Origin of the sequence: Promicromonospora alba, from assembly GCF_042654905.1 — a bacterium.
In the GTDB taxonomy this organism is placed as follows: domain Bacteria; phylum Actinomycetota; class Actinomycetes; order Actinomycetales; family Cellulomonadaceae; genus Promicromonospora; species Promicromonospora alba.
On the sequence record NZ_JBHSFI010000007.1, the window covers coordinates 112,284 to 168,581 of the forward strand.

General features: G+C 70.4%; 51 protein-coding genes (2 of these 51 running past the window's edge). 20 read left to right on the top strand and 31 right to left on the bottom strand.

Going from position 1 to position 56,298, the window contains the following annotated elements; translation table 11 throughout:
* The 3 genes in view from ACFO6V_RS22090 to ACFO6V_RS22100 are tightly spaced (each overlapping or abutting the next) and all read right to left on the bottom strand, a layout consistent with a single transcriptional unit that may run on beyond the window.
* Positions 1-147 carry the start of a hypothetical protein gene (locus ACFO6V_RS22090; protein ID WP_377139461.1) on the bottom strand. 258 nt of this gene lie to the left of the window's left edge, so the window shows 147 of its 405 coding nt (coding positions 1-147); it begins with the start codon at positions 145-147; its stop codon lies off the left edge, out of view.
* Positions 144-2,939 carry a M48 family metalloprotease gene (locus tag ACFO6V_RS22095; protein ID WP_377139463.1) on the bottom strand — a complete coding sequence of 932 codons (2,796 nt, stop codon included), beginning with the start codon at positions 2,937-2,939 and terminating at the stop codon, positions 144-146. Before ACFO6V_RS22095 ends, ACFO6V_RS22090 begins: the two co-directional genes overlap by 4 nt.
* Entirely contained in the window at positions 2,939-3,454 is a 516-nt protein-coding gene (locus ACFO6V_RS22100) for a hypothetical protein (protein ID WP_377139466.1), read from the bottom strand. The genes ACFO6V_RS22095 and ACFO6V_RS22100 overlap by 1 nt, the downstream gene beginning before the upstream one ends.
* 249 nt (positions 3,455-3,703) lie before the next feature.
* On the opposite strand from ACFO6V_RS22100, the gene ACFO6V_RS22105 reads away from it, so the two are divergent.
* Both ACFO6V_RS22105 and ACFO6V_RS22110 read left to right on the top strand, forming a co-directional pair.
* Positions 3,704-3,925 carry a hypothetical protein gene (locus tag ACFO6V_RS22105; protein WP_377139468.1) on the top strand — a complete coding sequence of 74 codons (222 nt, stop codon included), beginning with the start codon at positions 3,704-3,706 and terminating at the stop codon, positions 3,923-3,925.
* 100 nt (positions 3,926-4,025) lie between these two features.
* A complete protein-coding gene (locus ACFO6V_RS22110; protein ID WP_377139471.1) occupies positions 4,026-4,460 on the top strand; it encodes a BlaI/MecI/CopY family transcriptional regulator in 435 nt (144 codons plus the stop codon).
* A gap of 25 nt (positions 4,461-4,485) precedes the next feature.
* Here the strand turns inward: ACFO6V_RS22110 and ACFO6V_RS22115 are convergent, their stop codons facing one another.
* The gene (locus tag ACFO6V_RS22115; protein WP_377139473.1) at positions 4,486-5,115 is read right to left on the bottom strand and encodes a DUF5134 domain-containing protein; all 630 of its coding nucleotides are present in this window, start codon (positions 5,113-5,115) and stop codon (positions 4,486-4,488) included.
* Positions 5,116-5,294: 179 nt separating this feature from the next.
* Here ACFO6V_RS22115 and ACFO6V_RS22120 point away from each other — a divergent pair, with 179 nt between their 5' ends.
* On the top strand, positions 5,295-5,624 hold the full coding sequence (locus ACFO6V_RS22120) for a MarR family transcriptional regulator (protein WP_377139476.1): 330 nt from the start codon (positions 5,295-5,297) through the stop codon (positions 5,622-5,624).
* A gap of 5 nt (positions 5,625-5,629) precedes the next feature.
* On the opposite strand, the gene ACFO6V_RS22125 is transcribed toward ACFO6V_RS22120, so the two are convergent.
* On the bottom strand, positions 5,630-6,325 hold the full coding sequence (locus tag ACFO6V_RS22125; RefSeq protein WP_377139479.1) for an NAD(P)/FAD-dependent oxidoreductase: 696 nt from the start codon (positions 6,323-6,325) through the stop codon (positions 5,630-5,632).
* Here ACFO6V_RS22125 and ACFO6V_RS22130 point away from each other — a divergent pair.
* Positions 6,324-6,626: a hypothetical protein gene (locus ACFO6V_RS22130; protein WP_377139482.1), complete on the top strand. Its 303-nt coding sequence runs from the start codon at positions 6,324-6,326 to the stop codon at positions 6,624-6,626. The two genes, ACFO6V_RS22125 and ACFO6V_RS22130, sit on opposite strands and share 2 nt — an antisense overlap.
* Before the next feature lie 33 nt (positions 6,627-6,659).
* Here the strand turns inward: ACFO6V_RS22130 and xynC are convergent, their stop codons facing one another.
* Both xynC and ACFO6V_RS22140 read right to left on the bottom strand, forming a co-directional pair.
* A complete protein-coding gene (gene xynC, locus ACFO6V_RS22135) occupies positions 6,660-7,937 on the bottom strand; it encodes a glucuronoarabinoxylan endo-1,4-beta-xylanase XynC (RefSeq protein ID WP_377139484.1) in 1,278 nt (425 codons plus the stop codon).
* Between the two features lie 241 nt (positions 7,938-8,178).
* Entirely contained in the window at positions 8,179-9,717 is a 1,539-nt protein-coding gene (locus tag ACFO6V_RS22140; protein ID WP_377139487.1) for an alpha-N-arabinofuranosidase, read from the bottom strand.
* Positions 9,718-9,889: 172 nt separating this feature from the next.
* Between ACFO6V_RS22140 and ACFO6V_RS22145 the strand changes: the two genes are divergently transcribed.
* The 3 genes from ACFO6V_RS22145 to ACFO6V_RS22155 all read left to right on the top strand — a co-directional run bounded on the left by ACFO6V_RS22145 (position 9,890) and on the right by ACFO6V_RS22155 (position 12,025).
* Entirely contained in the window at positions 9,890-10,939 is a 1,050-nt protein-coding gene (locus ACFO6V_RS22145) for a LacI family DNA-binding transcriptional regulator (protein WP_377139490.1), read from the top strand.
* Between the two features lie 150 nt (positions 10,940-11,089).
* The gene (locus ACFO6V_RS22150; RefSeq protein ID WP_377139492.1) at positions 11,090-11,530 is read left to right on the top strand and encodes a ribonuclease N; all 441 of its coding nucleotides are present in this window, start codon (positions 11,090-11,092) and stop codon (positions 11,528-11,530) included.
* Positions 11,531-11,614: 84 nt separating this feature from the next.
* Positions 11,615-12,025, top strand: coding sequence for a barstar family protein (locus ACFO6V_RS22155; protein ID WP_377139495.1), 411 nt, complete (start codon positions 11,615-11,617; stop codon positions 12,023-12,025).
* 75 nt (positions 12,026-12,100) lie between these two features.
* Here ACFO6V_RS22155 and ACFO6V_RS22160 read toward each other — a convergent pair whose 3' ends face one another.
* From ACFO6V_RS22160 to ACFO6V_RS22190, 7 genes are all read right to left on the bottom strand, one after another.
* The gene (locus tag ACFO6V_RS22160) at positions 12,101-12,916 is read right to left on the bottom strand and encodes an MBL fold metallo-hydrolase (RefSeq protein ID WP_377139498.1); all 816 of its coding nucleotides are present in this window, start codon (positions 12,914-12,916) and stop codon (positions 12,101-12,103) included.
* A gap of 20 nt (positions 12,917-12,936) precedes the next feature.
* Positions 12,937-13,827 carry an SDR family oxidoreductase gene (locus ACFO6V_RS22165; RefSeq protein ID WP_377139500.1) on the bottom strand — a complete coding sequence of 297 codons (891 nt, stop codon included), beginning with the start codon at positions 13,825-13,827 and terminating at the stop codon, positions 12,937-12,939.
* A gap of 149 nt (positions 13,828-13,976) precedes the next feature.
* On the bottom strand, positions 13,977-15,020 hold the full coding sequence (locus ACFO6V_RS22170; RefSeq protein ID WP_377139503.1) for a Gfo/Idh/MocA family protein: 1,044 nt from the start codon (positions 15,018-15,020) through the stop codon (positions 13,977-13,979).
* A gap of 27 nt (positions 15,021-15,047) precedes the next feature.
* Positions 15,048-15,866 (bottom strand): ABC transporter ATP-binding protein, encoded by an 819-nt coding sequence (locus ACFO6V_RS22175; protein ID WP_377139506.1) that lies wholly within the window; start codon positions 15,864-15,866, stop codon positions 15,048-15,050.
* The gene (locus ACFO6V_RS22180) at positions 15,863-16,915 is read right to left on the bottom strand and encodes an ABC transporter substrate-binding protein (protein ID WP_377139509.1); all 1,053 of its coding nucleotides are present in this window, start codon (positions 16,913-16,915) and stop codon (positions 15,863-15,865) included. The genes ACFO6V_RS22175 and ACFO6V_RS22180 overlap by 4 nt, the downstream gene beginning before the upstream one ends.
* Before the next feature lie 65 nt (positions 16,916-16,980).
* The gene (locus ACFO6V_RS22185) at positions 16,981-17,862 is read right to left on the bottom strand and encodes an ABC transporter permease (RefSeq protein WP_377139512.1); all 882 of its coding nucleotides are present in this window, start codon (positions 17,860-17,862) and stop codon (positions 16,981-16,983) included.
* Positions 17,863-18,131: 269 nt separating this feature from the next.
* The gene (locus tag ACFO6V_RS22190; protein ID WP_377139515.1) at positions 18,132-18,455 is read right to left on the bottom strand and encodes an adenine nucleotide alpha-hydrolase family protein; all 324 of its coding nucleotides are present in this window, start codon (positions 18,453-18,455) and stop codon (positions 18,132-18,134) included.
* Positions 18,456-18,593: 138 nt separating this feature from the next.
* On the opposite strand from ACFO6V_RS22190, the gene ACFO6V_RS22195 reads away from it, so the two are divergent.
* From ACFO6V_RS22195 to ACFO6V_RS22210, 4 genes are all read left to right on the top strand, one after another.
* Positions 18,594-19,622, top strand: a complete 1,029-nt coding sequence (locus ACFO6V_RS22195) for a LacI family DNA-binding transcriptional regulator (RefSeq protein WP_377139518.1) — start codon at positions 18,594-18,596, stop codon at positions 19,620-19,622.
* A 208-nt stretch (positions 19,623-19,830) separates the two neighbouring features.
* On the top strand, positions 19,831-23,166 hold the full coding sequence (locus ACFO6V_RS22200; RefSeq protein WP_377139521.1) for a 3-keto-alpha-glucoside-1,2-lyase-like domain-containing protein: 3,336 nt from the start codon (positions 19,831-19,833) through the stop codon (positions 23,164-23,166).
* Between the two features lie 57 nt (positions 23,167-23,223).
* Complete coding sequence (locus ACFO6V_RS22205; RefSeq protein WP_377139524.1) at positions 23,224-24,408, top strand: sugar phosphate isomerase/epimerase family protein; 1,185 nt, start codon at positions 23,224-23,226, stop codon at positions 24,406-24,408.
* Between the two features lie 105 nt (positions 24,409-24,513).
* A complete protein-coding gene (locus tag ACFO6V_RS22210) occupies positions 24,514-27,261 on the top strand; it encodes a PKD domain-containing protein (RefSeq protein ID WP_377139527.1) in 2,748 nt (915 codons plus the stop codon).
* Between the two features lie 180 nt (positions 27,262-27,441).
* Here the strand turns inward: ACFO6V_RS22210 and ACFO6V_RS22215 are convergent, their stop codons facing one another.
* On the bottom strand, positions 27,442-27,603 hold the full coding sequence (locus tag ACFO6V_RS22215; protein ID WP_377139530.1) for a DUF305 domain-containing protein: 162 nt from the start codon (positions 27,601-27,603) through the stop codon (positions 27,442-27,444).
* Positions 27,604-27,988: 385 nt separating this feature from the next.
* On the opposite strand from ACFO6V_RS22215, the gene ACFO6V_RS22220 reads away from it, so the two are divergent.
* The 3 genes from ACFO6V_RS22220 (at position 27,989) to ACFO6V_RS22230 (ending at position 30,342) form a co-directional block, all read left to right on the top strand.
* On the top strand, positions 27,989-28,735 hold the full coding sequence (locus ACFO6V_RS22220) for an SDR family NAD(P)-dependent oxidoreductase (RefSeq protein ID WP_377139534.1): 747 nt from the start codon (positions 27,989-27,991) through the stop codon (positions 28,733-28,735).
* A gap of 172 nt (positions 28,736-28,907) precedes the next feature.
* Entirely contained in the window at positions 28,908-29,366 is a 459-nt protein-coding gene (locus tag ACFO6V_RS22225; protein ID WP_377139537.1) for a MerR family transcriptional regulator, read from the top strand.
* A complete protein-coding gene (locus ACFO6V_RS22230) occupies positions 29,338-30,342 on the top strand; it encodes an aldo/keto reductase (RefSeq protein WP_377139540.1) in 1,005 nt (334 codons plus the stop codon). The genes ACFO6V_RS22225 and ACFO6V_RS22230 overlap by 29 nt, the downstream gene beginning before the upstream one ends.
* On the opposite strand, the gene ACFO6V_RS22235 is transcribed toward ACFO6V_RS22230, so the two are convergent.
* The 3 genes from ACFO6V_RS22235 to ACFO6V_RS22245 all read right to left on the bottom strand — a co-directional run bounded on the left by ACFO6V_RS22235 (position 30,331) and on the right by ACFO6V_RS22245 (position 31,837).
* The gene (locus tag ACFO6V_RS22235) at positions 30,331-30,462 is read right to left on the bottom strand and encodes a hypothetical protein (protein WP_377139542.1); all 132 of its coding nucleotides are present in this window, start codon (positions 30,460-30,462) and stop codon (positions 30,331-30,333) included. The genes ACFO6V_RS22230 and ACFO6V_RS22235 overlap by 12 nt on opposite strands.
* A gap of 17 nt (positions 30,463-30,479) precedes the next feature.
* Positions 30,480-30,614: a hypothetical protein gene (locus tag ACFO6V_RS22240; protein ID WP_377139545.1), complete on the bottom strand. Its 135-nt coding sequence runs from the start codon at positions 30,612-30,614 to the stop codon at positions 30,480-30,482.
* Positions 30,615-30,778: 164 nt separating this feature from the next.
* Positions 30,779-31,837 (bottom strand): helix-turn-helix domain-containing protein, encoded by a 1,059-nt coding sequence (locus tag ACFO6V_RS22245; protein WP_377139548.1) that lies wholly within the window; start codon positions 31,835-31,837, stop codon positions 30,779-30,781.
* 256 nt (positions 31,838-32,093) lie between these two features.
* Here ACFO6V_RS22245 and ACFO6V_RS22250 point away from each other — a divergent pair, with 256 nt between their 5' ends.
* Entirely contained in the window at positions 32,094-34,706 is a 2,613-nt protein-coding gene (locus ACFO6V_RS22250; protein ID WP_377139550.1) for a glycoside hydrolase family 9 protein, read from the top strand.
* 10 nt (positions 34,707-34,716) lie between these two features.
* On the opposite strand, the gene ACFO6V_RS22255 is transcribed toward ACFO6V_RS22250, so the two are convergent.
* Positions 34,717-35,976: a sensor histidine kinase gene (locus ACFO6V_RS22255; RefSeq protein WP_377139553.1), complete on the bottom strand. Its 1,260-nt coding sequence runs from the start codon at positions 35,974-35,976 to the stop codon at positions 34,717-34,719.
* Positions 35,973-36,641, bottom strand: a complete 669-nt coding sequence (locus ACFO6V_RS22260) for a response regulator transcription factor (protein ID WP_377139555.1) — start codon at positions 36,639-36,641, stop codon at positions 35,973-35,975. Before ACFO6V_RS22260 ends, ACFO6V_RS22255 begins: the two co-directional genes overlap by 4 nt.
* Before the next feature lie 181 nt (positions 36,642-36,822).
* Between ACFO6V_RS22260 and ACFO6V_RS22265 the strand changes: the two genes are divergently transcribed.
* Positions 36,823-38,325 (top strand): SulP family inorganic anion transporter, encoded by a 1,503-nt coding sequence (locus tag ACFO6V_RS22265; protein ID WP_377139558.1) that lies wholly within the window; start codon positions 36,823-36,825, stop codon positions 38,323-38,325.
* Between the two features lie 1,053 nt (positions 38,326-39,378).
* On the opposite strand, the gene ACFO6V_RS22270 is transcribed toward ACFO6V_RS22265, so the two are convergent.
* The 3 genes from ACFO6V_RS22270 to ACFO6V_RS22280 all read right to left on the bottom strand — a co-directional run bounded on the left by ACFO6V_RS22270 (position 39,379) and on the right by ACFO6V_RS22280 (position 44,623).
* Positions 39,379-41,493 (bottom strand): beta-galactosidase, encoded by a 2,115-nt coding sequence (locus tag ACFO6V_RS22270; RefSeq protein ID WP_377139560.1) that lies wholly within the window; start codon positions 41,491-41,493, stop codon positions 39,379-39,381.
* A gap of 109 nt (positions 41,494-41,602) precedes the next feature.
* Positions 41,603-43,657, bottom strand: coding sequence for a right-handed parallel beta-helix repeat-containing protein (locus ACFO6V_RS22275; protein WP_377139563.1), 2,055 nt, complete (start codon positions 43,655-43,657; stop codon positions 41,603-41,605).
* A 189-nt stretch (positions 43,658-43,846) separates the two neighbouring features.
* Positions 43,847-44,623, bottom strand: coding sequence for a FadR/GntR family transcriptional regulator (locus ACFO6V_RS22280; protein WP_377139566.1), 777 nt, complete (start codon positions 44,621-44,623; stop codon positions 43,847-43,849).
* Between the two features lie 111 nt (positions 44,624-44,734).
* Here ACFO6V_RS22280 and ACFO6V_RS22285 point away from each other — a divergent pair, with 111 nt between their 5' ends.
* The gene (locus tag ACFO6V_RS22285; RefSeq protein WP_377139569.1) at positions 44,735-45,904 is read left to right on the top strand and encodes a mandelate racemase/muconate lactonizing enzyme family protein; all 1,170 of its coding nucleotides are present in this window, start codon (positions 44,735-44,737) and stop codon (positions 45,902-45,904) included.
* A 108-nt stretch (positions 45,905-46,012) separates the two neighbouring features.
* Here ACFO6V_RS22285 and ACFO6V_RS22290 read toward each other — a convergent pair whose 3' ends face one another.
* The 5 genes from ACFO6V_RS22290 to ACFO6V_RS22310 are packed head-to-tail and all read right to left on the bottom strand — an operon-like array spanning position 46,013 to position 51,099.
* A complete protein-coding gene (locus ACFO6V_RS22290) occupies positions 46,013-47,008 on the bottom strand; it encodes an aldo/keto reductase (RefSeq protein WP_377139572.1) in 996 nt (331 codons plus the stop codon).
* Positions 47,005-47,865: an amidohydrolase family protein gene (locus ACFO6V_RS22295; protein ID WP_377139575.1), complete on the bottom strand. Its 861-nt coding sequence runs from the start codon at positions 47,863-47,865 to the stop codon at positions 47,005-47,007. The genes ACFO6V_RS22290 and ACFO6V_RS22295 overlap by 4 nt, the downstream gene beginning before the upstream one ends.
* Positions 47,866-47,868: 3 nt before the next feature.
* Positions 47,869-48,777: a carbohydrate ABC transporter permease gene (locus ACFO6V_RS22300; RefSeq protein ID WP_377139578.1), complete on the bottom strand. Its 909-nt coding sequence runs from the start codon at positions 48,775-48,777 to the stop codon at positions 47,869-47,871.
* A complete protein-coding gene (locus tag ACFO6V_RS22305) occupies positions 48,764-49,726 on the bottom strand; it encodes a carbohydrate ABC transporter permease (protein ID WP_377139581.1) in 963 nt (320 codons plus the stop codon). The genes ACFO6V_RS22300 and ACFO6V_RS22305 overlap by 14 nt, the downstream gene beginning before the upstream one ends.
* Complete coding sequence (locus ACFO6V_RS22310; RefSeq protein ID WP_377139583.1) at positions 49,723-51,099, bottom strand: ABC transporter substrate-binding protein; 1,377 nt, start codon at positions 51,097-51,099, stop codon at positions 49,723-49,725. Before ACFO6V_RS22310 ends, ACFO6V_RS22305 begins: the two co-directional genes overlap by 4 nt.
* A gap of 150 nt (positions 51,100-51,249) precedes the next feature.
* Here ACFO6V_RS22310 and ACFO6V_RS22315 point away from each other — a divergent pair, with 150 nt between their 5' ends.
* The 3 genes from ACFO6V_RS22315 to ACFO6V_RS22325 are packed head-to-tail and all read left to right on the top strand — an operon-like array spanning position 51,250 to position 54,127.
* The gene (locus ACFO6V_RS22315; protein WP_377139586.1) at positions 51,250-52,344 is read left to right on the top strand and encodes a C-terminal binding protein; all 1,095 of its coding nucleotides are present in this window, start codon (positions 51,250-51,252) and stop codon (positions 52,342-52,344) included.
* The gene (locus ACFO6V_RS22320) at positions 52,341-53,369 is read left to right on the top strand and encodes a zinc-dependent alcohol dehydrogenase (protein ID WP_377139588.1); all 1,029 of its coding nucleotides are present in this window, start codon (positions 52,341-52,343) and stop codon (positions 53,367-53,369) included. Before ACFO6V_RS22315 ends, ACFO6V_RS22320 begins: the two co-directional genes overlap by 4 nt.
* Positions 53,366-54,127, top strand: a complete 762-nt coding sequence (locus ACFO6V_RS22325; RefSeq protein ID WP_377139591.1) for a glucose 1-dehydrogenase — start codon at positions 53,366-53,368, stop codon at positions 54,125-54,127. Before ACFO6V_RS22320 ends, ACFO6V_RS22325 begins: the two co-directional genes overlap by 4 nt.
* A gap of 350 nt (positions 54,128-54,477) precedes the next feature.
* Here ACFO6V_RS22325 and ACFO6V_RS22330 read toward each other — a convergent pair whose 3' ends face one another.
* From ACFO6V_RS22330 to sufU, 3 genes are all read right to left on the bottom strand, one after another.
* Positions 54,478-54,981, bottom strand: coding sequence for a hypothetical protein (locus ACFO6V_RS22330; RefSeq protein ID WP_377139594.1), 504 nt, complete (start codon positions 54,979-54,981; stop codon positions 54,478-54,480).
* Between the two features lie 479 nt (positions 54,982-55,460).
* The gene (locus ACFO6V_RS22335; protein ID WP_275007227.1) at positions 55,461-55,838 is read right to left on the bottom strand and encodes a metal-sulfur cluster assembly factor; all 378 of its coding nucleotides are present in this window, start codon (positions 55,836-55,838) and stop codon (positions 55,461-55,463) included.
* 10 nt (positions 55,839-55,848) lie between these two features.
* A protein-coding gene (sufU, locus tag ACFO6V_RS22340) for a Fe-S cluster assembly sulfur transfer protein SufU (protein ID WP_377139597.1) crosses the window boundary here: on the bottom strand, positions 55,849-56,298 show its 3' portion. The gene runs 30 nt beyond the window's last position; 450 of the gene's 480 nt are visible here — the last part of the coding sequence; the start codon falls outside the window, past its right edge; the stop codon is at positions 55,849-55,851.

A 56,298-nucleotide genomic window follows, 5' to 3' on the forward strand; every position in this document is an offset into this window, starting at 1 on the left:
GTCGGTCGGCGTCGGCAGGGGTGATGGCGGGACGGACTGACCGGAGACCGAGGGCGCGCTCGGTAGCGGTGGTGGCGCCTCTTCGGCACCGCAGGCGGTCAGCACGAGGACGATCGCGACGGCGAACGACGCTCGGGCGGTTCTCACAGCACCCCGATCTGCTCGAGGCGGGTGATGACACGACCGTCGAGGCGCGCCCCTGGAAGGCTCTCGGCCGCGTCGAAGATCGTCATCCGGTTGCTCGCAAGACCCTCGACACAGGCTTCCCCGCCGCGGCGTGCGGCGGTGTAGAGGGCCTCCCACCCCGACTGCGCCTCGGGGTCCGGGATCGGGATGAAGCGCTCCGCCCGCTCCGCGGCGTCCCGCAGCCTGCCGCAGGCTGCCGTGGCGTCGTCCATCGCCTGGCCGAACTCGAGGATGATCGCGACGGTCTCGCCGGCCGTCGTCTCCTCGGTGATCAGGGGCAGCTCGGCCGCGTACAGCGCGCGTCCGACGACAACGGCTCGTTCGTCGAGCAGGCTCTGCATGATGTCGCGGCCCCCGGCGTCCAGCCACGCGGAGGTACGGGTCGAGACGTCGCTCGGCAACGCCAGCTCGTCCGTCGCGCCGTCCGACGGCCGGGCGCTCGCGACCAGAGCCGGCAGCAGGCCGACGGTCAGCACGACGGCGATCGCCACCAGCGGGACGGCCGCGCGGGGCGACGGAGCCAGCGAGCCGGGGGCGGGATCCGGTGCCGCGCGCAGGAGGCGGCGCGCGAGCACCTTCAGGGTCGAGGCCGCCACGGCGGCGACGACCACACAGAACAAGCCGACCACCAGCGTCGAGGACAGGTTCTCGAGGTGGGCCACGGCCAGCTGTCGGCGCAGGTCGGGCCATCCCGTGCAGACGTCGGCTCGGGCGTTGAACGCCCCGAGGCAGCCGTCGAGGGCCCCCAGCGCCGTCGCACCGAGCACGCCGAGGAGCATCGTGATGCCCCCGGTGGTCACGGCGGACGGGACGGTCGGATGCGGCACGAGCACCGTCGCGAACGCGGCGGACGCCATCGCCGTCGCGATCAGCGCCGCACGCAGCCCGGCCTCGTACAGCCAGGTGTCAACCTCGCTGACGCCGGGATCCATCAGGTCGCCGGACCACCAGAGGTTGACCGCGAGCACCGCCACCACGGCGCCGACGCCGCCTGCGGCCGCCGTCACGTAGACCCGGCGCAGGCCTGGCCGCGGGTGGATTCCCGGACGCAGGAGCGAGCCGACGAGGAGGGTGGCGGGCACCAGCCACGCGAGCGCGGCGCCGGCCACGGCGAGCGGGTCCCCTGCCGCTCTCGCGGAGCCCGTGATCAGGAGCCCGGCCGGTTGCGGCAGCTCGAGCCACCCGCCGTCGTCCGACAGCATCAACCCGAACTTCGCGAGCGTGTCCGCGCCGCCCAGCCCCAGCGTGCCCTGGTCGAGGAAGAACAGGAACGGCACGCCGAGCGAGAGCCACCCGGCGAGCTGCGTCATCCAGAATCCCGGCGCGCGCAGGCGCGGCGGGAGCCGCCGGGCCGCCAGGGACGTCAGCTGGGCGGCCCACACGCCCGCCACGACCGCCCAGGCGAACACGGTCAGCAGGAGCCAGGAGTTGGTCGGGGGCCCGGTCTGGTAGCCGGACAGCCCGACGAAGTACCCCACGGCGAACCCGGTGCCGAGCGCGAGGCCCTCCCGCAGCCCCTGCGGGGAGGGAGCGCCGCGGTCGGCGGCGTACAGGGCGGCACGCCACAGCGGCACGAAGAGCGCTGAGAGCGCCAGGGCCACGACCAGCCACAGCGCCGGGAACCGTAGCCCCACCTGTTCGAGGGGTACCGCCTGGACGGCGATCAGGGCGGTCACGGTGCCGCTCAGGGCGACGGGAAGCAGGTTCATCCGGAACAGGAGGGAGGGGTCGTCCAGTGCCCGACGCCGCGCGGCCGCACGGGGGTGGACCCGGAACAGCTGCGCCACCGCGTCGAACGACCGGCGCCACCAGGGACGCCTCTCCCCCGTGTCGCCGGCCAGCAGCCCGCGCAGGTCGCCGTGCCACGCGGGCGGCAGGACGTCGGCGTGGAGCTCACGGGCGTGCAGGACGTCCGCGCGTGCCAGGAACACCACCCCCGCCAGGACCGCGGCCGGGGCCAGGTACCGCACGACGGACAGCACGCCGACGCCGGCCGAGCCGGAGCTGAACGCGGGTCCGAGAGCCGCCACGGTCGCCGGCACGAGAACCACGATCAGGAACGACCGCCAGAGCGCGACCGTCGCGTACGTGAGACCGACGTCGCGGTTGGCGATGTGGTTGAGCTCGTGCAGCATGACGCCGCGGAACGCCTCGAGCTCAGGGTTGCTGGTCCCCGGCCCGGCGGGCGAGGACGCCCGGACCAGGCCGGCGCCGTGCAGGCTGACCAGGCCGGCGCCGATCCTGACCGTGTTGCGGCCGAACCGGCCGAAGACCGTCGCGCCGCAGCGCGGGTCGTGCGGGTCGAGCATGAAGCTGACGCTGCCGGCGGAGATCCCTGTGCGGCGGCACAGCGCCGCGAGCTCGGAAAGGAGCGGGTCGATCGCGGCGCCGTCCTGCGGCACGTCGAGCGGCACCAGGCGCGAGACGCGCCGTTTCCAGACCGGGAGCAGCGCGTAGATGACGAGAGCGACGACGCCGGTGGCGATCAACGCCCAGAACGTCAGCTCCCACACGCGATCGAGGGCGGGCGCCTGACCTTCCAGGCACCGCGGGTGCATCTCACGTCGCGCATCGGTGGCCGGCCCCGAGAAGTAGCCGACGGCGAGGCGGCAGCTCAGATCCTTCGTGACGGCCTCGATGTCTCGAACCGCGACCATCTCGCGGAACCAGACCGAGCTGGAGACAGCGATGAGCGCCAGGAGGAGGACGAACCGGTAGGTGGTGCCGACGGGGACGCTGCGCTCAGCTCGCATCAGGTATCCGGGGGCCTGTCCGGCCCGGTGACCTCGGGCCCGATGGCGAGCGACCCGGCCACACGCTCGGCCAGTGCGCGCGCCGCCGGTTCGGGAACCTGGGCCTCCAGCAGCTTCGCGAGGACCTGATCGTGCACGACCCGGAGCTGGTCGGAGGTGAGCTCCGGCACATGGACCACCAGGCGTGGCCGCCGGAGCACTCGCCGCAGCCAGGCCACGAAGCGGGAGATCAGCGACTCGGCGGCGGTGCCGGTGACCGTTCGGACGACCTCCTCCACGACGATCATGAGCAACGGGGCGACCGCTACCGCGATGGTCGTCTCGATGCCGAACCCGAGTGGATCACCGTGCCGACGTCGCCTGCGCAGCCGGCGCATGACCCGTGCGTCGTCCGGGTCCTGAAGCAGGGCGTCGAGCACGCGGCGCTCGTCGTCGGGCAGGTGCCCGTTCGCTACCGCGACGTGGACGGCGTCCTGTACGACGCTCCGCAGTCGTTGCGCGTCAGCCTCCACCATGCCCCCATTCGCCCCTTATGGGAAAGGTAGACCGCACTGCGCGACAAGTTCAACGAATCGGGTGATACGGCCCGTGCTCTCGCGGGGTACGAACCCGGTCTTCGCCGGTTGGTGGGTCTCGGCAGCACCACGTATCACGCCGTTATCTTGACGACTTGTAGAGATATACGTGACCCTCGTAGAGGGCACCAGCCCGGCACGAAGTCCGTTCCGTTACATCCCGTGCACGTCCAGGCAAAGGAGACAACGATGAGCGACAACCCTCAGCTTCTTCATGTGGCCACGTTCTGCGGCAAGTGCGACTGCGGCTGCCCGGAGCTGTTCGTCGACCCGAGCGCCGAGCCCTTGAAGCAGATCGTGATCACCGACGACTTCGGTCAGCGGATCCAGATGAGCCACGACCAGCTCGCGGACCTGGTGGAGCAGGCGCGCAGCGGCGCGCTGGACGCCGCGGCGCTCCAGCCGGCCTGACGCCTGGCCCTTCCGTCCGGGATTCCGGACGACGCAAAGGTGGCGACCCATCAGCGAATGGGCCGTCACCTTTGCAGTATGGTCCTGCCAGGAGGGCAAAATGTCAGGCAGGACCCCGGCAGGCAGGACGCCGTCAGACAAGATCTCGGCAGGCAGGACCCGCGAGCGCGGACAGCTCGAGGCCGAGGTCATGCGAATCCTCTGGAGCCACGAGGACGCGATCGGAGCGAGAGTCGTCCAGGAGAGCTTCGAGGACGAGCACGTCCCGGCCTACACGACGCTCCTGACGGTGCTCGACCGCCTCCAGAAGAAGGGTGAGGTCGTCCGGATCGCGACCTCCCCGCGGAAGGTCCGCTTCCGGCCCACCCGTTCGGATGGCGAGCGCGCGGGAGCGGCGATGCTGTCCGTGCTGGAGAGCTCCGGCGACCGCGAGGAAGCGCTCGCCCAGTTCGCGGACCACCTGACCGCACGGGACGCCGAGATGCTGGAACGCGCGCTACGGCCTAAGCACGCCGAGCGGCAGCGCGCCGGCTGATCCGGCGCCCGTCCACCCCTGCCGATCAGCCCGCGAGCATGAGCCAGCACATCGCGGCCATCCCGAAGCTCATCGCGGAGCTGGCCAGCAGGTCGGCACCGGCGTGGCCCCGCACCGAGCCGCCGCCGCGCAGGTGCCGGAGCAGGCCGATCAGGAAGACCGTCCCGCCGACCGCGAGCGCCGCGAGCAGCAGCGCACCGCTGACCGTGGACCAGCCACTCAGCTGCGCGTGAGCCACCGCGTGGTCCGTGTGGTGCGTGCGCCCCGCCCCGTGTCCCGTCGCGAGCGTTCGCGACGCCGTCAGGCCAGGGTGCATGACCACCACCGCCCAGACCATCGCGAGCATCATGACGGCGTGCATTACCTGGGTCCCTGGGCTCTCGTGATGACCGGCCCGCGGGCGTCCCGCCGTCGGGCCGCGCGACAGGGCATCGGCCTGGTGCCAGCCGGCAGCGGCGGCGAAGAACACCGCGGCCAGCACGAAGAAGGCCAGCTGCGGCGGCGCGGGCAGCCGGACCCACCACGGCCACACCATCGCGATCATGACGAGGTTCATGCCCAGGTGGCACAGGTAGCCGGTCACGGCGAACGCCTGCCGGGAGGTCACGAGACGCCACAGGGAGTGTGCGCCGAGAGCGGCGAACAACACTGTCACGATCCACTGCACGGCTGGGTCCGACGACACTGGCGCCCCCGCGTTCTCGACTAGCGACAACGGCGATCAAACCGCCGCGACAGTACCACGTGATGTAGAGATGAAGCCGGGATGGTGTCGATACGAGGTAGGGACGACGGCGACGCCGTCAGCCTCGGCCGGCGAGCCAGATCATCAGCTTGTTCTTCCAGGCCGCCGCCGACTCGGCAGGCCTGTCCGGCACGGACTATCAGGCGAGCAACCTCCTCGACCTGGACGGACCGATGACCAGCGGGGAGCTCGCTCGCCGGCTCGGCCTGTCGCTGGCGGCCGCGTCCCGGCTCGTGGACCGGCTCATCGACGCCGGGATCGCACGCCGCGAGCCCGACCCCGCCGACCGTAGGCGCGTCGTCGTCCAGCACACCGGCACGCTGCCCGGTGACCTGGCACGCACGCTCGACGGCGTCCGGGAGCCCATCGCCGCCAGCCAGGCCTACGCCGACTCTGCCCGCTCGCTCAGAACCTCATGACGAGATCATCGAACGGCGAGGGTCAGCGCGTCGGCGACCTGCTGGCGGTGCAGCCGGGTCTGCTTGACGCCCCGGTCGGTGTGGAGGTCCCCGAGCAGAGCGCCGGCCCATGGACCGAACTGGCTCTGCATCGGTACGGACTGCGGCCCGGCCAGGGTGACGTCCAGGCCGAGACCGCGGCCCGTCGCCGCGACCTCGGCACCGAGCACCCCGTCGCCCACCACGACCAGCCGCCGGGCGGTCGCAAGCTCCGCGTGCAACGCCACGGAGTCGTCGAGGGTGCGGATCACGTGCACACCCGCCAGACGGTCCTGGCCCGGCCGGGGGTCCGCAGGCTGTGCCTCTACGGGAAGGGTCCTGGCGTGGACACCGGTGGCGATCACTATCGTGTCGGCGCCGAGCTCACGGCCCGACTCGGTCCGGACCGTGCGGTTGGCGACGTCCAGGCCGGTGGCCCCGTCACCCAGCACGAGCTCGGCGTCCAGCGCCCGCAGTGCCGGTTCGGGCCGTAGCTGCGCCCGGCCCGCCTCCCACGCCCCCGACAGCACCTGCTTGGAGAGCGGCGGCCGGTCGTACGGGAGGTGGCGTTCGCCCCCGAGCAGCGTGAGCCGCCCCTCGTACCCCTTGCGACGCAGCGCCTCGGCGGTGGTCAGGCCGCCGGCCGAGGCACCGACGACCAGGACGCTCCCCGGTGTGCTCATGGCCGCCCAGATCATGACCGACCCGAGCCTCTACCTCGCCGAGCTCGACGAGTCGACGACGTCGAGCTCCCGGCGCGAGAGCGAGGAAGGCCTGCGTCGCAGCCTCCCCGACCTGTCCGACGACGTGTTCGAGGAACGCGAGGGCATGGTCCGCAACCTCGTCATCTACGCCTGCGCCGACCGCGAGCGGGCGCTCGCGGCCGGCAGCCCGACGGTCCGTCCCACCTGGGGCACGACGGCGGTCGGCCTGATCGACGCGATCACGGCTATCTGGCAGGCGCCGGTCACGCCGATCGACTGACTCCGACCCACTGTCGGTGATACTCGGGCGGCACTACTCCGTGACGAAGGTCCTGATGCTCTGCGCCGGCAGCTCCGTGTTGAACGAGCCGTTCGTCATGACCACCCTGTTGTACGCGGCGAGGGTCCGGTTGGCGTCCGTCACCCAGGTCGAGAACGCGCCGGAACCCGCACCCTCCACGCTGACCGGCAGATAGACCCCGGCGGAGGTCTTGTTGATCGCCACCATCACGAGCTTCGAGCCGTTCGTGAACGCGGTGACAAAGACGTTCGACTCGGGATTCGCGGTGGCCGTGACACGCCAGTAGCCGGGGCGTACCCACTTCGAGAAGTGCGCCATGTTCGCGCCACGCTTGCTGATCTGCCCGTCCTCGCGCATCGGCCCGTACGAACGACGGATGTACCACCACACGTACGCCTGGAACCGGCCGTACAGCAGGGCGTTGTGCATGTTCTCGCCGGTGGCGAGCGCCTGCGGCCACAGGTCTCCCGAGTCACTGCTGTTGGGGTGGTAGACCTCCGTCATCCACAGCTCCTTGCCCGCGCCCTTCTGCACGAAGAGCGGGTAGGCGAGGTCCGAGGTCGGGGTGCCGTACAGGTGCGCTCCGAGGATGTCGACGTTGGCCAGCGCCGCGGGGTCGTTGAGGATCGGGTCGGAGAGGTTCTTCCGGTACTGGAACGACTCCGGGGCGATGACCCTGGCGTCGATAGACCCGGCGTTCTCGCGGAGGAACCGGACGATCTCGGCAGGCGTCCACGCCGTCCAGTCGTGCGCGTAGTCGGGCTCGTTCTGTACCGAGATCCCGTACAGGGGCACCCCGCGGTCGCGCATGTAGCGCACGAAGTCGTTGAGGTGCCGGGCGTAGTTGCCGTACTGGTCGTAACGCAGCCGCTTGCCGCCGGAGAACGTCTCGGTCATCCCCGCCGGCGGGTTCCACGGCGACGCGAAGACCTTGGCGCCGAGCTCGGTCGCGCGCTTGGCCGTCGCGACCTCGCCGGCCCACCTGGCCGGGTCCTCGTGGACGGGGATGCGCAGGATCGTGAAGCCGAGCTGCCCGGCGCCGTTCCCGAACGCCGTCTCGCGCTGTGCCGCCGTGAGGTCACTGATCCAGGCCGTGTGGTTCATGCCGCCGAAGCCCTGGATCGTCTGCTGCCGGATCGACGGCTGGACGAGCACCTGGGCCGCGGCGGCCGGCTGCGCCGAGACCAGGCCGGCCGTACCCACCGCGGCGGTGGCGGAGAGTGTGAGGAAGGCCCGCCTGCTGACGGGGTCGAAGCGCGGCTCGTCGGTTCTCCTGGGAAGCAGCATCATTGCCCTCTCTGTCGTCGGAGCGCTGTGAAACGTTATCCAATCGACCTCACCGCTCGTCGTCGAGCGGTGGGCGCATACCTCACGGACGGCCGGGCTTCATCACCCGGTCACTTCTGTCGAACGGTGCAGCTGACGAACGGTACGGCGCGCACGATACGCTGCCGACCCGCCGGACGTCGACCATGGCTTGGGCCCGGGCGTCGGTCCGGCGGTGTCGGCCTGCGTCAGTCAGCAGCGTCGGTCAGTCATCGGCGCCCAGCTCCAGCGCGACGGTGACGTACGAGTGCGCGGGCACGTCGAGCTCGAGGCCGCGCGGGTGCCTGCGGATCTCCTCCAGCTTGCGCGGCGCCACTGCCTCAGGCTGCTCCGGCGTGTTGTGGCCGTGCAGCTCCGGCGCCGTCAGGATCTGCGCCGAGAAGCCGACGACGTCACGGCCGCGCAGGTCGAGCACGACGGTGCGGTCCTGGGCGGCGTCCAGGTTGGACAGCGAGACGTGCGCCGTCGACCCCTTGGTGGACGCCGAGGCCGACAGGAGCTGCAGCTCCTTGCCGTCGACGGCGCGCGTCGCACCGGGCGCGACGACGTGCGCGGCGAGCGACGTGGCGTCGTGGTGCGCGGCGTTCATCGCGAAGACGTGGTACGTCGGGGTGAGCACGAGCGCGCCGGTGTCCGGGTCGGTGAGGATCATCGCCTGCAGCACGTTCACCGTCTGGGCGATGTTCGCCATGACCACCCGGTCCGCGTGCCGGTGGAACGCGTCGAAGTGGACGCTGGCGACCAGCGCGTCGCGGAGCGTGTTCTGCTGGTACAGGAAGCCGGGGTTGGTGCCGGGCTCGACGTTCCACCACGTGCCCCACTCGTCGACCACGAGGCCCACGCGCTTGTTGGGGTCGTAGCGGTCCATCACCGTGCTGTGCCGGGTGAGCAGCTCGTCCATGTGCCCGGCACGGGACAGGGCGAGGTACCACTCGTCGTCGGTGAAGGCCGTCGCGCTGCCCTTGTCCTCCCAGGAACCGGTCATCGTGTAGTAGTGCAGCGAGATGCCCTGGAACGGCGCTGCCGGCCCGTCGGCCCCGTCGAGCGGGCCGAAGGACTTCATGAGCACCTCGGTCCAGTGGTAGTCGGCGTCCGAGGCGCCCGCCGCGATGCGGTAGACGTCGTTGCCCGCGTGGTTGCGCACGTACGTCGAATACTGCCGCGCCAGCGAGGCGAACTGCTCGACCCGCAGGTTGCCGCCGCAGCCCCACGCCTCGTTACCCAGGCCGAAGAAGGGCACCTTCCAGGGTTCGTCCCGGCCGTTCTGCCGGCGCAGCGCCGCCATCGGGGAGTCGTCGGCGCGGGTGAGGTACTCGATCCACTCGCTCATCTCCGCCACCGTGCCCGAGCCCACGTTGCCGCTGATGTACGCGTCCGCGCCCAGCAGCTCGCACAGCGCCATGAACTCGTGCGTCCCGAACGAGTTGTCCTCGACGACGTCGCCCCAGTGGGAGTTGACCATCCGCGGGCGTTCCGCACGCGGGCCGATGCCGTCGCGCCAGTGGTAGTCGTCGGCGAAGCAACCACCGGGCCAGCGCAGGTTCGGGATCTGGAGCGCGCGCAGGGCCTCGACGACGTCGAGGCGGATGCCGCCGGCGTTCGGGATCGGCGAGTCCTCCCCCACCCAGAACCCGCCGTAGATGCAGCGTCCGAGATGTTCGGCGAAGTGCCCGTAGACGTGTCGGCTGATCGTGGGTCCCGGCAGGTCGAGATCGATCACTACGCGGGCAGATTCAGTGGGCATGCGAGAGGCCTTCCGGACGCAGGGGTTCGACCGAGGTATCGTTTCCTCAAAGGCCCGGAAGAGCCGCTCTCACAGGCGGTATTCGCTGGTCCTCGTCGATGCGGTAACGATTCCCTCGGCAGTTGCGGATGTCAAGAGGCGTCCTCCGACCGAGACGGTGAGGAAGGTTCGTATGAGTACCGGTCCACGTGCGGTGACCATCGGCGACGTGGCACGGGCGGCACAGGTCTCGACCACCACCGTGTCGAAGGTGATCAACGGGCTGCCCCGGGTCGCGCCAAAGACCCGCGAGCGCGTGCTGGAGGTGGTCGCCGAGCTCGGCTACCAGGCGAACCCCACCGCGCGGAACCTGCGAGCGGGCCGCACGGACGCCATCGGCCTGCTGGTGCCTGAGCTGGACCGGCCGTACTTCGGTCAGCTCGCGACGCGCCTCGCCGACGCCCTGGAGCCCACCGGCAGGCATCTCGTCGTCCAGCGCTCGGGTCTGAGCCGGGCCGACGAGCTGGCCGCTGCCTCGTTCGCCCGCCTCCGCATGTACGACGGCGTGATCATCACCGTCGTCGGGCTCAACCCTCCCGACCTGGAGCAGCTCAACTTCCGGACGCCGGTGGTGCTCGTCGGCGAGCGCCCGCTCCCCCGGACGTTCGACCACGTGATGATGGACAACGTCGAGGGCGCCGCGACCGCCACCGCCCACCTGCTCGAACGCGGGTCCCGGCGCATAGTGATGCTGGGCGGGCGGCAGGGCACGACGGAGCAGGACATGCCGACGCTCCGCACGCTGGGCTACTACAAGGCGCACGCCCGCCTGGGCGTCCCGCTCGACGAGCGGCTCGTCGCACCGATCCCGCTGCTGGACATGGCGTCCGGTTACGCGGCGGTCCGCCGTCTCGCCGACGACGGCGTCACGTTCGACGGCATCGTCGCCGCCACCGACGTCGTGGCCATCGGCGCGTTGCGCGCCCTCGGGGACCTCGGGATCCGCGTGCCGGCGGACGTCCAGGTCGTCGGGTTCGACAACATCGACGAGACGGAGTTCACCACGCCACGGCTCACCTCCGTCGACCCCGGCAACGAGGAGATCGCCGCGACCGTCCTCCGGTTCCTCGAGTCCCGGATGGCCGCTCACGCGAGCGGGGAGCCCGAGGCGGCGTCCGAGCCGACCGCCGAGGTGACCATCCCCGCGCGGCTCGTGGTCCGGGAGTCGACGCGGCCCGCGTAGACCAAGGGCCGACGAGCCGGCCTCATGCATCTTTCTTTCTAGGACAATACGGACAGGTAAAATTCACCCGCAGGTGGGTGTGTCGTCGGGTCCTCGTCGACAAGGCGGGCCAGTATTCCCCCCGGTAGTCCCAACCGAGAGGGGAACAGCGTGTCCGAGAACCACAGCACCGCGTCCATCCAGAAGCCCAGCGCCATGTCCACGATGCTCAGGATGCTCGTCGTCCTGACCGCCATGGTCAGCTTCGTCGCCGGCGGCGTCACCATCGCAGCGCCGGCCGAGGCGAGCGTCTTCAACTCCTGCACGCACAGCGGCTGTGCGGAGGCCTACTCCTCGAACTCGATCTGGAGCTCCAAGGGCTACCCGAGCACGCGCGGCTGGGTCAGCTGGCCGAACGGCCAGTGCAACTTCGCGGGCGGCGTGCACCGCAACTCCGAGGGCCAGCTGCCTACCGGCCACTCGTACCTCGAGTTCGACGTCACGCCGCGTGCCTGCAACGCCGCACGGCAGTCCTACCGTCTCATCCTGGACCGGACCACCGGCGAGACCTACTTCTCACCCAACCACTACGGCGACTTCTACAAGATGTGACCTGTCTCGTGCGCCGCGTCCGGCCCTGCCAAGGGCTGGATGCGGCGCGCGGACCCGGCCCGACCGGACGGATAGCCTCGGACCATGACTCGTGACCTGCCTGTGCTCGTCGTCGACGGGACGCGGTTCAGCGACCTCGACGGCTTTGCCCGCGAGTTCTCCCGCCTGCTGAACGGGTACACCTGGCGAGGAAACCTCGACGCGCTGAACGACGTGCTCCGCGGGGGGTTCGGGACGCCCGACGGCGGCTGGATCCTGAGGTGGCTCGCCTCGGAGACGTCCCGAGCGGCACTCGGTCACGCCGAGACGGCTCGACGGCTGGAGCGGCTCCTGCCCGGCGTCGATCCGTCGAACCGCGCGTCCTTCGAGGCGAGGCTCGATGCCGCGCGCCGCGGCGAGGGCCCGACATTGTTCGACGAGATCGTCGCGATCGTCCGCGAGCACGGGCCCGGCGGCTCGGAAGCGGCTGACGGGATCCTGCTCGAGCTGAGCTGAGCGGGGTCTCGACAGGGTCGACCAGCGGGGTCGACCAGCGGGGTCGGTCAGCGGGGTCGGCCAGCGGGGTCGGGTCTAGGTCAGGTGGTCGAAGTCGCCCCGGGCCCACGCCGCGTGGCGCTCCGCCGAGCGCAGCACGATCTCCCGCGCGTCGACGGGGATGACGCCACGGAAGTTGTTGTAGAGCCTGTCGAACTCGAACCGTCTGACGTGGTGCGCGATGCGCAGCACGACCGCACCCGAGAGCGGGATCCGGTTCGGATAGCTGCGCATGAAGGAGACCGACGTCCGGTCCGGGTTGGCGAAGATCGTGTCGCCACCCAGCAGCACACCCTTTCCCGAAGCCCCGGCCGCCCAGTGCGCGACCGTGGAGCCCGGGAAGTGCCCGCCCGGCTGGGTCAGCGTGACGCCGGGCAGGATCTCCCGGTCGTCCTTCCACAGCTCGACGGCGTCGTCCGTCCTGGCGAGCCAGCCGGCATCGGGCTCGCTCACGAGGACGGGAACCCCGCCGAGCCGGCGGCTCCACTCGACCTGCACGCCGTACATGTGCGGGTGGCTCGCCACGATGTACGCCAGCCCGCCCATGCCCTGGACCGCGGCGACCGCCGCGTCGTCGAGGTAGGCCGGGACGTCGAACATCAGGTTCCCACCGGCGGTGCGGACGATCTTCGCGGTGGGCCCGATACCGACGTCGGGCATGGTGGTGAGGCCGAACAGGTCGGGCTCCAGCTCCTCGACGGCGATGGTCTGCCCCTCGGCGGCGAGCTCGTCGAGTGTGGTCCAGTGCTGACCGTCGGCCGGGACCAGCTCGCGCTCGTCAGCGCAGACGGCGCACACGGCCGGCCGGTTCTCGTGCTCGACGCCGCACCTGGCGCAGATCCAGAACGTCACGCGACAGATCCCTTCACCTGCTACAGCGGGCGTCCGCCCGTCACGCCGATGCGGTCGCCGGTGATGTAGCTCGACTCCTGGGACGCGAAGAACACGTACGCCGGCGCCAGCTCGGCGGGCTGGCCGGCGCGACCCAGCGGCGTGTCGGCGCCGAACTGCTCGACCTTCTCCTCCGGCATCGTGGCGGGGATCAGGGGTGTCCAGATCGGTCCCGGCGCCACCGCGTTGACGCGGATTCCTTCCGGCGCGAGCTGCTGCGCCAGCCCCTTCGTGAAGTTGAGGATCGCCGCCTTGGTCGTGGCGTAGTCGAGCAGCTGAGGGCTGGGCTCGTACGCCTGGATGGACGTCGTGTTGATGATCGACCCGCCCTTGGGCAGGTGGTCGAGCGCGGCCTTGGTGATCCAGAACAGCGCGTAGACGTTGGTCTTCAGCACCCGGTCGAGCTGGTCCGTCGTGATGCCGCGCAGCCCCTCGTCCTGGGACATCTGGTACGCGGCGTTGTTCACCAGGACGTCCAGGCCCCCGAGCCCGTCCACGGCGTCGGTGACGAGCCGGCGACAGAACGCCTCGTCCCGGATGTCGCCCGGCAGCAGCACCGCCTTGCGGCCCGCGTCCTCGACCCAGTGGGCCGTCGTCCGGGCGTCCGGCTCCTCCTCCGGCAGGTAGGAGATCGCGACGTCGGCGCCCTCGCGCGCGAACGCGATCGCCACCGCCCGCCCGATGCCGGAGTCGCCGCCCGTGATCAGCGCCCGCTTGCCCTCCAGGCGTCCGGATCCGCGGTACGTGGACTCCCCGTGGTCCGGCTCCTGCGACATGTCCCCCGTGCGGCCGGGCGGCTGCAGGTCGTCCGCCGGCTGCTCCGGTCGCGGGTGCTGGGTGGTCGGGTCCTGCGGCGTGGTCTGGTCCGACATGTTTCACTCCCCTGTCGACTTCGCGCGGAGCGTCCAGCATGCAAGGAGCGGCGTCCACTCGCACCAGAACCGGTGGCGTCCGGCGGTCTGTGCGGTCACGCCGAGTCTGCGGCCCGCTGGGTTGAGAACGTCGGTGCCCGCACGAGACGTCACCCAGGTGACCTTCCCCCGCCCAGCTCCGCCGGCCGCACCACCACCCCGGTAGCCGCGGCCAGCTCGATCGCGCACAGCAGCCGGACCGTCTCCAGCGCGTCGTCGACGCCGACCGGTACCGGCGAGGACGTCTCGAGCGCCTCGATGATCCGGGTCCACTGGGCCAGGTGTCCCGCGTGTCCGATCGTGAGCGGTTCGGCCGCACCGCTCGGGATACCGCCCGTCCCCGGCGCAGCCACCCCCGGCACGTCCCAGCGGCGTACCTCACCCTGGCCGAGCTCGACCGACCCCCGGGAGCCGAACAGGGAGATCGTCGCCGGGAACCCCGGCGGCGTCGCCGTCGTCGTGGTCACCACACCGAGCGCACCCGAGACGAACCGGAGGGTCGCGACCGTCGTGTCCTCGGCCTCGATCGCGTGCGAGAGGGTCCCCGACTGCGCCGTCACCGACTCGACCGGACCGCACAACCAACGCAGCAGGTCCACGTTGTGCACGCCCTGGTTCATCAGGGATCCGCCGCCCTGCTCCGCCGTGGAGCGCCAGCCCGCGGCGCGGTAGTAGTCGTCGTCGCGGTGCCAGTGCACGTGGGTCGTCGCCAGCCGCAACTCGCCCAGCGCCCCCTCGGCAAGAGCCCGCTCGAGCGCCACGTGCTGAGGTTCCAGGCGCCGCTGGGAGATCATCGAGACCGTCAGCCCCCGCTCGTGCGCGGCACGCGCGACACGCAGCGCGTCGTCGACGTCCAGCGCGAGCGGCTTCTCGACGACCACGTGGTGGCCGGCTTCGAGCGCGGCCAGCGCGAGCGACGCGTGCGTCCCGCTCGGCGTGCAGATCGCCACGACGTCGATGTCGGGACGAGCGATGAGCTCGCCGGGCTGGAGACGCTCCGCGGATCCGCCCGCAAGATCCTGCTCGCCGTCCGCCGTCCCGCCGCTGTACGCGACGAGGCGTGCCCGGCCCGCCAGCTCATCCAGCGCCCGGGCGTGCATCCTCCCGATGCCGCCCATACCGACGATCCCCACGCCGAGCGGGCGTGCCGTCACGAGCGGGCCTCATCACGCGGGCGCACGTCACTCGGGCGCATGGCTCGCACCGAGGAGCTCGCGCAGGCGCTCGGCCGCCGCGGTGAACCGGGGATCGGCGAGCGTCGCGCCGTAGGCTCGACGGTCCGGCAGACCCGGTTCGAGCGTCTCCAGGATCCGGCCGGGACGCGGGCTCATGACGACGATCCGGCTCCCCAGGTACACCGCCTCCGGCACGGAGTGGGTCACCAGCACGACCGTGGTCCCCGTCTCCCGCCAGATCCGGTTCATCTCGATGTTCATCTGCTCGCGCGTGAGCGCGTCGAGCGCGCCGAACGGCTCGTCCATGAGGAGCACCCGGGGCTCGTGCAGCAGCGCGCGGCACAGGGCGACCCGCTGCTGCATGCCGCCGGACAGCTCGTGCGGAAGGGCCTTCTCGAATCCGGTGAGGCCCGTCAGCTCGATGAGATGGTCCGCCCGCTCCTGCGCGCGGCGCCGGTCCATCCCGCGCATCTCTGCCTGCAGCAGGATGTTCCTCCGCACGCCCCGCCACTCGAGCAGGGCCGAGCGCTGGAAGGCGAACCCGATGTCGCGCTGCGGCGCGGTGACCCGCTGCCCGTACAGGCGCACCTCGCCCTCCGTGGGACGGGTCAGGCCCGCGATCATCTTCAGCAGCGTCGACTTGCCACAGCCAGAGGGCCCCGCGATGGTGACGAACTCGCCGGGCAGCACGGCGAGCGACACGTCGTCGAGCGCGACGGTCTCGGAGCGCTTCGAGGTGAAGCGCTTCGTCAGGTGCGAGACCTCGATGATCGGCTCGGTGCCGACGGTCCGGGCGGATGCCCCCGCGTCGGTCGTGGCGGTCACAGGTCCTCCCCGAAGGTCGCGTCCCAGTAGGTGTCCGGCGTCGCAGGGCCCTCGAAGTCCGTGTTCTCGGACAGGAAGGTCAGGGTGTCGGTCCACTGCTCCTCGGAGTTGACGCCCGGAGCGGGGGCGCTCTCGAGGTCGAGGAGGCCGATCGTCGCCTCGAGCTGTGCCGCGAGGACGCTCTCGTCCGGCGCCTGCTCCGCACCCGCCGCCATCGCGGCGACGGCGGCCTCGGGGTCCTCGGACGCCGCGAGGAACGCCTCCGACGTCGCCCGCACCATCGCCTGGACGAGCTCGGGATCGCTCTCGATCGTCGCCTCGTTCGCCACGAGGCCCGTACCGAGCAGGTTCATGCCGAAGTCCGAGAACGGGAGCGCCGAGACCTCCTTGTCGGTCTGGTTCTCGATCGTCGGTGCCTGGTCGTGGTGGAAGCCCTGGATCGCGTCGACCTTGCCCTCGATCAGCGCGGCGATCTTGCCCGCTGCGTCGACGTTGACCACCGTCACGTCCGCGGGGTCCACGCCGTTGAGCTCCAGCCACGCGGGGAACGTGCCGTACATGGCGTCGCCGGGCGTGCCGCCGACGGACTTGCCCACGAGGTCGGCGGGCTCGGTGATGCCCTGGTCGTCGAAGAACTCGACCGAGCTGGGACCGGTCTGCAGGAAGACGCCGACGCTGCGCACCGGCATGCCCGAGCTGATCCCGTTCGCCAGGGGCGGGGTGTCCGCCCACCCGAAGTCGGTGTTGCGCTGCGCCACCTGCTGGACGGTGTTGCCTGAGCCGTTGCCCGGCTGGATCGTCAGGTCGATGCCCGCGTCCTCGAAGATCCCCTGCTCGACGCCGTAGTAGAACGGCGCGTGCTCGCCGTACGGGACCCAGTTCAGGGTCACCGTGACCTCGGTCAGGCCCTCGGCGTTCTGCTCGCCTGACCCGCCGGCGCCGGTCTGCCCGCAGGCCGCGACCGTCGCCAGGGCGACGCCGCCCACGGCCAGCGACATCACGATCTTGCGGCCGCGCGTCCTGCCGTCACGCTTGTTGCCACCACGCATGGGAGAGCCTTTCTGGTCGTGCCGCCACGGTGACGGCGGGAACGCGGAAGAGTGCGGGCCGGGGATCAGACCGTCGCGAGCGCGAGGTTGCCGCGCCGGGACGCGTGCCAAGGGATGAGGAGGCGTTCGAGCACCTCGACCAGGACGAAGAGGACCACGCCGATGAGCGACATGAGGATGAGGTCGGCGAACAGCAGCGGCGCGTCGAGGTTGCCGCTGGCGAGCAGCAGCACGTACCCGAGACCGCGGTCGGCGCCCACGAACTCGCCGACGACGGCGCCCACCACCGCAAGCGTGACCGCTACCTTCAGGCCGGACATGAGCTGCGGGAGAGCTCCGGGGAAGCGGATCTTGCGGAACGTCTTCCACCGGGAGGCACCCATGGTCGCGGACATCTCCAGCAGCTCGGGGTCGACGGAGCGCAGCCCCGCGACGGCGGAGACCACTACCGGGAAGAACGCGATGAGGACGGCCAGGACGATCTTCGGCGTCATCCCGAACCCGAACCAGACCACGAGGATCGGCGCGATCGCGATCTTGGGGATGACCTGGGCGAAGAGGATGAGCGGGTAGAGGGACTTCTCCGCCGTCCTGGAGTAGACGAGGAGCACCGCCGTCGCCACGCCGATCACGGCCGCGAGCACGAACCCGACGATCGTCTCCAGCGTCGTCACCCAGGTGTGCTCGAGGAGCATCGCCCAGTCGGCGACCATCGTCTCCGCGACCGCGCCCGGCGCGGGCACCAGGTAGGCGGGGACCAGCTCGCGCCAGGCCACGAACCACCAGACGCCGAAGAGCGCGAGCAGCACGGCCACCGGCCGCCAGGACTCGGCCAACAGCGTCAGCGCCCGGGTCCCGAGCGGCGTCCCGCCGTCGGCCTGCGCCGTCGGCCGCCGGGGCCTGTGCGGGGGCGTCGTCGTGGGGCGGGCCTCCTGGGTGGTCACCATGGCGTGATCCTCCATAGTTCGCTCTTTCCGTTTCGGCGCACGGCGTCGACGTCGACACCCGTGGGGCAGCGGGTCAGGGCACGCCGGACTGCGATGTCAGGGACGTGCCGGGCGGTAGAGCAGGTCAGCGGCTCCGCCTTCGGAGCTGCTTGTTACCGGGGACACTATGAGGCGCGTGGGGGGCGGACAACGAGTTGCCACTTGTTGCCCCGGCGCCGCCGGGATCCGGCGGCAAGCGGTTGCCACCGGGCCCCAGGCCGGACGCCGGTTCAGCTGTCGCCAGGTTCCGTGGCGGCCCTCGTCCCCGCTTCGGTGACGGCCTCCAGGTCGACGGCCACCGACCGGAAGCCCGCGGACCGCACGGCCCGCAGCACCTCACCGCGCAGCGGCTCCGCCGTCATGCTCGCGAGGTCGCGGTGCGGCGCCTCGAGCCGGGCCAGGTCGCCGTGGTGCCGCACCCGGATCTCCTCCAGGCCGAGGCGCCGCAGCTCGCTCTCCGCTGCCTCGACCTGCACCGCCTCCTCCCCCACCGGGTCGGTCGGCACGTCGAGCGGGTCGGCCGGCACGTCGAGCGGCTCGGTAGGCAGGGTCATGCCTGTCATTCGAGGGCTCCGCACCAGGGCCGTCAAGGAGTTGCCACCTCTTGCCGGGCAGGCAAGAACCTGCCACGCGCGCGTCGTACCGCGGCAAATGGTTGCCGTCGCCGGTCGCTCGCCGTACGCTCCCCGCGCATGGGCGAAACTGGCGAAACCGGGAGCTCTAGCACCAGACCGACCATCTATGACGTCGCCAGGGTTGCCGGCGTCGCACCCTCGACCGTCTCACGGGCGTTCTCCCGTCCGGGGCGCGTCAACGCGGACACGGCGGACCGCATCCGTCGCGTCGCGCACGAGCTCGGCTACCGCACCAGCCCCATCGGGCGCGGGCTGCCCGACGGCCGTACCGCGCTGCTCGCGATCGTCGTGGCCGACCTGACCAACCCGTTCTTCTTCGAGATCATCCGCAGCGCCGAGAAGACCGCCATCGACTCCGGGTACACGCTCCTGGTGGTGGACGCGCACGAGTCGAGAGGGGCGGAGCGCCTGGCCCTGGAGCGCACGCTGCCCCTGGTGGAGGGCGTCGTGCTGGCCACGTCACGGCTCTCGGACGCGGCGATCCGGGCCGTCGCCAAGCAGCGGCCGACCGTCGTCATGAACCGCGTGGTCACGGACGTCCCGAGCGTGGTGACCGACAACGCCCAGGGGATGCGGCGCGCCGTCGAGCACCTGGCGGGCCTGGGGCACACCCGGCTGTCATACCTGGCCGGCCCCGAGGCGTCCTGGGCCGACGGCATGCGCTGGCGCGCCTTCCGCGAGGCGACCCAGGAGCTCGGCCTACGGGCGCGCCGCCTCGGACCGTTCGCGCCGACGCTCGCGGGCGGGCTCTCGGCCGCCCAGGCCCTGACCACCCACACCGCGACCGCGACCGTCGCCTACAACGACCTTGTCGCGATCGGCACGATGCGCGGGCTGACCCGCCTGGGCGTCGAGGTGCCCCGCGACCTGAGCGTGGTCGGGTTCGACAACATCTTCGGTTCCGACTTCTGCACCCCGCCGCTGACGACGGTCGCCTCTCCCCTGCGCCACTTCGGCACGTTCGCCGTCCAGCGCCTGCTGAACCAGCTCCGCGCACCGTCGGCCGCGCCGTCGACCGGCCTGTCCGCCCCGGCGCTTCTCCCCGCGAAGCTCGTCGAACGCGGCTCGACCGCCCGCCGCGCATAGGTGAAGGCTTGTCCGCCTCCACACTGCACACCATCGTCCGGCGAGGTGGTGTGCTCGTCCCGGGAGGGGCAACAAGTGGCAACTCGTTGTCCGGGGTCGGCGCTGACCGCATAGTGACGTGGCGTGCCCAGGCCGACGGCGTCCACGACGCCGCCCTCGGCAGGCGCGGTCCCCGGCAGGCAAGGTCCTCGATGGAGAGGCAAGGCCCATGGAACGTAGATCGACCCACCGCACCCTCGCCGCGATGCTCGGCGTGCTCGCACTGCCCCTCACAGTGCTCCCGGCCGCGGCACAGCCCGCCGCGCAGCCCCCGGCCCCGGCAGCCGTGCAACCGGCGACGGACCCCACCCGGCCCCAGGAGCCCGGCGTGACCCTGCGCGTCTTCGACGTCCAGGTCCCGCTCGACGAATACTGCACGCTCAAGCCGGGTCAGACCCCGAACATCGACAAGCTGATGCCGACGGTCGACTGGCGCACGGCTGCGGACTTCGGCCTCGCCGACCGGTTCGTCACCGAGGTCACGGGCTACCTGAACGTGCCCGACGCCGGAACCTACGACTTCCGGATCACCAGTGACGACGGCGCTCGCCTGCTGCTCGACGACACCCTCGTCGTGGACCACCCCGGCAAGCACGGGGCGACGCCGAAGGAGGGTTCGGTCGAGCTGGAGGCCGGGTACCACGCGCTGCGCATGGACCACTTCGACGGCGACTTCGGTCAGCAGCTCACGCTGGAGTGGCGCCCGCCGGGCGCGTCCGGCTTCGCGCTGGTGCCGAGCTCGGTGCTGAGCACCGACGCCGAGGTCACGCGCGTCACCTCCCCGGGCCGCAAGGTCTGCGAGGGGGTCGACGAGGCACCTGGCGACGGCCTGCCGCTGACCGAGGTGCACCCCGACTACACACTGACGAACCTGCGCCCGAACGGCTTCGAGCCGCAGGTCACGGGCATGGACTGGCTGCCGGACGGGCGCATGGCGATCGCCACCTGGGGCGGCGACCGCGAGACCGTGCTCGGCGAGGTGTACCTGGTCGAGAACGTGACGGGCGACGGCGGCGCCGACGACGTCACGTACACGAAGATCGCCGAGGAGCTCGAGGAGCCCATGGGCCTCAAGGTGGTCGACGGCCGCATCTACGTCTCCGAGAAGCACGGCCTGACCGAGCTCGTGGACACGGACGGCGACGGGGTCACCGACGAGTACCGCGAGGTCGCGACCTGGCCGTTCGGCGGCAACTACCACGAGTTCGCGTTCGGCCTGCTGTACGAGGACGGCTACTTCTACGTCTCCACGGGCATCGCGATGGTGCCCGGCGGCGCGACGCGCGACCCGCAGCTCGTCGAGAACCGCGGCTCGGTGCTGAAGATCGACGAGGACACCGGCGAGGTCGAGTACCTGGCGGGCGGCCTGCGCACCCCGAACGGCCTCGGCTTCGGGGCCGACGGCGGCATGTACGTCACCGACAACCAGGGCATGCACGTGCCGACGTCGAAGCTGGTGCGCGTCGAGGAGGGCGCGTTCTACAACCACTACACCAACCCCGACGGCCCGTACGACGACCAGCCCGTGACCGAGCCCGTGCTGTGGATGCCGCACGGCGAGATCTCGAACTCGCCGAGCAACCCCGTCATCCTGACCGAGGGCGTGTTCGCCGGGCAGATGGCGATCGGCGACGTGACGTACGGCGGCCTGCAGCGCGTCTACCTGGAGGACGTCGCCGGCCAGGAGCAGGGCGCCGTGTTCCGCATGACGCAGGGCCTGGAGTCCGGCGTGAGCAGGACGAGCGTCGGGCCGGACGGCTCGATCTACGTGGGCGGCATCGGCTGGTCGGGCAACTGGGGCCAGGCGGGCAAGCTCGGCTACGGCTTGCAGAAGCTCACCTTCGACGAGAGCCGGGCGTTCGACATGCTCGAGATGCGCGCCGTCGACGGCGGCTTCGAGATCGAGTACACGATGCCGCTGTCGGCCGAGACCGCGGAGAACCTGGCCGAGAAGTACGAGGCGGCGCAGTGGCGCTACGTCTCGACGCCGCAGTACGGCGGGCCCAAGGTCGACGAGGAGGACCTGGACGTCACCTCGGCCACGCTGTCCGAGGACCGCAGGACTGTGACCCTGAAGATCGACGGACTCGAGCCCGGCCGGGTCGTCAACGTGCACTCCCCGCGGCCGTTCGCGGCCGAGGGCGGCGCGGAGCTGTGGAGCACCGAGGCCTGGTACACGCTGAACCGCCTGCCTGACGGCTCCGCCCCGCCGCCCGTCTACGAGGCCGAGGCCGCCGACATCTCCGGCGGCGCGGGCTGGAACACGAACCACGCCGGGTACTCGGGCGCCGGGTTCGTGGACCGCAACTGGGAGCCGGGGGCGCGGACCACGTTCGCCGTCGAGGCCGGCGAGGCCGGGCCGCACGACCTGAAGCTGCGCTACGCCAACGGGCAGAACTCCGACCCGAGCCCGACGCCGCGGTCGATGAGCCTCTACGTCAACGGCGAGAAGCAGCGGCAGGTCTGGCTCGACAGCACCGTGACCTGGGCCAACTGGCAGACGCAGACCGAGACGGTTCAGCTGCGGGAGGGCGCCAACACGATCGCCTACGTGTACGACGACGACGACCTGGGGCACGTGAACCTCGACAACCTCACCGTCACGCCCAGCGAGCGCACCGCCCTGTTCGACGGCGGCGACCTCGACGCCTGGGAGAAGGTGGGCGGCGGTCCCGCGACGTGGCCCGTCGCGGACGGCTCCATGGAGTCCTTCGGCGGCGACATCCGGACCAAGGAGAAGTTCGGCGACTTCCGGATGCACGCCGAGTGGTACCAGCCGGAGCACGCCGACGACGTGACCGGTCAGGCCCGCGGCAACAGCGGCGTCTACATCCAGGAGCGCTACGAGGTGCAGGTGCTGGAGTCCTTCGGCATCGACCCGCCGAAGAACAACGACGCCGGCTCGATCTACCTGAAGAAGGCACCGGACGTGAACGCCGCGACCGAGATGGGCACGTGGCAGACGTACGACATCCAGTTCCGCGCCGCCCGCTTCGCCGCGGACGGCACCAAGACCGAGGACGCACGTCTCTCGCTCTGGTGGAACGGGCAGCTGGTGCACGACGACGTGGCGATCGACGGCAAGACCGGGAACGGCAAGAACGAGGGGCCGACGCCGGGCCACATCAAGCTTCAGGACCACGGGGACGCCGGCCTCAACCCACGGTTCCGCAACGTCTGGATCGAACGTCTGACCGGGCAGGAGACCTCCCAGGCGCTCGCGTCCAAGGTCTCGGCGCGGCTCACCCCGCCGAAGGTCCCGGCGGGTACGGACGCGCAGGCCGTGGTCCGGGTGCCCGGCGCCAAGGGCCGGCCGGCCCCGACCGGGACGGTCCAGGTCACCGTCGGCGACGAGACGGTCCAGGCCAGGCTCGGGCGCGGCCCGGCCCGGGTCGTCGTCCCGACATCGGGGCTGGCGAAGGGGGTGCACCCGGTGACCGTGCAGTACCTCGGCGACCTGCGGTACGGACGCAGCACGACGACCGTCGACCTGACCGTCCGCTGAGCCGGTCCCGCTGATCCCTCCAACCTGATCCGGTCCCTCGAAGGAGAGGTACATCTGATGCAACGCACTACCAGCACCACGACCCGCACCCTGCGGCGTACCGCGAAGCCCTGGGTCGCCGCCGCCGTCGCCGCCACGCTGTCCCTGCCGGTCCTGGCGCCGTGTGCGTCGGCGGCCGGGCCTGGGCCGGCGCCCGGGACCACAGCATGCGCGTACGGCTACACCAGCGAGGCCACGGTCTGGTTCGGCGCCGACGCCGACTCCGGCGTGCCGAACCACGAGACCCGGACCGGCTGCACCGTGATGGACGAGATCATGGCCGACGCGCCGTTCGCGACGCACGGCAGGTTCGTCCGCACGGTCGCCTCCGTGACCAAGGACCTCGTCCGCGAACAGGTCCTCACTGCCCGCGAGCGCCGGGACATCGTCCGCGCCGCCGACGTCTCGGAGGTGGGCAGGCCCCATCCGGTCACCGGCCGGCGGTCGGTCGACCTGTCCGCGATCGGCCTGGTCGGCTACACGGTCCGCGCGACCATGCCGACCGACGCCGAAGGGACGCTCGCGGCGCTCGCCGGGTGCGGCTTCCGGAACATCGAGCCCTCGGGAGGCGCGGGCAACTTCTACGGCTACACGGCCGCGGAGCTGGCACCGCTGACGGACGAGGCGGGGCTGGAGGTGCCGTCGCTCGGCGTGAGCCTGTCGAACCTGCAGAACGACGTCGACCTGGTGGTCGCCGAGGCGCACGCGATCGGGGCGAAGTACGTGCGCATCTCGGGGTCCGGCTCGTGGACCCTGGCTGACTACTCCCGGACGGCCGCGATCCTCAACGAGGCGGGCGAGCGGCTGAGCGCCGAGGGCATCCGGGTCGCGTACCACAACCACGGGTACGAGTTCGAGACCGCCGAGGACGGGGTGACGGGTTACGACGTGCTGGTCCGGGAGACGAACCCGGCGTTCGTCACGATGGAGCTCGACGTGTACTGGGCGGCCAGCACGGACACGTCCGCCACGGACCTGTTCGCGCGCTACCCGGGCCGGTTCGAGCTGCTGCACCTCAAGGACATCGGCGAGGACGGCTCCTTCGCCGACGTCGGCGCGGGCACCATCGACTTCGCCGAGATCTTCGCCGCCGCACCGCTCGCCGGGGTCCGGTACGGCTTCACCGAGCACGACCAGCCGTCCCCCGACGGCGTGACCTCCGCGTGCACCAGCCTCGGCTACCTCGCCGAGCTGCGCTACTAGTCCGCTACTGATCCGTCCGGCCTGCTTCCGAGCGAGGGCACCCGCCCTCGCCCGGGGGTGCCGCACGCCCACACGCACCATCCGACCCAGCACGAGGGAGTGTTGATGTCCGCACCACACAGCCGGGCACGCCGCCGGGCACTGGCCGCGACGACCGGTCTGGTCGTCGCGCTCGGTGCCCTGGTACCCGCCACGACCGCCGCCACCGCGCACCCCGGCTCGGATCATGCCGAGGCCGCCACGTTCGACAAGGTCCCGCTCGTCACGGAGGGCCTCGCCGACCCGTTCGAGCTCGACGTGGCCGACGACGGCCGCGTCGTCTACATCCAGCGCACCGGCCAGGTGGTGGTGCTGGACCAGGAGACGCTGCGCCAGAAGACGGCCCTGGACCTGGACTACTCGCTCGACCTGCTGACGCAGTCGGACGGCCTCCTTGGCCTGACCCTGGACCCGGACTTCACGGAGAACGGGTGGGTGTACCTGCTCTGGAGCGATCCGGACGTCGCGAAGATGAACCTCTCGCGGTTCACGATGGGGCCGGACGACACGATCGACCCGGCGTCGGAGAAGCGTCTGCTCGACTTCACCATCTGGCGTGGCGAGGGCCGCGCCAACTCACACATGGCCGGCTCGCTCGCGATGGGTCCCGACGGCGACCTGTACGTGGCCACCGGTGACAACTCCGACCCCTTCGACCAGCAGGGCTACACCCCGATCGACGAGCGCCCCGGCCGCCGTGGCTGGGACGCGCAGGGCACGTCCGCCAACACCAACGACCTGCGTGGGAAGGTACTGCGGATCACCCCCGAGGACGACGGCACCTACTCGGTCCCGGAGGGCAACCTGTTCGCACCGGGTACGGAGGGCACCCGCCCCGAGATCTACGGGATGGGCTTCCGCAACCCGTTCCGGATCACCGTCGACCCCGGTACCGGCGCGGTGCTGATCGGGGACTACGGGCCGGACGCCCGCGTCGCCGACCCGCTGCGCGGCCCCGACGGCCAGGTCGAGTTCATCCGGATGACCGAGCCGGGCAACCACGGCTGGCCCTACTGCCACGCCGACAACCAGCCGTACATCGACTACGACTTCGCCACCGGCGCCTCCGGCGAGGCCTTCGACTGCGCCGCCCCGGTCAACGACTCCCCCAACAACACGGGCCTGCGCGAGCTGCCGCCGTCGCAGGAGCCGCTCGTCTGGTACGGCTACGGGGTCTCGGAGGAGTTCCCCGAGCTGGGCTCCGGTGGCGCGGCCCCGATGGGCGGCCCGGTCTACCGGTTCGACCCGGAGCTGGACGTCAAGACGAAGTTCCCCGACACCTTCGACGGGCACTGGTTCGTGTCCGAGTACGCCCGCAACTTCTACAAGGTGCTCTCGCTCGACGAGGCCACGGGCGAGCTCGCCTCGATCGACCCGTTCCTGGAGGGCGAGACGTTCGTCGCCCCGTTCGAGGCCGAGTTCGGCCCCGACGGCTCGCTCTACGTCATCGACTTCGGCCTCGGCCGGGGCGCCGGCCGAGGGAGCACCAACACCGACGCCGGCATCTACCGCATCGACTACGCGGCCGACGGTCGCCGGCCGATCTCGCGGTTCGCCGCCGACGTCGACTCCGGTCACGAACCGCTGACCGTGGCCTTCGACGGCGGCGCCAGCGAGAGTCCCGACGGGCTCGAGATCACTTACGAGTGGGACTTCGAGAACGACGGCGTCGTCGACTCCACCGAGGCCGCCCCCACGCACACGTACACCGAGCGGGGCCAGTTCGGCGCCCGCCTGACCGTCACCGACAGCGACGGGTTCACCGGCGTCTCGGTGCAGAAGATCACGGTCGGCAACACCCGGCCGGACGTCTCCTTCGGGTCGCCGTTCCACGGCGGCTTCGCCGAGCTCGGCGACACGGTCGACTACTCCGTCGATGTGGCCGACGCCGAGGACGGCTCCACCGAGGCAGGCACCATCGACTGCGAGCAGGTCACGGTGAACACCCAGCTGGGCCACGACACCCACGCGCACCCGCTGGACAACTACACCGGGTGCTCGGGGTCGGTGTTCCTCGATCCCGCGGACCACGGCGTGGGGCAGAACGTCTACCCCGTGCTCGGTGCCGGCTACGAGGACCTCGGCAGCGCCGGCGTCCCCGCGCTGGCCGGCCAGGACGTCATCAACCTGCAGGTGCGCGACAAGGAGGCCGAGTTCTACGCCGAGGGCTCGGGCGTCACCGTGGCCGACGATGCCGGGGCCCGGGGCGGCCGCGTCGTCGGCGACGTCGACCACGGCGACTGGATCGCGTTCGGACCGCTCGACCTCCAGGGCATCGACGGACTGACGATCGGCGCGGTCCGCGGCGCGGCGGACGCCACCGTCGAGGTGCGGGCCGGCAGCCCGACCGGGCGCACGCTCGGCCGGGTCGAGATCGCCAGAGCCACGGGCGCCGGGCAAGTCGTCTCGCCCACCGTCGATCTCCCGGACCGGCGCGGTGCCACGACGCTGTACCTCGTCACGAAGAGCAAGCGCGAGCCCGCCGGCGGCGCGAACCTCGGCCTCGACTGGCTCGTCTTCCACGGCCGCGGCGTCGCCGACACCACCGCCCCGGTCGTGACGGCCGAGGCCAGCCGCCCGATCGGGCGGGCGGGGCGCCCGATCGACCTCTCGGGTTCCGCGGTCGCACCTGGGGGGCGCGAGATCGTCTCCTACCAGTGGGACCTGGGAGACGGAGCGACGGCGGAAGGGCCCAACGCCACGCACGTCTACGAGGAGCCGGGCAGGTACACCGCCCGGCTGATCGCGACGGACAGCGAGGGGACCCACGACTGGAGGACGGTCGAGATCACGGTGGTCGGCGGCAGGCGCTGACCTTCGGCTGCGCACGTCTGGACAGCCTCCAGAGGCAACCGCGCCAACGGCGTCGCCTCGGAGCGGACCACCTCCACGGGCACCTGACCAGGGCCCGGTGCCCCTGGAAACCACTGGGTTGCAGGGGCACCGGACGCGTCCCCGCGGTGAGCGCGTGCGGCGCGCGCGGATCAAGAATGCTTAGGGGGCGGACCGGCGAGTGATGATCTTCTTCATCTGGTTGATCTCCTCCTGCTGGGTCTGCACGATCTGCTCGCACAGCTCGATGATCTCCGGATCGGTGAGTGAGGCTTCCTGGCATACCGAGATCGCACGCGAATGGTGTTCTCGTACATCGGCCACATCACGGCGAGCATCACGATCCCCATGGCTCCGACCATCATCACAGAGAGGTAGAAGTTGCTCAGGTTCAGGTAGAGGTGGCCCCACACCCGCACCTGAGCCAGACTCAGCACGAACATCACCGCGAGACTGATCAGCAGTGCGATTCAGAGTCGTAGGTACATCCGCTTCATGGTTCGTCCCTCCCGGGTCACCATCGACAGACCGGTCTGGCCGTCGGGACACCTGGTGCCGCACCTTGGGCCCCTTCGGACACTAAGCAGTCCGTACGTCACCGGCATCTGAGAGCGGTCCTCGACCTGATGCTGTGCTCGCGTCCTGGGTGCGGCACTCCTAGGCAGTCTCGCCCTTCTCCGGCCGCCGCCGAGACCGAAGACTCAGGGTCATGAACAACATCGTGATCATCACCGGCGGCAGCCGCGGCCTCGGCGCCGCTACCGCACTCGCCTGCGCCCGACGCGGCCTCGGCGTCATCATCACCTACAACAGCAATCCGACCGCGGCCGCGGACGTCGTCGACAAGATCAAGGCCGACGGCGGTAAGGCGGTAGCGCTGGAGCTCGACGTCACCGACACCACAACCTTCCCGGCCTTCGCCACGAGCGTCAGCAGCACCCTGCAGGAGACCTGGGGCCGGACCGACTTCGACCACCTCGTCAACAACGCCGGCTACGGCCTCTACAACCCCATCGCCACGGTCACCGAGGAACAGTTCGACGGCCTGTTCCGCGTGCACCTCAAGGGACCGTTCTTCCTCACCCAGACGCTGCTGCCCCTGATCGCCGACGGCGGCCAGATCGTGAACCTCGTCAGCGCGACAAGCCGCGTGGCGACCATCGGTGTCGCGCCGTACGCCAGCTTCAAGGGCGGCCTCGAGGTCCTGACCCGCTACATGGCCAAGGAGTTCGGCGACCGCCGGATCCGGGCGAACTCGATCGCCCCCGGCGCCATCCGCACCGAGCTGGGCGGCGGCCTGAACGACGAGTTCGAGGCGCAGCTAGCCGGCCGCACCGCACTGGGCCGGGTCGGTGAACCCGAAGAGGTCGGTGGTGTCATCGCGAGCCTGCTCTCCGACGACAACCGCTGGATCAACGCCCAGTCGATCGAAGTTTCCGGAGGGTTCGACATCTGACGCCCGGCCGAACGGCGGTCACGCCGGGATGACCGCCGTCGCCTCGACCTCGACCAGGTACCACCGCTGGAGGCGACGCTGCTCCAGAAGCCTGACGCGCGCTCGGAGTCTGCGCCTGCTGCTGTGGCCGGCGGGCAGGCGGCTTGACCTGTAGCGCGCTATAGGTTGTGTCATGGATCGTGTGCCGCCCGCTCTGACTCCGCAGCTCGACGTCGACGTGCCCGAAGAGGGCCTGTCGATCGGCGAGGCCTCGGCCGCCGTCGGGCTGAGTGTGCAGGCCTTGCGCTACTACGAGCGCGAGGGACTGCTGCTCGACCCGACGCCACGCCGTAGCAACGGTCATCGCCGCTTCCATCGCAACGACCTGGACTGGCTCGTGGGCCTGGTCATGCTGCGGGAGACCGGGATGCCCATCGCCGAGATTCGCGATGTAGCCGCCCTGAGCCGAACACCTGGGACGGAGCGTGAACGCCTCAAGGCTTTCGAGCTACACCGCCAGGCCGTTCTCGCGCAGCTGAAGCGGACACAGGAGCATCTCGCGGCACTGGACACAAAGATCGCCGCGTATCGCGCATACGTGGCCGGCGAGGAAGGGACGATCCATGACGAACAACCACCAGCGAGGCCTTGACCCCGTACTGCTCGGCGACGGGCTGCGTGTTCCGCCCATCGGTCTGGGCGCGATGGGGATGAGTGCCTACTACGGCGCGAGCGACGAGGCCGAGTCGATCGCGACACTGCGGCACGCCGTCGACGTCGGTGTGACGTTCATCGATACCGCGGAGGCGTACGGGCCGTTCGAGAACGAGAAGCTGATCGGCCGAGCCCTTGGCGGGCGCCGGGACGAGGTCGTTCTCGCGACGAAGGCTTCGGCCGAGACCGACGACGACGGCACCATTCATGGTCGCAACGGCACGCGGGAGTACATCCGCAAGGCTGCGCACCGTTCACTGAGGCATCTCGGCACCGACTACATCGACCTCTACTACCTCCACCGTGTGGATCCGAACGTGCCGATCGAGGAGTCGGTCGGCGCGATGGCGGAACTCGTCGCGGAGGGCAAGGTGCGGCACATCGGGCTGTCCGAGGCATCGACGGCCACGATCCGGCGGGCGCACGCCGTACATCCGCTGGCCGCAGTGCAGTCCGAGTTCTCGCTGTTCGCTCAGGACGTGCTGCACAACGACGAGCTGGCGACCATGCGCGAGCTCGGTATCGGGCTCGTGGCGTTCTCGCCGCTCGGGCGCGGCGCGCTCACCGAGAGCGTGACGTCGCTCGACGATCTGGACGCCGACGACGCCCGACGGACTCTCCCGCGCTTCCAGCCCGAGGCGTTCGACGCGAACCGTCGGCTGACGGAGCGAGTGGCGGCGATCGCTCGCCGGCACGGTGCGACGCTGGCGCAGGTCGCCCTGGCCTGGGTCATCGGCGAGGGCGCGGTGCCGATCGCGGGCATGCGCCGGCGCTCCCGGGTCGACGAGAACCTGGAAGGCGCCACGGTGGTGCTGTCGGAGGCGGAGCGAGCGGAGCTGGCGGAGGCGCTGCCCGCTGGTGAGATCGTGGGAACGCGGGACTACGCCGACGTCAGTGCTGGACTAGATCGCTGACGCACCTTGCAGAGGCGGTTCATGGACGTGGACCACGGTGAGGACCACGCGTGCACCTGGCTGCTCGCGGTCCATGAGCAGGTCGCGGACGGCCCGGTAGACCGCCTGTGTCGTGTTCATCGGTAAGCCTCCTCGGTTCATGAGAAGAACAGCCGCACGTCGCGGATCGTGATGTCGACGGCCGTGATGTTCAGCGCGGTGTGTGCGACCACTTCCTTCGCCTTGCCGGGTGCGCTTTCCGCTGCGTTCTTGATCTTGTCTGCTGCACTCATCGGTTTTCCTCTCTGCGCGGCCCCCGGATGAGTTCCGCATGGGTGAGAACTTCCGAGCACGAGACCGGCGCCAGCGAAGACGAGGGCGAGGGCGAGGGATCCGAGCACCGCTCGATCCCAGGGACAACCAGGTACGACGGCTCGCTGACGTCGTGACGGCAGGATCATCGCCCGGGCCGAGCGCCGGTCGGTCTAGCGGCGAGGATCGCTTCGGCCAGCCATGGACCGAGCTCGAAGAGGTCAGTCCCCGGCGCCTGGGCCGCGCCGGGGCTCGACGCCGCTTCGAGCTCGGCATCGGGCGAGGGCTCGCCGTTGATCGTGGCGACGAGCGAGAGGTATCGCTTGTGGGTCGCCTCGTAGTCGGGGTCGTGCAGCACCTCGTGCATGACCTGGCCCATCCGGCGAAACCCGAGGGCGATGCGCTCCCACAGCCCGTCGTCGAGCGGCGCGCCGAGCGCGTCCGCGGTCTGGTGCACCAGGCGCGCGGCAAGCTCTCGCGAGTGTGGGTCGTCAGGAGCGAGGCCGCTGGCGTGTGCCGCGATCAGCTTCGGCATCACGTCTTCACCGGCAGCTGCGATGAAGGTCTGGACCGGCGGGGTCGAGACGATCGCCCCGGGGCTGCTGCCGTAGGCCTCCTGGAGGTAGGCGCGGGTCGCGCTGCGGAACTCAGCATCCTGCAGCAGCTCCGCCAGAGTGATCCAGGCCTCCAGCTGTGCGGCCGTCGGGTCCACGGGGAGCCGGGGCTGCACCTCGCCCAAGCGCTCGGCGTCATCCGTGGGCAGGCCGGCGTTCACTTCTTGCCAGAAGTCTGCGATCAACCGCTGGCGGTCGGCATCTGGCATCGTCACCAGTCTGCTCATCAGGCCAATCCGTTCGCCTGGGTTCTCCTGGCGGACGAGCGCACGCAGGACGGACCGCCTGATGCGCAGGTCTGCTTCCTGTCGTTCGACGACGTCCAGGTGCTCGGCGAGGAGATAGCGCAGTGTGGACTCGCCGGTCAGGACCTGGCGGATCTGCTCAAGGCCGGTGCCCAGCTCGCGCAGGGTCCGGATGAAGTCGAGCTGTGCGATCGCCTGCACTCCGTAGAGCCGATGGCCTGCGGAGGTCAGGCCGGTCGGCTCGACCATTCCTTCGTCGGAGTAGAACCGGATGGCGCTCACGCTCAGTCCGGTCCGGTGCGCAGCGTCGCCGATGGGATACAGGGTGTTGTCCGTGGTGTTCATGCACCCACCATGCGACCTCGAGCCACTTGAGTTGCAAGCCTCGACTCCGCCCACCCGGGGACCGAGTGGCGCGCGCCTTCCTGCACGCCCGGGAAGCTGCCTCGCACTGAAGCCGTCCCACAGCTTGTGAATCGTTTAGGTCGTTGACGGAGAAATCCGCCCCTCGCGACGATACCCAGGCGCGTCGCACCGGGGCGACGGCGTGCCACGGCCCGACGTCGTCTCCCCGACCGTCTCCAGCGCTGAAGAGGTCCTCATGGCACACTCGTCCGGCACTCCCGACGCGCCGGCCCGCCGCAGGCGCGCCACCGCGCTCGCCTCGGGCACGGCTCTCTCGCTCGCCGCCGGCCTGCTCGTCGCGTCGCCCGCCACGGGCGCGCCTGCCGAGCCGGCCTTCAACGCCGACCCGGCCTTCAACTACGCCGAGGCCCTGCAGAAGTCGATGTTCTTCTACCAGGCGCAGCAGTCCGGCGACCTGCCGGACGACTACCCGGTGAGCTGGCGCGGCGACTCCGGCCTGGAGGACGGGGCCGACGTCGGCAAGGACCTCACCGGCGGCTGGTACGACGCCGGCGACCACGTGAAGTTCGGCTTCCCGATGGCATTCAGCACGACGATGCTCGCGTGGGGCGCGATCGAGTCGCCCGAGGGATATACGGGGGCCGGCCAGCTCGACGAGCTCAAGGACAACCTGCGCTCCGTCAACGACTACCTCGTCAAGGCCCACACCGCGCCGAACGAGCTGTACGTGCAGGTGGGCGACGGCGAGGACGACCACAAGTGGTGGGGCCCGGCCGAGGTCATGACCATGGATCGCCCGTCGCACAAGATCACCGCGTCCTGCCCCGGCTCCGACGTCGCCGCCGAGACGGCCGCCGCGATGGCGTCCTCGGCGATCGTCCTCCAGGACGACCCCGGGTACGCGAGCGAGCTCATCGCGCACGCCGAGCAGCTCTACTCGTTCGCGGACACCTACCGCGGCAGCTACTCGGACTGCGTCACCGCGGTCGCCCCCTACTACAAGTCGTGGTCCGGCTACCAGGACGAGCTCGTCTGGGGCGCCTACTGGCTCTACAAGGCCACCGGTGATGCGACGTACCTGGCCAAGGCCGAGACCGAGTACGACAAGCTGGGCACCGAGAACCAGTCCAGCACCCGCAAGTACAAGTGGACGATCGCGTGGGACGACAAGTCGTTCGGTGCGTACGCGCTGCTGGCGATGGAGACCGGCAAGCAGAAGTATGTCGACGACACCAACCGCTGGCTCGACTACTGGACGGTCGGCGTGAACGGGCAGAGGGTGCCCTACTCCCCCGGCGGCCAGGCGGTGCTCGACTCGTGGGGCTCGCTGCGGTACGCGGCCAACACGTCGTTCGTCGCGCTGGTCTATTCGGACTGGCTCACCGACGCGACGCTCAAGGCGCGCTATCACGACTTCGGCGTCCGCCAGATCGACTACGCGCTCGGCGACAACCCGCGCGACTCGTCGTACGTGGTGGGCTTCGGCGCCAACCCGCCGACCAAGCCGCACCACCGCACCGCGCACGGGTCCTGGCTGGACAGCCTCACCGACCCGGTCGAGACCCGGCACGTCCTCTACGGGGCGCTCGTCGGCGGACCGCCGTCGGCCAACGACGCCTACACCGACTCACGCCAGGACTACACGGCCAACGAGGTCGCGACCGACTACAACGCGGGCTTCTCCGGCGCCCTCGCGCGGCTCGCCAAGGAGTACGGCGGCACGCCCGTGGCGAGCTTCCCGCAGGTGGAGGCCCCCGACCAGGACGAGGTCTTCGTCGAGGCCCAGCTCAACCAGCCGCCGAGCGGTACGTTCGTCGAGATCAAGGCCCTGATCCGCAACCGGTCGGCCTTCCCTGCCCGCTCGCTCGAGAACGCGAGGCTGCGGTACTGGTTCAACCTCGACGCCGGCGACTCCGCGGCCAACCTCACCCTGTCGTCGAACTACAGCGAGTGCGGCCCACAGAGCGCCAAGCCCGTGCAGGCGTCCGGCAGCCTCTACTACGCCGAGCTCAGCTGCGCGGGACAGAACATCCACCCCGGCGGGCAGTCCCAGCACCGCCGCGAGCTCCAGTTCCGGGTCAGCGGCGGCACCGGCTGGAGCAACGCGAACGACCCGTCGTTCGCCGGCCTCACCTCCACCGCGCTGGTGAAGACGAAGGCGATCACGCTGCACGACGGCGGCAGGCTGATCTGGGGCAACGAACCCACCGGCACGCCCACCGACACCACCGCGCCGGGCACCCCTGACCGGCCGACGGCGACCGCCGTCACCTCCTCCGGCGCCCGGCTCACCTGGCCGGCGGTGACGGACGACGGCGACCCGCCCAGCGGCGTCGCCGGCTACGACGTCTACCGGCTGCAGGGCAGCACCGAGGTCCTCGCCGGTTCGTCCACCACTACCGCCTACACGGTGACCGGCCTGACCGCCGGCACGTCGTACTCCTTCGTGGTGCGTGCCCGGGACGGCGCGGGCAACCCGTCCGGCGCGAGCCCGGCCGTGACCTTCACGACGACGGCAGGCCCGGCCGGCGGGTGCCGGGTCAGCTACTCGGCGAGCAGCTGGAGCAACGGCTTCACCGGCTCGGTGCGGATCACGAACGACACCACGGCGCCGCTCACCTGGACGCTCGGGTTCACGTTCCCGTCCGGCCAGCGGGTGACTCAGGGGTGGGGGGCCACCTGGACTCAGTCCGGCACGGCCGTCACCGCGACGGGGGTGCCATGGAACGCCACGCTCGCGCCAGGGGCCGGCACCGACCTGGGGTTCAACGGCTCGCACACCGGCGTCAACACGGACCCGACCGAGTTCACGGTGAACGGCGTGGCCTGCGATCAGGCGGTCCCGTAGCGAGCTGAGGTCACGAGATCGTCGATGCGTGCCGATCCCGCTCCGGCGCAGCCGGCCCCGTCGTCGGACGGCGGCGCGGCCGGCTGCCCGACGCGGGGAACAGCAGCGCGAACGTCGCGCCGGACCCGGGCGCGCCGTCGATCGTCAGCGTCCCGCCGTGGGCGCTGACGATCTCGTTGACGAGCGCGAGACCGAGTCCGAGCCGGACCCTGCCCACTTCTCTCTTCGACCCGCGGCGGAACCGCTTGATCAGCTCCCGCGCGCGAGCCGGGTCGAGGCCTTCGCCGTCGTCGATCACGGCGAGGCCTACCTCGGTGCTGCGCGACTGCAGCGCGATCACGATCCGACCGCCCGGCGTCACGTGCGCCAACGCGTTGTCGACGAGGGAGGACACCGCGCGTCGCAGGGCGCTCCTGGTGCCCTTGACGACGTAGCTGGTGCCGGGTCGCGCGTCGACCACGAGATCGACGCCCGCGAGCTCGGCCCGGGTGGCGAACGAGGCTCGCACCTCCTGCGCGAGAGCGTTCAGGTCGACGGGCGCCCGGGGCAGCGGCCGGTGCTGGATCTCGGCGGTGAGCAGCAGGTCGTCGACGACCTCCGCGGCGACCTTGGCGTCCTGGGCCAGCTGCTCCAGCTCCAGCCGCTGGGCCTCGTCGGCCGCAGACCCGCGGAGCAGCAGCTGGGCGCGGGTCAGCACGATGGCCAGCGGGGTCCGGAGCTCGTGGCTGACGTCGGAGACGAAGCGTCGCTGCGACGCCAGGGCCTCGCCCAGCGAGCGGACGGCACGGCGGCCGAACGCCCAGCCGAGCACCGCGGACGCCAGGACGCCGAGGGCGCCGGCCGCCAGAGAGAACCGGGCGAGCCGTTCCGTCTCCTCCTGCTGCTCGACGAAGTTCATGATCGCGGTGACGCGGGTGCCGTCGGCCTCCTCTCCGACATACGCGAGGAACGGGCTGCCGCAGACATCGACGCGGGACTGGCCGTCGGGCAGACGCGCCGCGGTCTCGCGCACATAGCGCTCCGAGCAGTTCGTGGGCATCCCGTCGAGGACCACGGTGTCGGTGCCGTCCAGGGTGACGTGGTGGCTGCCGGCCTCGGCGACCTTGGCCTGCAGCTTGCTCTCGGACGCATCGCGCCGGGCCTCGAGACCGACCACGTACACCAGGGCGATCACCGCGGACACCACGATCCCGACCGCCACGCCGGTCTGGAGCGCCACGGCGAGCGTCGCCCTGCGCAGCAGGCGACGGTCGCTGATCGCGGCGGTCACGACGGCCCGAGCCGGTAGCCGAGGCCGCGCACCGTGCGGATCATGCCGTGGCCGAGCTTGCGTCTCAGGTAGTAGACGTAGGTGTCGACGGCGTTGGGGCTGTCCGCGTTCTGGAAGACCCGCCGATGGAGCTCCTCACGGCTGCGGACGCGGCCCGGGTTGGCCGCGATGACGCGCAGCAGCGCGCACTCCTGGGCGGACAGCTCGACGGGTTCGGCATCGGGAGACAGCACCCGGCGGGTCGCGACGTCGAGGCGGCTCCCGCCGAGATCGATCATGGGCGACGTGTCGGTGTGCCTGCGCAGGAGGGCGCGCAGACGCGCGAGGAGCTCGTCGCTGTCGAAGGGTTTGACGACGTAGTCCTCGGCGCCGGAGTCAAGGCCCTCCACCCGGTCCTCGGTGGTGCCTCGAGCGGTGAGCAGCATCGTCGGCGTCGTGATCCCACGGCTGCGGAGGCGGCGGACCAGGTCGACCCCCTCCATCGCGGGAAGCGTGCGATCGATGACCAGCGCGTCCCACCGGCCGGTCAGCCCGTGGTGCAGCCCGGCCTGGCCGTCGAACACGGGCACCACGTCGTAGCTCTCCGCGGTGAGCAGGCGGACGAGCAGCTCCGAGAGGCGCCTGTCGTCCTCGACCAGCAGCACACGGCGAGCGTCGAGGTCCATGCGGAGATCGTCTCACCCGCGCTCTGAGGTTGCTCTGAGAAACAGTCCTGAGACTTGATCTCAGCCGGGACTTGTCGGTTCCCGGTCGCGATCCGTCGCGGGTCGCCGTGCACCTCACCTACCCAGCGTTCCGCACCACGTTGACGACCGATGCGCTCACGGGGCGCACAGGGGGTATCTGATGCAGCATCTTCTCGACCACGCCCGTTCTTTCGCAGCCGCCCAGTCGTCGAGGCGCGGAACGTTCCTGGCCGACCTGACCGCTTCGTTCGTGGTCTTCCTGGTCGCCGTCCCGCTGTGCGTGGGGGTGGCGGTCGCCTCCGGCGTACCGGCCGAGCTGGGCCTGATCACCGGGATCGTCGGCGGCCTCGTCACCGGGTTCCTCCCGGGCAGCAGCCTGCAGGTCAGCGGCCCGGCTGCCGGCCTGACGGTGCTGGTCTACCAGGCGGTGCAGCAGTTCGGCATCTCGGTGCTGGGGGTCCTGGTGCTCGCCACCGGGTTGCTCCAGCTCCTGATGGGTGCGCTCCGTCTGGGCCGCCTGTTCCGGGCGATCTCGGTCTCGGTCGTCGAGGGCATGCTCGCGGGGATCGGGCTGGTGCTGATCGCCGGACAGCTCTACTCCATGGCGGGACTCAGCGCGCCCAGCCAGAGCCTCGCGAAGATCGCGGGGCTACCCGGCATGCTCGTCGACACCTGGGGCTCCGGCACCGCGCTGACGTCGTTCGCGCTCGGGCTGGGCACGATCGTCGTGCTCGTCCTGTGGAAGAAGATGCCGCAACGGTTGCGGATCGTACCCGCGCCCCTGGCGGCGGTCGGGCTGGCGGTCATCGCCGGCGCACTGCTCGGGCCGTCGGTGGACAAGGTCGAGGTGCACGGGCTGCTGGACTCGATCCAGCCACCCGGGCTCAGCGACTTCAGCCGGCTCGCCGAGCTCGGCGTCATCGGCACGGTCCTCGCCTTCGCGCTGATCGCCTCGGCCGAGAGCCTGTTCAGCGCGGCCGCCGTCGACCGCCTGCACGACGGGCCACGGACGCGGTACAACCAGGAGCTCATGGCGCAGGGAGCGGGCAACGCCGTGTGCGGTGTGCTCGGTGCCCTGCCGCTCACTGCGGTCATCGTCCGCAGCGCCGCCAACGTCCACGCCGGTGCGCGAACCAAGGCGTCCCGGATCATGCACGGAGCCTGGCTGCTGCTCTTCGCCGCCCTGGTGCCCGCAGCACTCGGCCTCATCCCCGTCGCGGCGCTGGCCGGGGTGCTGGTGCACGCCGGGTTCAAGCTGATCCCGCTGGCGGAGATCCGTCGGCTGTGGCGTACGCACCGGGGCGAGGCGCTCGTCCTCGTGGCGACCGCGCTCGCGATCGTCTCGGTGGGCATGTTCGAAGGGGTGCTGGTCGGACTGGCCCTCTCGGTCGTCAAGACCGCCTGGGACACCTCCCGCGTGCACCTGGACGTGATCGACAACGGCTGCGACCCGATCGTCGCGCGTCTCAGCGGCAGCGCGACGTTCCTGCGCCTCCCGAAGCTGCTCGACCAGCTGGAAGCCCTGCCTCAGGACCGGCCTGTCGAGGTCGACCTGTCCGGCCTACATCATCTCGATCATGCCTGCCGCACCTCCCTGGAGAACTGGGCCGCGCGACACAGCGCCGAGAGCGTCCAACCGGTGCGGTTCGCCCGGGAGCCGTGAGCGGGTCGCCCAGGTAGGGCACGAGAACCGGTCGCTCTCGGCGCGGTCGTGCCTACTGCCCGGCGCTGCTACGAACGGCCCGCTTCAGCCTGGTCGCACGTCAGACGTTGAACTGTGCATACCGATCCTGACCTGGGCTTTCATCGCCAACCACAGGCGGCTGGGACTTCCCCGGGACTTGGGACCGGCAGGGGCTTCGAAGTCGCCGGCCGAGGACGACCGACACGGCGAGCGTCCTTGGTAGGACTCCTCGCTGATACGCACGACGGCCGCCGTGCACTCGTTCACGATAGCGGTGGTATTGGGACGACACCGGCTGCCCGATTCGAGATCGCGACATGCGACCGACCATGGACCCCTACGACTGCCCTGGCCTCCAGGCTTCGTCCGCCCACATACCTACGGCTCTTCGAGATTGCGACGGGACATCTCTGTGGTGGAGGATTTCAAGGACACCCTGCGTCTCTATCCTCTGGTCATCGGCCTCCTCGCCGTCGCCGCGACCTACGAAGCAGTCGAGATCATCTACATCGTTCCGCTCTTCCTCTGACACCCGGCTGACGCGCGCCTGGCAGGCGCTGGCCGAGTCGCGGTACTCCCCCACGCGTGCCGGAACCTGCCATGCGACGAGAACACGCTCGACGAGCCACCGCTCACCAACCAACAGCTCTACGACGCCATGGCCAGGCTGAGCCGCCACTGAGAGGGCTTACCTCGATCATGTGTAGGCGGCGGGGGCCGGGTCGTGCGCGTCCCCCTGTCCAGCGCTCCGTCAGGTTCGGCACCATGCTCGTGACTCAGCGACCAGGACCGCTCGTGAATCAGGCCGAGAACCTTCTGGTACCACCCCGAGGCAGGGACACCTATGTATTGCGGATCCCGACCGAGCTCGAGTAGCGCGACAGGTGTGTGCGACGCACTCCCCCGGCGACCCAGGCTATGCGCCGGGCCGTCGAGGGAGTGTCAGCGGGGTCGGGAGAAGGAGCGGTGCGGTCGACCGGCAAGCGGCTCAGCAGCTGGTTCTTCCAGCATGCTGGTGCAGCGCCCTCGCTCCTACTCCAGAAGGACGCGGACGTCCCACGGCCCCAGCTCCACCAGCGCGTCGGCCTCCAACGGCTCGGTGGAGAGGAGGTCCGTGACGTCGGTCGGCAGCCGCACCGAGCAGGCCTCCCACGACCAGTTGTGCACGACTCGCAGCCGGCGGCCTGCGGCTGTCGTCGCTGAGGTCGCCGTGACCGAACCGGTCGTCAGAGAGCTCCACTCGTCCCTGTCAGCTGGCACCGCCCAGGACACCAACGCAGCCGCCAGTTCGGCGTTGGGCACGGTGCCGACGACGGTGACGCGCCCCAGTCCCGCCTCAGCGGTGGTGATCGCCGGGTACGGGCCGAACGCGGGGTGCTGATATCGGGCGAGAATCTGGACCGAGTCGTCCGAGACCCGCAAGTAGTCGACCCATGCTGCGCCAGCGGCGGCATCGGGCAGCTCCAGTACGCCGTCGAGACCCGTCACGCGCACCGGTGTCGCCAGGTTGGCGAACTCCTGGTAGTTGACGCCGGCGGTGGCGGCGAGCCGCGCCGGCTTGACCTCCGTGCGCGCTCGGGCCTCGGTGTCCGCATATCCGGTGCGCGGTCCGAGCACCAGGTGTCCGCCCGCCTCGGCGTAGTCGCGCAACCAGTCGAGCAGCGCGTCGCCGGCAAGGTAGAGCGCCGGCACCAGCAGGACGGGCAGCTCGGCGGCGACCTCGGCCGGTTCGCGCAGCCGCGTACCGTCGCCCTGTTCGACCAGTTGGACGTCGTGGACGATTCGCACCGGCGCACCGGCCTCGAACGCTCCCCGGTAGAAGGCGTGCACTATCCGCTGGTAGCTGCCGGGGTCGGCGGAGCCGTCGTCGCGGGCGAGCGCCGGCTGACCCGCGAGGCCCCACATCGACTCGTTGGACCACAGCAACCCCACGGTGGCGTCCGGGACGAGTCCGCTCAGGTGATCCTCGGCGGACTTGATCTCTGCACCCAGCGCGGCCAGCTGTTCGTAGACCCGTCCGGGCCGCTGATCGTGCGGGAGGATTCCGACCCAGTACGTCTCGGTACCGAAGTGCAGTGTGTGCCAGTGCCAGTACTCGATCATTCGTGCGCCCCGGACGATCATCGCCCAGGCGGCCTGTCGCCACTGGCCGTCGAATGCGGGCGCGTTCATGGCCGGGCCGCCGATAGCCCCGGCATTCGTCTCGGTGACCAGGAACCGAGCCTGCTTCGAGGAGTACATCCGGTCCGCGCTGTGGAATATCGCCCAGGTCCCGCTCGTGGTCCAGCCCAGCGGGAGCTGTTCTGCGGCCGGGAGAGCGAGACCGTCCTGCATCGCGTAGTAGGGATTGCCCGCGGTCACGTCCAGCGCTGCCGTCAGCTCCGGGTCCTGCACTCCTGGCCTGTCGTAGGCGATGCAGGTGGTCACGAACTTCTCGGCGCCGACGATCTCCCGGACGATCCCGGCCTGCCAGCCGATGAACTCGGTGACCAGCCGGGCCTGGAACTTCCGCCAGGCGAGGTCGTACTGCGGTTGGGCGTTGTTGTCCGGTCGCCAGAGATCCGCCCACGTAGTGAGCCGATGCGACCAGTAGACGAGTCCCCACTCCCGATTCAGGGTCGCCACGTCGCCGTAGGTGCGGCGCAGGTCGTCGACGAAGGCCTGGAACACACCCTCGTTGTGCAGCAGCTCAAGACCGGGTTCGTTGTCCACCTGGAACCCGACCACTGCGGGATGGTCGTGGTAGCGCCCGACGACCGCTCGGATCACGCGCTCAGCGTGGAAGCGGTAGGCGGCGTGCGTCAGGTCCATCTCTTGACGGGCACCCCAACCGATGCGCTCTCCGGTGCGTCGCTCTCCGGCGATCTCGGGATACTTGCGCGCCAACCACGGCGGCACGGCGTAGGTGGGCGTACCCAGCACGACGGCGATCCCTCGCGAGTGCGCGCCGTCCAGGACCGGCTGCAGCCAGTCGAGGTCGAACACCCCGTCCTCTGGCTCCCAGGTGGCCCACGTGGACTCGCCAACCCGGATCACGGTGAACCCGGCTTCCTGCATGAGGTCGAGGTCCCGGTCGAGCCGGGGAGAAGGTTGGTACTCGTGGTAGTACGCGGCACCGAAGAGCACACGGTCGTTTATGTCTGTCAAGGCAACGAGGTCCTCATCTGGAGGGGTAGGTAGGACGGGCGAGGCGCCCCCGCGCCAGGAACGGCGCGGGGGCGCCTCGCCGGCAGTGCCGGCCGTGCCGGCAGCTGCGCTACGGGGTCTCGGTCGCGGCGGCTGTCTCGCACCGCGGGTCGACACCGCCGAGGTTGGCGTTGAGCTCCGTGCGGTACTCGGGGGCGACGCCCGCCGCGCAGATGACCTCCCACGCAGCGCTGGGCCAGTTGTTCCCGCTGACCCGCACGTTGTCGATCAGCCGGTTGTTGCGCTCCTCGGCGTTCGGAATCTGGGCACCGCCGGAGTTGTACCAGTTCTCCTGCAGCGTGTTGTCGTTCGTGCCGTTGCCGGCGCTGTACGCGTTGGTGAACACCCACGGGTTCGAACCGCTCAGGACGTTGTGCCGCGAGAGGATGTAGCGGCTGCCCTCGTCCAGATAGATGCCGACGCCGGAGACGTTGTACATGTAGTTGTCCTCGATCACCGTCCCCGGGCTCGCCGAGAGGTTGTAGATGTTGCCGGAGTCGGCGAAGTCGGGCTTGATGTCGCGCACGAGGTTGCCCGCGATCAGGTTGTCCTTGAGCGTCGTCGGCGTCTGGTAGAGCGGGTTGTGCTTGTAGTACCCGCGGCGGACGTACTCCTGGGAGCCGCCGGCGTCGTTGATCCCCCAGCCGAAACCGGTGTCGATCGCGTAGGGGAGGTTCGCGACCTCGTTGTGGACGATCTGCGCCCTGGTCACGTAGGTGCTGAGGATGCCGGAGTTGTCCTGGTACTCCACAGCGACGTGGCTGATGGTGTTGTTCGCGATGCGGATGTCCTGGTTCGTCATCCGGGGGTCGCTGGGGTGATGCGCGTCCGCCCGGAGCCCGCCCACGAACAGGGCGTGGCCACCGACATGGGTGAACACGTTGCCGTTCACGTCGATGTTGCTGGCGCCGAGCCCGATGCCGGTGAGCGTCGCGTTGTCGTCGTTGCCGATGCCGAGGCCCGACGACCCGAGGTTGCGGAAGGTGTTCCGCTCGAACGTGATGTGGTCGGCGGCGGACACCTGCACGGCGGAAGGCTCCTGGAACCAGGTGTTGCGCGTCCGCTCGTACGCCTCGCAGCCGCGGCTGCAGCTGGTGAAGGAGTCGGCGGGGCGGTAGTCGTACTCGCCCTTGAGGTAGCCCCCGTTCTGCTGGCTGACGTAACCCTCATTCGAGGAGGGGCCGAGCCAGGAGGTCCCGGTGAAGGTGAGACCGCTGAACTCCAGGTTGGAGACGGGGACGTCATAGGTGCCGCCGACGCTGATGAGGGTCTCCACCCGCGGGAGCTCGATGTCGAGGTCCTGCGGGTTCACGCCGTCCGCGGGCTTGTAGTAGAGCTTCCCCGCGTCGGGGTCGATGTACCACTCCCCCGCCTGGTCCAGGAAGCTGAGCGAGTTCGCCAGGAACCACTTCGACTCGGCGAGCAGCGAGTACTGCACCGTGTCCCAGCCCCACGTGTTGTTGTCCCAGGCGGGCTGGGCCATCGTGATCGTGCTGCCCTCGATGCTCTGCACCGGGGAGTAGCGGTCGGTGAAGTCGCCGAGCGACTCGAACTCGATCCGGTCCTGGTCTGGCAGGTCCGCCAGGTAGGCGAGGTCAGGGTTGTTGATCGTCATCCCCGTCGGGGTGAGCGTCAGGTCGGTCAGCGCAAGGCTGGTCGCGGCCCGCGGCGCGGCGACGCCGTCGACGTAGAGCTGCCGGGTCTCGAAACCTGACGGCGTGTCCGCGACGTAGATGTTCGCGGCATCGTCGTACGTCTGCCAGCCCGAGAGCTGGGTCGAGCCCGAGATCTCGGGGTGCGCACCCTCAGCAGCCGTCCAGCGCACGGTGTACCCGTTCCGGCCGCCGTCCTGCGCACGGAACTCCAGCGGGCGGTCGATGCGGTAGGTGCCGTCGGCGAGCACGACGGTGACATCACCCTTCCCCTTGGCGGCCGCGTGTCGCACGACGCCCTGCACGTGCTCCAGCGAGCACGGGTGCTGCTCCTGGCACTGCCCGTGGTCGCGACCGTCGGGTGACGCGTAGTAGACCGTGTCCTTCTGCGGGGTGCCGCCTGGGCGATCGACGTGCCCAGACCGCTCAGGAGCAGGGCTGCCGCGCTGGCACATCCGGCAGCCGCCCGCCACCGGCCCTTCCTTCGAACAGAGACTTCTCGCGCGTGTGACATCAATGTCATGGCTGTTCGCTTCCGTGATGTTGAGCAGGGCTGCTTTGCCCCGGGTCTTACGGAATCATACGTATGACGTATGCGCAAGGGTCGTCGCAAACGGAAGTCTGCGGTGGTGCAGCGGTAGTGGAGCGGGCCTACGTGGGGCCTACTTGGCGGCCTTCGTCCCTCGATGGTCGGCCGGCCGCCGGCGCGTCCAGGCGTCCACGATGTGCCCGAGCATGGTCGAAGCCGCCTCGTCGGCCGACCCGGCCTCGATGGCGGCAAAAACCTGTTCGTGCTCCCGAAGGGTCCGCTCGTGGAAGGTGGCGGGCACGTCGACGGAGTACCGGCTGCTCTCCCGCGCCCGCTCGAACAGCGACCGCGCGATGCTCTCCGCCAGACGGTTGTGAGACATCGCCATCACGGTCTCGTGGAAGGCGACGTCGGCCGCCAGGAAGCGCGGGACGTCGTCGAGGGACGCCCGCATCTCCTCCAGGGTGGCGCGCAGCGCCTCCAGCTCGGCGTGCGAGCGTGTAGCCGCCGTCTCCCGCGCCATCGCCGACTCCAGCTGCGCCCTGACCACCGTGATCTCGTCGAGGACCCCCAGCGAACGATCGTGGGCGATCAGCGCCTCGAGCACCACACGGTCGAGCATGCTCCAGGACCTGGTGGGCTGGACGACCGTGCCACGTCCCTGGCTCACGGTCACCAGGCCTTTTTCCTCGAGCTTCTTGATCGACTCGCGCAGGACGGTCCGGCTGACGCCGAACTGCTGTCCGAGCGGCTGCTCAGGCGGGAGGGTGTCCCCGGGCTCCAGCTCGCCGGACACGATCAGGTCCACGAGCGCCTCGACCACCACGACCCCCAGCCGCTTGGCCGGCGCGCGCAGGGGCAGCGAGAGCGCTCCGGTCATCTGGTCGTCAGCGCCATCGCGTTCCGTCATGCGTGAACTATAACGAAGAGACGCTAGCCAGCAGACGTGTGATGTATGCTGTTTAGGGCGCCATGGGGGCGCCGCCACCCGATGACGGGCCCGCGCCGAAGGACAGCAACTATGAAGATCACTGGCTTCCGCACGCTCACGACTGTCCAGGACTGGGGGCGCCCGGTGGGGGACGTCAACGGTTTCATCGACGACGGGATCACCGAGGTCCCCCTGGTCGTGATCGAGACCGATGGTGGGCTGGAGGGTGTCGGCGTGGGATCGCACGCGGACCTGGACCGCCTCTTCCCTGCACTCGAGGGCCAGGACCCGCGGGCGACCTCTACCCTCCACGACCGCATGCTGGCGCACGTCTTCAAGAGCGGGCACGCGGGCGCCACCTTCGGCGGCGTCGGGGCGTTCGACATGGCGCTGTGGGACCTGAAGGCCAAGATGGCCGAGGAGCCGCTCTGGCGCACGCTCGGTGCCGCCGACCGCTTCGTCCCCGCCTACGCCTCGGCCCTCGAGGTCGCCGTGCCGGATGAGGACCTCGGGGCGCTGCTCCAGGGCTGGGTCGACCGGGGCTTCACCAGCGTCAAGCTCAAGGGCGGCCTCGACCTCGACCGGGACGCCGCGCGGCTCCGCCTGGCCCGGGACCTCTTCCGGCAGAACGCGTCGCGACCGGCGCTCATGCTCGACGCGAACGAGTCGTGGAGCCGCAAGCAGGCCGTCCGTCACATCAGCGAGCTGGAGCGCGAGTTCGACCTGACGTGGGTCGAGGAGCCGCTGCGCCGCTGGGACGCCGAAGGGATGGCGATGCTGACGCGCTCGGTCCGCGCGGCCGTCGCGACCGGTGAGAACCTGACGGGCCTCGAGCAGCTGCGGCCCCTGCTGGACGCCGGCGCGGTCGACATCGTGCAGGTGGGCAGCATGTGGGGCGTGACGCACTTCCTCCGCGTCGCGTTCGTCGCCCATGCGCACGACCTGCCCGTCAGCCCCGTCGGCTCGCTCGCCAGCCCGGTGTGGCACGCGGCCGCTGCCGTCCCCAACCATCTGGCACTCGAGGTGCAGAGCCTGACCGACCCCGTGGGCCTGCACACCGACCACCAGGTGGCCGACGGCGGCGTCGTCCTCGGCGACGAGCCGGGCAACGGCCTCTCGATCGACGAGCACGCCATCACCGAGGCGCATGGCCGTGCGGGATGGTCCCGGGCGGCCGGGCCGCACGTCCGCCCGGCACGCGCCGGTCTGCGGCTCGTCGCGGAGGAAGCCACGGGCCGTCTGTCGTCCGAGGGTCGCTGAGCCGGCAAGTGAGCCGACAAGGCCCCCGGATGCCGGGTGGTGCGCCTCGCACCATCCGGCATCCGGGGGCCTTCGTCATCCCCGCCAGGCGCCTTCCTCAGCGCCTCATCAGCGAAGTTCTACGGCTCCGGGGTCCAGCAGGCCCGACTCCGTCAGCTCCGACCAGAGCTCGGCCGGCACACCCTTGTCGTGCCTGTCGAGGTTCACGTCGAGCTGTGCGGCGTCGCGCGCACCGAGCGCCACCGCCGCGACGGCGGGGTGCAGCAGCGGCAGCTCGACGGCGGCGGCGGGCAACGTCGTCCCGTGCCGTTCGCACACCTCGGCGAGCCGGCGCGCGCGTGCGAGCATGTCCGCCGGCGCCGGCCCGTACTCGTACCTGGCGTCGTCGGGGGGCCAGGGCCTGCTGAGCAGACCCGAGTTGAACACGGCGGCGACGACCACGGCGATGCCCCCCGCCTGAGCGGGCTCGAGCGCCGACTGCAGCCCGCTCTGCTCGAGGAGCGTGTACCGCCCCGCCACCATCACGACGTCGGCGAGCCCGGGCGTGAACAGCCCCGGCACCTTGTGCGGAGCGTTGGTCCCCACGCCGACAGCGCGCACGACTCCCTCCGCACGCAGATCGGCGAGGGCCTCGAGGGCCTGGCGGCCCGACTCCGGCGCGTGCTGGTCCGGGTCGTGGGCGTAGGCGATGTCGATGTGGTCCAGCCCGAGACGCTCCAGGGAGGCGTCGATCGACCGCCGCACGCCGTCGCGGCTGAAGTCCCACACGCGGTGCACGTCGCCGGGGACGAGGAAGCCGTCGTCGTCCAGGGGGGTCGGGCTGGGGTTCGGCTCGAGCCGCCGCCCCACCTTCGTCGAGACGACGAACTCCGCACGGGGACGACCCTTCAGCGCCGCTCCCAGCCGGCGTTCCGACAGCCCGAGACCGTAGTGCGGCGCCGTGTCGAAGTACCGGATGCCGCGCTCCCACGCACGGTCGACCGTCGCCGTCGCGTCCTCGTCCGTCATGGCGCGGCCGAGGTTGCCGAGCGTCGCGGCCCCGAACCCGAGCTCGGTCAGCCGCAGCCCCGTGGCCCCGATCGGGCGCGATGGCAGGGGGGTCATCGCGAGATCCCGTAGATCCGGGCGGTGTTCTGCCCGTCGATGGCCGCCTTGTCGGTCGCCGAGAGGTGGTCGGTGAGGTCCAGGTAGGCCTGCAGCCACGCCCCGTAGCCCCCTTCGAGCTCCGCGAGCGGCCAGTCCGAGCCGAACAGCAGGCGGCCGGGACCGAACGTGCGCAGCGCGTGGTCGATGACCGGGCGCAGTCGTGCTGCGGTCCATCGGCCGGGATCGTCCTCCGTCACCAGTCCTGACACCTTGGCGACGACGTTCGGCCGCTCCGCGACCAGGGCGAGGTCGTGGGCCCAGTCGACGAGCTCCGTGCTCCGCAGCGGCACCTTCCCCAAGTGGTCCAGGACGAACGTCGTCCGCGGATGGTCGCGCACGACGTCGGCGGCCTGCGCCAGCTGACGGTGTCCCACGAGGATGTCGAACGTGAGCCCGAGCGGAGCCAGCGCCTCGAGCCCGCGCCCGACGTCGTCGCGTGAGAGCCAACGCTCGTCGTCCTCCTCGAACGTGACGTGCCGGATCCCGACGAGCTTGTCGCCCCCGGGCCCCGCCCGGAGCGTGGCAACCTGCGCGGGCACGTCACCGGTGAGGTCGACCCAACCGACCACGCCGGCGACGGCGCCCAGCTCACGGACGTCGGCAAGGAGGTCGGCCGTCTCCTCGATCTCGTTGACGGCCTGGACCACGATGCAGCCACCGACACCGTTGCGGCCCAGCTCGTCCACCGCCGACGCCGGCGGGAAGTCCTTGTCGATGCCTGCCATCGTCTCGGGGTCGATCCAGGGCTGCGGGTGCTTCGCGCGCTCCCACACGTGGAGGTGGGCGTCCAGGGTCTGTCTCGTGCCAGGTGCCAACACCTACTCCTTTGTCCCGCCGGCCGTCAGGCCCGCGACGAGGAACCGCTGGGAGAACAGGAAGATCAGCAGCACCGGGGTGACCGAGACCAGGGTCGCCACCGCCAGCACCGGCAGCTCGATCGTGCTCATCCCGGCCGACGTCGGGTTGAAGGCCGGCACGTTGCTGAGCATCTCGGTGAGGCCGACCTGGATGGGTGCCGCCGGTCCGGGCACCGTCAGGAACGGCAGGAAGAAGTTGTTCCAGTTGGCCACGAAGCTGAAGAACCCCACCAGCGCGATCACCGGGAGCGCCAGCGGCATCGCGATCCTGCGGAACACGGCGACCTCCCCGCAGCCGTCGATCCGCGCGGCGTCGAGCAGGTCGCGAGGGACGCTCGTGGAGAAGTAGATGTACGTCAGGTACACCCCGAACGGATAGAACGAGAAGGGCAGGATCGCGGCGAGAGGAGTCCCGATCAGGTTGACGGCAGAGAGCTCGAGGAAGATCGGGAGCACCAGCGCGGTGTTCGGGATCAGCATCACGACCAGGGTCGTCGTCAGGAGCACCTTCCGTCCGCGGAAGTCACCGAGGGCGAGGGCGTAGCCGGCCGGGATCGTCGTCACCAGGGTGATCGCGAGGGCGGCCAGCGAGTAGTACGCGGAGTTCCCGAGCCAGCGCAGGATGATGCCGTCCTGGAAGTGGACCAGCGCGTTCCAGTTGGCGGCGAGGTCCCCGAGGGTTCCCGGCACGAACGGCCCTGTGGTGATCAGGTCGTGCGGCGACTTCCCGGAGGCGATCAGCAGCCACACCATGGGCACGACGAAGAAGAGGAGGAAGAAGACCGTGACGACGACGGCGAACGCGCGTCCGAGCCAGTCCCTCGGACTGAGATCGTGGCGGGGTCGCGTGCCTGTGCTAATCGCGCTCAAAGAGGCCTCCTCGGATGACGAAGAACGTGCTCAGGCCGAGCGACACCACGAGCAGGATGACGGCGATGGCTGACGAGCCGTTGAGATCTTGCTGCTTGAACGCGTACAGGTAGGTGAGCTGGTTCAGCGACCAGTCCGAGGGCACGACCGCGTGGCTGGCCTGGGAGAGCACCCGCGGCTCCACGAACAGCTGCGCACCACCCGCCAGGGACATGACGGCCATGTAGGAGATCCACTTGCGCAGCATCGGCAGCTGGATGTGCAGTGCGGTGCGCACCACACCTGCCCCGTCCATGCGCGCGGCCTCCAGCACCTCGTTCGGGATGCTGTTGAGCGCGCCGTACATGACGACGATCCAACCGCCGGCCCCTGTCCAGAACGCGATGATCGCGAAGACGACCGGCAGGTTGCCCGGCGAGACCGTCTGGACGAACGTCTCGAACCCGAAGGCGCGCAGCACGGCCGATACCGGGCTCACGGAGGGGTTGAGCACGAACAACCACAGCACCACCGACGACGCTCCGGCCAGCGCCCCCGGGATGTAGTAGACGAACCGGATGCTTGAGCTCAGCCAGCGCCGCCCGATGCCGTGGACCAGCAGCGCCAGGAGCGTGACGAGCACCAGCAGGGCGACCAGCCAGACCAGCAGGAAGGCGCCCACGTGAAGGACTGCGGGCCAGAACCTGAAGTCGCCCACCACCCGCGTGAAGTTCGCGATCCCGGCGAACCGCCCGTCACCGTCCAGGAACGCGATGAACACGGCGTACAGCGTGGGCAGCACTCCGAACGCGAGCGCGAGCAGGGTGTAGCCGAAGACGAAGAAGTAGCTGACCCGCGACCACCGTCCAGTGACGGTGCGCCGGTTGCTCGCCGGGCGCCGCCGCTGGCTCTCGCGTGGGGAGCCGGCGGCAGCGTCGGTCAGCGACTGCTGAGCTGATGACGTGGTCACTTGATCGCGTACCCGTTCACCTGGGCCTCGTTCTCGATGGCCTTCTCCCACTCCGGCAGAAGGTCGACGAGGCTCTCACCGGCCGCCAGCTTCGGCGTGACCGTCTTGGCCCAGACCGCCTCCTGGCTGAATCGCGGGTAGCCCCAGCCGTCCCAGACCTGGGTCGACGCGGTCGAGACGTTCTCCGCGAAGTCGCCGGCGAAGAAGCCAGCCTCGGCCTGCTTGGCGAGCCACTTGTCGCCCGCGGCCTGGTACGCCGGCAGCCCGGACGCCATGTCCACCTGGTAGCGCTCGTCGCTCGTGACGAACTCGAGGAACTTCTTGGCGGCCTCCAGGTTCGCGGAGTGCTGCGAGATGAACCACGTCCCGCCGCCGACGTTGCCGGCGACCGCGTCCTCACCCTCCCACGCGAGAGGCAGCCCCGCGGCGATCGTTCCAGGCTTGGCATTGAGGGAGTCCGGGTTGCTGAAGAGCGCGCCCGAGTACCAGACGGGTCCGGGGAGCATCAGGACCTTGCCGGTGTACTTCTGCACGAACTCCGGGCTGAAGACGTTCTCCTGCGCGAGGACGCCCGCATCGAGCAGGTCGTCGATGATCGCCGCCATGTCCTGCGCGTACGGGTCGGACGTGTCGGAGCTGAGGGTGTTGGCGTCCACCACGGTGTTCACCGGAGCCTTCGCGCCCCAGAAGTAGATCTCCTCGGCGAACGCGTCACCGACACCACCGATGATGTACCCGGGGTGCTCGTCCGCGACCTTCTCACCCAGCTCCTGGTACTCCTCCCACGTCGTGGGCACCGTGTAGCCGAACTCGTCCATGAGGCTCTGGTCGTACCACGTGACGGTCGGTGCGAGGTCGTTGCGCAGGCCGTAGACGGTGTCGTCCACGGTGAGCGGCGCGAGGGCTCCCTCGGTGAACCCGTCCAGGAACGACTGCTCGAAGTAGCCCTTGTTGAGCGGCGCGGCAAAGGGCTCGTCCCCCTGGCTGGCCCAGGCCGCGTCGTTGTTCTGCGTCGAGAACACGACGTCGGGCCAACCGCTCCCGGCCTGGTTGAAGGCCTGGACCTTGGTCTGGAACGAGCCCGAGCCGTCAGCCCCGCCGTCGTAGGTCTCCACCGTGATCGGGATCTCGGGATAGGCCTTCTTGAAGGCGTCAGCGGCCGGCTGCCGTGAGGCGTCGACCCAGACGGTGATGGGGGCGTCGGCCTCCTGCTCGACGATCGGGAACCCGTACTTCGAGTCCGGCTCCTCGGCCGTCGAAGCACCCGGTGTGCAGGCAGCGAGGGCGAGCATCGATGCGCCGAGCACCGTGGCCAGCGCGACCGACCTCGAGGGGATCCTCGTCGACCGCGCGCGAGTGTGCGGTGTAGTCATGGCTCTGTTCCTTCTTCCTCGGAGAAACACTCAGCACCGCACTGGCGGCGCCTCGTTGAAGTAGATCATACATGTGACGTTTCCTCCAAGTCCCGTTACCCTTCGGATGTAGCGCACCGCTGCGCCACCCCGACCGCCCAGGAGGCACCAGTGCCCAGAACTGAACATCCCCGCGTCGAGAACGCGGATCACCCCCTGCCTGGAGCCGGCTCCGTGTCGCGCACGAGCGCACGGCCGCAGACGCCGGCAGGCGTGGAGGTGCTCGTGCCGGGGACACCGGGCGCGCCGGTGGTGCTGATCACCGAGTGCGACCACGACACCTTCGACGCGGAGATCGCCGTCGCACGGCAGGCCGGGGTGGAGCTGCGGCTGGCGCAGGCGCGCACGGCTGAGGAGCTCGTCGCCGCGGCCGCCGGTGCCGCCGGCCTGGTGGTGCAGTACGCCGAGATCAGCGCTGCGGTGCTGGACGCCCTGCCGGGGCTCCAGGTGGTCTCCCGGTACGGGGTGGGAGTCGACTCGGTCGATGTCGCTGCGGCCGCCGCACGGGGCGTCACCGTGTGCAACGTGCCCGACTACGGCACGGAGGCCGTCTCCGACCACGCGATCACGCTGGCGCTGACCGCATCGCGGGGCGTCGCCCGGCTGGACCGCGGGGTCCGGGCGGGGCGGTTCGACCTTCAGGCGGTGCGGCCGGTGGGCCAGGTCCGCGGATCGGTGTTCGGTGTCGTCGGCGTGGGCCGCATCGGGCACGCGACGGCACTCAAGGCACGCGGGCTGGGATATGAGGTGCTCGGGTTCGACGTGCTCGCGCCCGACGCCGACGGCGAGCTGCACGGTGTGCCCGTGGCGCCTCTCGACGAGGTGCTGCGCCGGGCCGACGTCGTGTCGCTGCACACCCCGTTGACGGTGGCGACCCACCACCTGGTCGGGCGCCGGGAGCTGGCTCTGATGAAGCCCACGGCGGTCCTGGTCAACACCAGCCGTGGCGGCGTCGTCGACACCGACGCCCTCGTCGCCGCACTGGGCGAGGGCCGCCTGCGGGCGGCCGGGATCGACGTCCACGAGGAGGAGCCCGTGCCGGTGGGGCATCCGCTGACCCGGCTCGAGAACGTGACGCTCACGCCCCACCTGGCCTGGTACACGGAGGAGTCCTACACCGAGCTCAAGCGCCGCACCGTCGAGAACGCGGTAGAGGCGATCGCTGGGCGGGTGCCCCGGAACGTGGTGACGGAGGAGACCCGATGACGACGACTATGCAGGCAGCGGTATGGCAGGGACCGGACACGATCACGGTCGAGCAGGTCCCCGTACCCGAGGTGCCCGCCGGGTGGGCGCTGGTCGAGGTCGAGTACACGGGCATCTGCGGCACCGACCTGTCGATCCTGCACGGCAGCCACCCGCGCGCGCAGGCAGGGATCGTGCCAGGACACGAGATCGTGGGCGTGGTCGCCGACGGCGGGACCACGGGGCTCGCCGTCGGCGAGCGGGTGGTGGCCGAGCCCCTCATCTCCTGCGGACACTGCCTGGCGTGCCGCTCGGGCAGCACGCACGTGTGCCGCGACCTCAAGCTGTACGGCATCGACGCACCCGGCTCCCTGGCCGGGTACGTGGCGCTGCCGGCCTCGGTGCTGCACGTCGTCCCGGTCGGCGTGCCGGCGCGGCTGGCCGCGCTGGTCGAGCCGCTGGCCGTGGCGGTGCACGCCGTCGCCCGCTCGGGCCTGCGGACGGGTGACACGGTAGCGGTGCTCGGCGGCGGCCCGATCGGGGTGCTGACCGCGCTCGTCGCAGCGCACGCCGGCGCCGGGCGCGTGGTCGTCGGCGAGCCGCGCACCTGGCGGCGGGAGGTCATCGCCGGGCTGGGCCTCGACGTGGTGCCGGACGGCGTGGACGCCGCCGCCCACCTCGCCTCCCTGACTGCCGGCGAGGGCGCCGACGTCACGTTCGACACCGCGGGGCACCCTGCGGTGGCCGCTCAGCTGCCCGGCGTGTCCCGCGTGCTGGGCAGCATCGTGATCGTGGGCGTGCACAAGCAGCCCGCCCCCGTCGACCTGCAGGCGATCTGCTTCAAGGAGCAGACGCTCGTGGGGGTGCGCGTGTACACCCACGAGGACGTCGCACAGGCGGTGCGCCTGGTCGCGTCCGGAGAGCTCGGGCTCGAGCGGCTCCCCGTCGCCGAGTTCGCACTGGAGGATGTGGCCGCGGCGTTCGAGTCCGCAGCGGCAGGACAGGACAACCTCAAGGTGCTGGTGCGTTCGGGCGGTGCACGATGAGCGGCGCGGCACCGTTCTCGTTGGCAGGGAGGACCGCCGTCGTGACAGGCGGCGGACGCGGCCTCGGCGCGGGCATCACCACCGCGCTCCTGGAGGCCGGGGCGGATGTCGTCGTGCTGGCCCGCCGCGACCTGCCGCAGGAGCTGGCGGAGACGGCCGACGCGCTGGGACGCACGATCGAGCTGGTGTCCGTCGACCTGGCCGACCGCGAGGCCGTCGACGAGGCGGCCGACGACGTGCTGGCCCGCCACCAGGTCGACGTGCTGGTCAACAACGCCGGCGTGCAGGACCGGTTTCCCGCAGCCGAGTTCCCGCTCGACGCGTTCGACCGGGTGCTCGACGTCAACCTGCGCGCGGTGTTCCAGCTCGCGCAGCGGTTCGGACGCCCGATGCTGGAACGCGGGGACGGCGCGATCGTCAACCTCGCCTCGCTGCTCAGCTTCCAGGGCGGCCTGAACGTCCCCGCCTACGCCGCGTCGAAGGGTGCGGTGGCGCAGCTGACCAAGGCCCTGGCCAACGAGTGGGCCGGGCAAGGGGTGCGCGTCAACGCGGTGGCACCGGGCTACATGGCCACCGAGATGAACGAGGCCCTGCTCGCGGACCCGGTGCGGCTCGAGCAGCTCTCGGTCCGGATCCCCGCCGGACGATGGGGCACACCGGCGGACATCGGGAACGTCGTGGTGTTTCTCGCCTCGGCCGCCGCCGGCTACGTGCACGGGCAGGTACTCGCTGTCGACGGTGGGTGGATGGGACGCTGACCGCCGGTCCCCCGACCATCGGAATGCCACCAGCGAACACCCCGCCGCAACACGGTCACTGACGTATGGCGAGAAACGCAACTTGGCGCTCGGCTGGAGTTTCCCAGCCGAGCGTCCTGCACAGGCCCGCAGCACGCGGTCGTGACTCAGCGTCCGCGCCATTGCTCTCCACTCGACGGCTGGACAGCCCGACTCGCGGCGAGCGTAGTAACACATATGATGTATGTGTTGCGATCGAGGACCTCGTCACCGACAACTACGACCTCGCCCAACGACAAGCCCCAGTCCGGGTCACGGTGACGCCACCCTAGGCGACCGCTCAAGCCAGCCAACCGCCTAGACAGAAGGGGTCAGTCCTGGGCGTCGCGCAGGTCGGCGCCGAGCACCGAGAGGTTCTCTCCGATGCTGTCCAGGGCGGCTGCGGCATCACCGCTCACCGCCTCCTCGGCCTGCTCGAGCTGCGCCGTGGCCTGGTCCACCTGCTGCTCCGCGTCGGCAACGGCCTGCTGGCCTTCCGCGGACGCGTCCTGCTCGGCCTGCTCCAATGCGGCCTGCGCGTCGTCGATCGCCTGGTCGGCCTCGGCCACTGCCTCCTCGGCCTCGGCCCTCGCCTCGGCATCGAGGTTCTCGAACGTCGCGTAAGCGTCGTCGATCGACTGCCTCGCCTGGTCGACGACGCCCCGCGCCTCGCCCGAGACGTCCTTGATCTGGTCGGCGGTGTCATCGATGTCCTGGTCCGAGCACGCGGCGAGCGTGCCACCCAGGCCAAGGGTGAGGCCGGTGGCAAGGGCAAGGGAAGCCAGACGGCGGGCGACGGGGACGTGCTGCCGGCTCGCGATGGGGGTGCGGTTCACGCTGTCCTCCTCAGTACGGGTATGGCAGTCAAAACACGGTGACATGGCATGCTCCGAGTCGCATCTGTGCTGGTTTGCACGGCTGCTTCCTCGGTCCACGACCTCGCGAGACCGGCCCGCGCCGGGCAGAGTCGGAGTCCCGGGAACGAGGGCGCGTGCCCGCCCGGCACGTCCGAGCGATCCGAGGCACTCAGGTGGCCGTGGGCCGGCACCTCGTCGTCGTGTTCGACCTTGCCGGTCACCGCGCTCGTGCGCTCCTCCAGGAGACCGAAGATGCGACGGGAAGGTCTGCTGCGTGTCACACCCCACACACCCCGAGGATCGCCCGCCACCTGCGGACTCATCCCGGAACCCGTGGGACTTCAGGTGGCCTCACGGGGCCATCCCTGTCCACTTCCGTCCCACCGGACCGAAAGAGAATCAGCAGGTCAGACGGCACTTCCCGAGTTCAGGGAACTGCCGCCCGACCTCCTCGATCCTCAGACGTTGAAGCCCAACATCCGCAGCTGCTCCTTGCCGTCGTCCGTGATCTTCTCCGGACCCCACGGCGGCATCCAGACCCAGTTCACTCGGAACCCGTCGACGATGCCCTCGAGCGCCTGCGCGGTCTGGTCCTCGATCACGTCCGTCAGCGGGCAGGCCGCCGACGTGAGCGTCATGTCGATGGTCGTGTGGTTGTTCTGGTCCACCTGGATGCCGTACACCAGGCCCAGGTCGACGACGTTGATCCCCAGCTCGGGGTCGATCACGTCGCGCATCGCTTCCTCGACGTCCACCGCAGTGGTGGGCGACGGGCCCACTCCCTCAGCGGGAGCGGCCGGGGCTTCCTGCCCGACCTCGGTACTCGCCTCAGTCATCGGTCTCTCCTCAGCTCGTTGCCAGCGCGCCACTGCGCGCCAGCGAGTCCTTGAGCGCCGCCCAGCCGAGCAGCGCGCACTTGATTCGCGCGGGGTACTGCGACACACCGGTGAACGCCGTCGCGTCCCCGAGGGCGTCCTCCGCGGCGTCGTCGTCCAGGCCCTTGCCGCGGGACGACATCAGGTCGTGGAACAGGGCGTCGAGCCGGGCCACCTCGGCCAGGGGCGCATCCTTGACCAGCGACGTCATGACCGACACCGACGCCTGGGAGATGGAGCATCCCTGCCCCTCCCAGGAGACGCCTGCCACCGTGCCCTCGGGCGTGACGTCGACCCGGAGGATCACCTCGTCGCCGCACGTGGGGTTCACCTGGTGCGACTCCCCCGCGAGGTGTCCGTGGCCCGCCGTGAAGTCGACGAGGCCGTGGCCCACCGGACGCTTCGCGTGGTCCAGGATCAC

Bases quoted from the DNA above. Each gene is read 5' to 3' on its own strand.
- ACFO6V_RS22110 (WP_377139471.1), top strand. From the start codon at position 4,026: ATGTCAGGCAGGACCCCGGCAGGCAGGACGCCGTCAGACAAGATCTCG.
- ACFO6V_RS22265 (WP_377139558.1), top strand. From the start codon at position 36,823: ATGCAGCATCTTCTCGACCACGCCCGTTCTTTCGCAGCCGCCCAGTCG.
- xynC (WP_377139484.1), bottom strand. From the start codon at position 7,937: ATGATGCTGCTTCCCAGGAGAACCGACGAGCCGCGCTTCGACCCCGTC.
- ACFO6V_RS22125 (WP_377139479.1), bottom strand. From the start codon at position 6,325: ATGAGCACACCGGGGAGCGTCCTGGTCGTCGGTGCCTCGGCCGGCGGC.
- ACFO6V_RS22200 (WP_377139521.1), top strand. From the start codon at position 19,831: ATGGAACGTAGATCGACCCACCGCACCCTCGCCGCGATGCTCGGCGTG.
- ACFO6V_RS22240 (WP_377139545.1), bottom strand. From the start codon at position 30,614: ATGAGTGCAGCAGACAAGATCAAGAACGCAGCGGAAAGCGCACCCGGC.
- ACFO6V_RS22180 (WP_377139509.1), bottom strand. From the start codon at position 16,915: ATGCGTGGTGGCAACAAGCGTGACGGCAGGACGCGCGGCCGCAAGATC.
- ACFO6V_RS22230 (WP_377139540.1), top strand. From the start codon at position 29,338: ATGACGAACAACCACCAGCGAGGCCTTGACCCCGTACTGCTCGGCGAC.
- ACFO6V_RS22155 (WP_377139495.1), top strand. From the start codon at position 11,615: ATGACTCGTGACCTGCCTGTGCTCGTCGTCGACGGGACGCGGTTCAGC.
- ACFO6V_RS22105 (WP_377139468.1), top strand. From the start codon at position 3,704: ATGAGCGACAACCCTCAGCTTCTTCATGTGGCCACGTTCTGCGGCAAG.
- ACFO6V_RS22310 (WP_377139583.1), bottom strand. From the start codon at position 51,099: ATGACTACACCGCACACTCGCGCGCGGTCGACGAGGATCCCCTCGAGG.
- ACFO6V_RS22140 (WP_377139487.1), bottom strand. From the start codon at position 9,717: ATGCCCACTGAATCTGCCCGCGTAGTGATCGATCTCGACCTGCCGGGA.
- ACFO6V_RS22220 (WP_377139534.1), top strand. From the start codon at position 27,989: ATGAACAACATCGTGATCATCACCGGCGGCAGCCGCGGCCTCGGCGCC.
- ACFO6V_RS22245 (WP_377139548.1), bottom strand. From the start codon at position 31,837: ATGAACACCACGGACAACACCCTGTATCCCATCGGCGACGCTGCGCAC.
- ACFO6V_RS22095 (WP_377139463.1), bottom strand. From the start codon at position 2,939: ATGCGAGCTGAGCGCAGCGTCCCCGTCGGCACCACCTACCGGTTCGTC.
- ACFO6V_RS22250 (WP_377139550.1), top strand. From the start codon at position 32,094: ATGGCACACTCGTCCGGCACTCCCGACGCGCCGGCCCGCCGCAGGCGC.
- ACFO6V_RS22145 (WP_377139490.1), top strand. From the start codon at position 9,890: ATGAGTACCGGTCCACGTGCGGTGACCATCGGCGACGTGGCACGGGCG.
- ACFO6V_RS22320 (WP_377139588.1), top strand. From the start codon at position 52,341: ATGACGACGACTATGCAGGCAGCGGTATGGCAGGGACCGGACACGATC.
- ACFO6V_RS22205 (WP_377139524.1), top strand. From the start codon at position 23,224: ATGCAACGCACTACCAGCACCACGACCCGCACCCTGCGGCGTACCGCG.
- ACFO6V_RS22190 (WP_377139515.1), bottom strand. From the start codon at position 18,455: ATGACCCTGCCTACCGAGCCGCTCGACGTGCCGGCCGACCCGCTCGAC.
- ACFO6V_RS22335 (WP_275007227.1), bottom strand. From the start codon at position 55,838: ATGACTGAGGCGAGTACCGAGGTCGGGCAGGAAGCCCCGGCCGCTCCC.
- ACFO6V_RS22195 (WP_377139518.1), top strand. From the start codon at position 18,594: ATGGGCGAAACTGGCGAAACCGGGAGCTCTAGCACCAGACCGACCATC.
- ACFO6V_RS22100 (WP_377139466.1), bottom strand. From the start codon at position 3,454: ATGGTGGAGGCTGACGCGCAACGACTGCGGAGCGTCGTACAGGACGCC.
- ACFO6V_RS22260 (WP_377139555.1), bottom strand. From the start codon at position 36,641: ATGGACCTCGACGCTCGCCGTGTGCTGCTGGTCGAGGACGACAGGCGC.
- ACFO6V_RS22185 (WP_377139512.1), bottom strand. From the start codon at position 17,862: ATGGTGACCACCCAGGAGGCCCGCCCCACGACGACGCCCCCGCACAGG.
- ACFO6V_RS22290 (WP_377139572.1), bottom strand. From the start codon at position 47,008: ATGACCCCCCTGCCATCGCGCCCGATCGGGGCCACGGGGCTGCGGCTG.
- ACFO6V_RS22165 (WP_377139500.1), bottom strand. From the start codon at position 13,827: ATGTCGGACCAGACCACGCCGCAGGACCCGACCACCCAGCACCCGCGA.
- ACFO6V_RS22210 (WP_377139527.1), top strand. From the start codon at position 24,514: ATGTCCGCACCACACAGCCGGGCACGCCGCCGGGCACTGGCCGCGACG.
- ACFO6V_RS22285 (WP_377139569.1), top strand. From the start codon at position 44,735: ATGAAGATCACTGGCTTCCGCACGCTCACGACTGTCCAGGACTGGGGG.
- ACFO6V_RS22280 (WP_377139566.1), bottom strand. From the start codon at position 44,623: ATGACGGAACGCGATGGCGCTGACGACCAGATGACCGGAGCGCTCTCG.
- ACFO6V_RS22325 (WP_377139591.1), top strand. From the start codon at position 53,366: ATGAGCGGCGCGGCACCGTTCTCGTTGGCAGGGAGGACCGCCGTCGTG.
- ACFO6V_RS22130 (WP_377139482.1), top strand. From the start codon at position 6,324: ATGGCCGCCCAGATCATGACCGACCCGAGCCTCTACCTCGCCGAGCTC.
- ACFO6V_RS22235 (WP_377139542.1), bottom strand. From the start codon at position 30,462: ATGAACACGACACAGGCGGTCTACCGGGCCGTCCGCGACCTGCTCATG.
- ACFO6V_RS22225 (WP_377139537.1), top strand. From the start codon at position 28,908: ATGGATCGTGTGCCGCCCGCTCTGACTCCGCAGCTCGACGTCGACGTG.